The organism is Streptomyces boetiae, assembly GCF_031845405.1.
Lineage (GTDB): Bacteria > Actinomycetota > Actinomycetes > Streptomycetales > Streptomycetaceae > Streptomyces > Streptomyces boetiae.
Map to the genome: position 1 here is coordinate 1 of NZ_JAVREN010000046.1, position 40,527 is coordinate 40,527.

Consider the following 40,527-nt stretch of genomic DNA (forward strand, 5'->3'; position numbering starts at 1 on the left):
TTCGACCTGTACGTGGGTCTGGAAGAGGCCGCCGTGAGCCAGGATTCGTACCAGAGCGACATCATCCCGGGGCTGTTCCAGACCGAGGGCTACGCCCGCGACGTCATCCGTACGCATACCCGAGGGACTGGGGACGCGGAACTCGAAGGCCGAGTGCGCCTGCGCATCGAGCGGCAGACGATCCTCACCCGGGTAACGGCGCCGCTCACCCTGCGTGTTGCGTTGAGTGAGACGGTCCTGCGCCGTCCCGTTGGCGGACCGCAGGTGATGGCCCACCAGCTCGCGCATCTCGTGTACATGGCTGAGCGGCCCAATGTCACCCTGCGCGTCGTTCCGCTCTCCGCCGGCATGCATGACGGCGTGGCCACCGGTCCGTTCGTCATCCTGCGGTTCCCGCTCAACGGTGAAGGGAGGGAGACTGAACCGCCGACTGTCTACGCCGACGGGTACACGGGGTGCTTGTACCTGGATAAGCCGAATGAAGTGGAACAGTACGACGGGGCGTTCCGGAGAATCTGGGACGCCGCGCTCGATGATCGGGCGTCGCTGCGCCTGGTCGCTGAAGTGGCAGGGAGTTATGAACAGGGTTGATCTGCACAACAGCGCACCGTGGTCCAAGTCGAGCCACAGCAATGGGAACGGTGACTGCGTCGAAGTGGCGTTCGTCCGCTCCAGTTACAGCAATGGCATTGGTGAGTGCGTAGAGGTCGCCGATCTCGGCGGCAAGGTCGCGATGCGGGACAGCAAGCAGCACGAGGGCGCGGTCGTCGTCACCTCCTCCGAGGGGTGGCGCTCATTCGTCGCGCACGTGGTCAACGACGAGTTCGACAGGGCGTAAGCCCTCCACGCGACACGCGACACGCGACACGCGACACGCGCCCTCGCCGCTCGGCTGCGGCCGACGGGTGGGGGTGCGGTCGTTCCTCTCGGCCGCGCTCGTCAACCCGTCCCGCACTGGCGCGGGTCATGGCCCGCCTTCGTGGGCGAGCCTGGAGGCATGACAGCCCCGGCGTCCCTCCCCGGAGGGTTCGAGCAGACCGAGATGTACCGCCTCCTGGACCTGGCCTGCGCCGAGGCCGGGCTCGACAGCGCGGGCGCGGAGGTCCTGCGCGGGCAGACGAACGCCGTGATACGCCTCGAACGGGCGCCGGTCGTCGTAAAGATCGCCCGCCGCGGAACGCCCGTGGCCTCCGTGGCCCGCACGGTGGCGTTCGTCCGCTGGCTGACCGGCCTGGGCTTCCCCACCGTCCTGCTGCACCCGGGCATCGACCAGCCGGCCGTGATCGAGGGCCACCCGGTGACCTACTGGACCTACCTGCCCCAGCCGCCCCAGCCGGTCCAGCCGGTCCGCGCTGTCCAACTCGCCGGGCCCCTGCGGGCCTTGCACGGGCTGCCCGCCCCGCCGTTCCCCTTGCGGCCGTTGGACAACATCGCGGCCATCCGTGCCTCCCTGGCGGCGATCACCGCGCTCCCGGAAGAGGCCCTGCGCTTCCTGGCCGACCGGGCGGACGCGCTGGAAAAGGCCCTGACCACCGCCGAGTTCGCGTTCCCCGAGACCGTGCTGCAGGGCGACCCCCAGCACCGCAACGCCCTCCACGACGCGGGCGCGGTCGTGCTGTGCGACTGGGACACCGTCGCGTGGGGCCGCCCCGAGTGGGACCTGACCACCATCGAGATCCACTGCCGCCGCTTCGGCCACGGCCAGGCCCACTACCGGGCGTTCGCCAACGCCTACGGCTTCGACGTGCGCGACCTGCCCGCCTACCCGGTCCTGCGCGACATCCGCGAGCTGCGCATGATCACCACCAACGCCCGCAAGACCGCCCACACCCCCGGAACCCTCGCCGAGGTCCGCCGCCGCATCACCGGCCTGCGCCTCGAACAGGACGACCAGCCCTGGAACATCCTCTGACCGGCATGGCCCGGCCACGCGGCCTTGCCCTTCCGGAACGCGCTCTGCTCAACCTCGGCGCGTGGCGCCGTCCGGCCATACGACGTCCACGGGGATGCCCGCCGTTTGTGCTTCGAGGACGGTGTCGGCGGTACCGCCGCCCTTGCCGGTGGGCGGTTGGCCGTTCCATACGGCGACCAGGCGGTCGGCGCGTTCGATGAGCACGGCGTTGGCGGCCTCGTACGCCTGCCGGTTGGCTGTCTCGTGCGGGAGGACGAGGACTTCCTCGGCGGCTTCGACGAGCCGGTCGAAGAGGGCGGTGTGGTCGGGCTTGACCTTGTTCTGTCGGTAGTCCTGGGAGGGGATGACGACGGTGAGTCGTCCGCCGGCGGCGAGGACGGCTTCGGCGAAGAGGGAGTCGGAGCCCTTGGCGATGCAGGAAACGCCGATGAGGTCGTCGTTGGCGTACTGCTTGAGCAGGTCGTCCAGGGCAGTGCGGACCAGGGGGACGCTCTCCTCGGTGAGGTCCATGTGCCCGGTCACCGCGATGGTCGTCACGGTCGTCGTTCTCCTCTTCACGTCGACAGCAGGTCGCGGATCCTATCGCGGGCCCCTCGCACAGGGCGGGCCGCGACGGTGTGCGCGGACGGGGGCCTGAAAGCCCTCGTCTCCGAGTGGAGCACCGACCGCGCTGCGGCACCTCACATGACCATCCATCCGGCCGCCACCCCAGACGGCGAGCTCCCGAAGGGACATGTCATCGACAAGGCGGACTGCCGCATCGTGCTGCTGTTCACTGAGCCGAATGCTTAGCAGCACGAGATCTTGTCTCCCGGGGGCTACACCTGCGCGGCGTTCTCCACGCGGGTGAGGTGTTCGACCAGGGTGAGGACGGCCTGGCGGCTGTGTTCGGAGAGGGTGGCGGCTCCGAGGGCGATGCGGAGGGTCGTGTCCGTGTGGAGGGCGTCGAGGAGGGGGAGTTGCTGGAGGACGGTCGCCGCGGTGGTGGTGCGGGTGTCGTCGAGGTCGGCGGCGGCTCGGGTCAGGGTGCGGGCCGGTTCGCTGCGGAGGGCGTTGAGGAGGGGTGGGTCGTCGATGATGTCGTGGAGGGTCTGCTGCTGTTCGGGGTCCAGCGGAGCCAGGCGGAGGGCGGTCTCGCGGGCCTGGTCGCCGCCGGGACCGTCGAGCTGGCGGAGCCGGCCCAGCAGGTCCTGGACGGTGGCCAGATCGGCCTCGACGTCGGTGGCCCCGTGGAGCCGGATGTCGTGCACGCCCCTCTGCTTGAGGGCGTGGAGGAGTTCGAGCTCGGCTTCGAGGTACTCGAAGTCGGCGTTCTCGTCGGCGGCGAGGTAGGCGACGGGGACGTTGAAGAAGCGGGCCAGCGCGCGCAGGTGGTGAAGTTTCGGGTTGGTGGAGCGGCCCGTGGCGAGTTCCCAGAAGTAGGGGCCGGAGATGCTGGTCTCCGTCCGTTCGGAGATCAGCCGGGCCGTCATGTCGTAGGAGGGCGGCTGCTCGCCCCGTGGCGTCTTCAGCTCCCGCAGCCATTGCAGCTTCTCGGCGAGCGTCCGTTGCCGCTGCCGGGCCCGGTCGGTCGTTGAGCCCGGCATGGTCGGTTCTCCTTCCGGCGGCACTTTATCCGTGCTGATGTGCGATTCCAGAATCCGGGACTGCTGAATTCCCGGACGAGGTTAGCGGTTGATGTGCCGGGATCGCCGGTCGTGTCGCGCGGATGGCGGCACGTTTCGTGGAGTCAATCAGCGGATCGGGGGTCAGAGCGTGCCGGTCCCCGTGGCGCCGGGGAAGCCGGGTTCGGCCCATCCGAGGTAGGTGAGGTGCCAGCGGCCGTCGGTGAGTTCGTGGCGGGGGACGAGGGCGATGCGGCCTTCGCTCTCCCAGGTGTCGAGGATGTCGTTGCTGGCGACCAGGTCGTCGCCCAGGTGGAGCGCGACGTGGCCGGCGGGTCGGCCGGTGGCGTAGAAGAGGAGGGCGCCGGCGGGTGGCGCGGCGTCGTCCGGGTGGGCCAGGCCGAGGTCGGAGAGGCGGCGCCGCTCTCCGGGGGAGTTCTCTCGCTCGGGCCCATCGTCGCACCCGGCGGCCTCGGTGCCCGGCAGTCGCACGGGCCGAGCCGGGCGTTTACTCCGCGCGGGTGTCTCGGAGCCGTTGGCGGCCCGGGGGCCGGGCGATTCCTGGGAACTTTCCGCCGGTGTGGCTCACGCCGTCGCCCCGCGCCGAACTCTCTAGTGGTGTAAGGCGTTCGGCTCCAGGCCGCACGCACGCAGACGAGGTCGACAAGGAGTGGGCCTGTGGCACCAACCGAGACCGTCCGGGGTCCCGAGGAGCCCCGCCGCGGCAAGGCGCGCAAGCGCCTGCTGCCCGGGCAGCCGACCACGACGGAGGTTATCGGGAACGATCACACGGATCGCCTGCCGCCGGCGTGCAGGGATCAGTGGCGGCAGGTCCTCGGCATGAGGAAGGCGTGCCTGGTCCTCGCCTATCGATACGTTCCGCAGCACCAGTGCGAGGACGTGTGGCAGGAGACGAAGCTCGCGATGTGGCAGCTTCTGAAGAAGGGGCCGGTGGACAAGGTCGGCCCGTACGTGAGGCAGGTGTGCCGGAACAAGGCCCGGCAGCATCTGCGGGTCATCAAGGAGCGCGCCGAGCAGCTCATCGAGGACGCCGGGGAACTCGATACCGGGAGTGGGGGAAATCCGCCGCAGACCGACGGACGCCTGAAGGACCTCGTTCGCAGCTTCGACGGAGTCCTGTCGCCGCACGAGGCGCTGATCTGCGTTCTGAAGTGGGGCGTGGGGCTCGACGCCGCCGCGGTGGCCCGCCTGATCGGGCCGCCCACCACGGCCGCCGCGGTGCGCCAGGCCCTTCGCAGGGCCAGGGGCAAGCTCGAACGGCCCGGTGTCCGCGAACAGGTGGCCCGCCGGATCCGTGCCGACACCTGAGTCCCGGATCCCTTCCCGGATCCGCGCCCGTACCCCGGACACGATCGGGGGACTCGGGACGTGGATCCGAGTGGGGACCTGAAAGGGCTCCCAGCGTGGCCCGGGCGGCGGCTTGCACCATGCCCGGGCCGCAGTCGGCCCCAGTACCGGTATCTGAAGGAGGAAAAGGAGAGTGACCATTGTGGAATGGGTCCGCGCGCTGTTCGGCGCGATCGTGACCTGGTGCTACCGACGTTTCGACGCCCTGATCAGCCCACGACCGCCGCGCTCGCGGCAAGTTCGTCGTTCTGAGGACAAGGGTGGCGTGGCCGTGAGGGCTCTGGCCGACGTCAGGCGCAGCTGATGGCCGGATCGGGGGGCAAATGGGGGGATGGCCCCCCGATCCAGCCGCCGTCACCAACGCGGGAGAAGACGATGGAGCGCACCACCGGCGGAAAGTCCCGCCAACCGGAGCTCGAACTGCGCCGAGCGGGAAAGCAGGGCGGAGATGTCGGCCGCCACGGGCTCGCTCGTATCGGCCGCGCGGCGCTGCACGCCTGCCTGCTCCTCGCCGGCATTGCCGCGTGTCTGGCAGGCATTGCCCAACTCGTCAGAGGGCGGGTCGGCAGCGGCGACCTCTTCGGCGCAGCCGCCGCCGCGTGGACGGCGGCGGTGATGACTCGACCGTGAAGGAATGCGCCGTCTTCCCGGCGTCGTGCGGAGTAGGAAGACCGGGCCTACCCGCGTGGGCTTGCGATTCGGCCGCGCGGCGCGTCGGCTGCCGTCAGAGAGAGGAGTTGGGTAGTTCGGCGCCTGACGGTACCGCTGCGGTCAAGCGAAGACTTTCGAGACCCGGGCCGGAGGCGATCCGCTCCTGAGCCACTGGGCCCTGATGTGCACGGAGACTCGGGAGAATTCCTCCCGGCTGATCCCGTCGTCCTCGCGTTCGTAGCCGCCGTCCGAGTCCGATGGTTCCAACTTGCCGGTGGCCAGGGAAAGGCGCATGAGTCCAGAGGGGGTTCCATCGGGCGTGGCCGAAATGATCTCCTGCCCCTGAGGGTTGCGCAAGAGATGAAACTCCCGGTCGTCGCCGTCCAGGAAGACGCGGTAAAGGTGCGGCTTTTCGGTGCCGTTGACGAGCGAGGCAAAGAAGGAATTCATCACTGGTCTCCCTGTCACCGGCGGTATCCGCGGCCATCCCTGGCTGCAGCTCTTTCGTCCCAGGTGAGGGACTGTCAAACGAAATGGTGTATCTGGGTTGGTAGGGGGTTACTGACGGGCGGCGGTGAGGCGGCCGTCGAAGGTGATGTCGAAGGCGTTCGGAGCGGTCTTCCAGCGGCGGGTCCACCGCTTGCGGCCGGTGCCGGTGGGGTCCAGGGACATGATGGCCATGTAGACGCACTTCAGAGCGGCTTGCTCGTTGGGGAAGTGGCCGCGGGCCTTGACCGCACGGCGGATGCGGGCGTTCACGCTCTCGATCGCGCTGGTCGTGCAGACGATGCGGCGGATCTCGGCGTCGAACCGCAGGAACGGGGTGAACTCTCCCCCAGGCTTCGCCCGGGGGTACCCCCACCCGCGCGTTCTCCCACAACCTGACCACGGCTGGATACTTGCCGCCCCAGGCGTCGGGGAACTCGGTGAACCGCTCCAGGGCGGCGTCCTCGGTAGGGGCGGTGCAGAGGGGCTTGAGCGCGCGTGACATCTTCTCCCGGTCCTGCCGGGCCGCGTAGCGGAAGGAGGCAGCAGGAGGTGGACCACGCGGGTCTGGACGATGATGGCCGGCCACACGGTGCCGACCGCGTCGGGCTGGCCCTTGAGCCCGTCGCAGACGAGCATCAGCACGTCCTGGACACCGCGGTTCTTGATCTCGGTGAGGATGGCCAGCCAGTGCTTGGCGCCCTCCCCGCCGTCGCCGGCCCACAACCCGGGGATGTCGCGGGTGCCCTCGGCCGTGACGGCCAACGCGACATAGATGGGTCGGTTGGCGACCGCGCCGTCGCGGATCTTCACGTGGACGGCGTCGATGAAGACCACTGGATAGACCGGATCGAGCGGGCGGTTCTGCCACTCGGTCATGCCGTCCATGACCTTGCCGGTGATCGTGGAGATCGTCTGCCGGGAGACCTCGGCACCATAGACCTCGGCCAGGTGGACCCGGCGTCCCTCACCCGGCGCCCGGCCGCGCTGCGCAGCCGGGCGGTCGGCCTGGCGCCGGCCGGTATCTGCGCGATCTGCTCGGTGAACGACCGGCGCGGGCAGTCGGCCTCCCGGCAGATCCAGCGGCGCTTGTGCCAGCGGAACTCCAGCCCGCTCTCGCCGTACGGAAGGTCGCGGGGGCGGGTGACCGCGGAGCCCTTCATTCGGGTGGCGAAGACTCCGCAGGTCGGGCAGGCCCTGGCGGTCTCATCGGCGGTGACCAGGCGAACTCGGCGTCGTCCGTCGGCCAGCCGCTCAATCCGCGCGACGGACACCCCGTCGAGGTCGAGCAGCAACGTCGTATCGTTGAGCAAGTCCGTGGCTCCTGCCTGATCGTTCTGCGTAGGGAACAGAGATGATCACGCAGGTCCACGGGCATCCTGCCTTTGGGACCGTGCCCGAATGCGTCATGACGACCGGCCAGGTGTGGTTCGCTGCTGGGGTGACTCAGGACTTGGAGATCGTCGCATTCGAATCCGCCGAGGCATTCGAGGCGTGGCTCGGCGAGAACCACGCCGTCTCGCCCGGCATCTGGCTCAAGCTTCGCAAGAAGGGCCCCGGAATCGTCGCGCTGGACTACGCCCAGGCGCTCGACGTGGCACTCTGCTACGGCTGGATCGACGGCCAGAAGGCCAAGTTCGACGACCAGTGGTGGCTCCAGCGGTTCACCCCGCGCAAGCCGAGCAGCAAGTGGTCCAAGGTCAACCGGGACAAGGTGGCCGCCCTGATCGAGCAGGGCCGGATGCATCCGCCGGGGCAGGCCGAGGTCGACCGCGCCAAGGCAGACGGCCGCTGGGAGGCGGCCTACGACGGCGCGAAGACCGCCACGGTGCCGGACGACCTCGCGGCGGCCCTGACCGCCGACCCGGACGCGGCGGCGTTCTTCGAGACGCTGGACCGGCAGAACCGCTACGCGATCCTGTACCGGGTCCAGGACGCCAAGAAGGCCGAGACCCGGGCGCGCCGGATCGAGAAGTACGTAGCGATGCTGGCGAGGGGCGAGAAGCTGCACCCGTAGTCGCGGAGAGGGTCCGTGCCCGTGTGGTGCCCTGGGCTCCCGGCGCGCCTGCGGCCCCGGCAGCAGCCACCAGGTGCTCTCACTGAGCATGACGAAACGTCAGAGGCCCTGAGCAGGCGCACCGCTCGAGATCGAAGTCCCGGTAAAGCTGCTGGTCAAGCCCGCCTTCGAGGGGAAGAAAGGAGTCGATTTTGCAGCGACCCGGCGGTAGTGCATCTGCGCTGGTCAGAGCGTCGGAGGTGCCCCTCATGGCCTATGAGGGTAGTCGGCAGCTTAGCGGCGATCCTCAGGGGCGGAAGAGGACTGGCCACCGGCCCTCGTCTTGGGGCACGGTGCGCCCGCGGGCGTAGTGGGCGTCGCAGTCGGTCGCTCCGGGCGCCCGTGGGGCAGGTGTGGGACGCTGGCGGCGCCCTGAGACGTTCTGGCTGGTCAGGAGGGCGTCCGGCGTGGACTGCAAGTCTGCCGGCTCAGCCTTCCCGGGTTCGAATCCTGGCGCCGCCACACCAAAACCACGGCGGCACCACTTCGGCGGGGCGCGCCGCGGCGTAGAGGAGGCCGCGCGGGACTTGGCCGCGGACCGACTCCCCGTGCGGGTGACCGCGTGGATGCCGGGGCCGAGGTTGCGGACCACGAGGGTTGATGAGGACCCCGAAGGTGCAGCCCTTCCAGCCGGAGCCGATTCCAGCAGTCCGGCGGTAGTGCTTCTGTGCACGTCAGAGCCTCGGGTGAGGGTTGCGGTCAGCGTCGCCATCCTGGTGGATGGCTCGGGCGCGGGAGGTGCGAACGCGCTTGTCCGGCACGGGATTCGGGAGCGGCCGACCGTCAGCGGTGCCGTACCGGCCGGGGGACGGCGGGCAGGCCGGTCAGCCCGGGAGTGCTCCTGTTCGTGTCGCGAGGTCGCGAAGTCGCGCAGGCCCGGGAGGTGGTGGGGGAGTGGAGGAGGCCGGTGGTGACCAGGCGGAGGGAGCGGCGGCGGGCCTGTCCGGGGGCGCCGGGGCCGAGCCCAGGGTGGTTCCCAGGGAGCGGGACGGAGGGGTGACGCCGTCGGCGGTGATGTCCGGGGCGGGTAGCGCGGTCATCGGGGCAGGGTCTGGGTGACGCGCCACAGGCGGCGGGGCAGGCCGCCCTCCTCGAAGGCGTGGACCTCGTTGAGGGTCCAGCCGTCGGCGAGGGCGTCGACCAGGGCGCGGTCGAAGAAGTGGACGGCGAAACCGCCGTGCTCCCAGATTCCGTCTCCGTGGGCGGTGCCGGCGCCGTGGTGGGCGTCGCCGGTGTGCCGGACGGTGTAGAGCAGGATGCCGCCGGGCCGCAGGACGCGGCGGATCTCGCCGACCGCCGCGTGGATCTCCTTCGTGGACAGGGCCATGCACAGCAGCATGTGCGCGAAGACCGCGTCCACGGAGGCGTCCGGCAGCGGCAGCGGGTCGCGCACGTCGTGGACCGTGGTGGCGAGCCGCTCCTGGACTCCCTGGGCGCGGGCGGAGTCGCGCAGTTGCTCCAGGCCGTTGGGGCTGAAGTCGGTGGCCCGGACGGTGAAGCCCTCGCGGGCGAAGTACAGGGCGTCGCGTCCGTGCCCGGCGCCGAGTTCCAGCACGTCCCGGGCCCCGGCCGCGCGAAAGGCGCCGGCCGCGTGGACGGCCGGCGCGGAGGGCTGCTCACCGTACATGCCGGGGTGGGCGGTGTAGGTGTCCTGCCAGTGCCGCCGCTGGATCTCGGCCAGCTCCTGCTCGTCCGCCACGGTCCTCGGCCTTCCGTTTCGTGTCCCGGGCGCAGCAGCTTAGATGTGCCGTTGCCCTGGCCGGTCATCCGAGGGGTACGCACCGCGCGGGCAGCTCCTCGACGCCGTCGACGCCGCGGACACCGCGACCGCCCGCGCAGCGGGACTCAGCACACCGGCGATCAGTGTCCGACCAGCGCCGACGGGCAGCCATCGGCGACCCGCTGCGCCGGCCGGCGGCCGGAAGATCAGGAGGAGACCCCCTGCTGAGGGCAGGAGTTCTCCAGCCGGGCGGCGAGGGTAGCGGCGAAGTCCTCGGCGCGGGACAGCTGGACGCGCAGCTTCTCCACCTGCTCGGCCGCGGCCTGCTGGTACTCGCGCACGCGCTCCAGAAGATCCTCGCGCCGGCCGGCGTCGAGGGTGCCGGCGTCGAGGCGGTCGGTGAGGTCCAGCAGGTCGCGCATCTGCTCCAGGGTGAAGCCCAGCGGCTTCATCCGGCGGATCACCATGAGCCGGGCGACATCCGCCTCGGTGTAGAGGCGGAATCCGCCCTGGGACCGGGCGGAGGGGATGACCAGGCCGGTCTCCTCGTAGTGCCGGATGGTGCGCAGGGACAGCTCCGTCCGCGCGGCGACCTCGCCGATCTGCATGTGCTCATCGTTCACGCCCGTGGTCCCGGCCCTTCTCCTCGGAGCGGGCCGCGTCCCGCGCGACCCCACCAGTCTTTACCCTAACGTTAGGGTAGAGTTGCTGGCCGTGAGAGCGGCCCGGCCGTTCCGCCGCTGCCGTTCCGGGGCCGATGACGCCCCCGGCGAAGATCCGATCCTGCGGGAGAGAGCGTGCGCGAGCCCGTGACGCCGATCGCCGCCGCCTGCCCGCCGTGAGGCCTCGCCCCCGGACGTGAGCCGCCGGCCGCCCGCGCGTGCCGCCCCGCTTCTCGTCCTTCGCCTCCGACTTCCGGCCCCGTCCCGCGGGCCGTCCGCGCGGTGCCGACCCGGCCCTGCGCGTCATTCCCGCACGCCCCGGCCTGCCTTGAAGGGGTGTGCCCGAGCACGACAGGTACGCATCATCGTGTCTTCCGCTGCTGTGACTCCCTCCGCGCGGCTGCGCGGCCTGAAGCCGGACTGGCTGAGGGATCCGAAGGTCTGGCGCACCGAGGTCCTCGCGGGCCTCGTCGTCGCCCTGGCGCTGATTCCCGAGGCGATCTCCTTCTCCATCATCGCGGACGTCGACCCGGCGGTCGGTCTGTTCGCCTCGTTCACCATGGCCGTGGTCATCTCGGTCGTCGGCGGACGGCGGGCGATGATCTCCGCCGCCACCGGCGCCGTCGCCCTCGTGATCGCTCCTCTGAACCAGGAGTACGGCCTGGGCTATCTGGTCGCCGCCGTCATCCTCGCCGGCGTCTTCCAGGTCCTCCTGGGCGCGCTCGGAGTGGCGAAGCTCATGCGGTTCATTCCGCGATCGGTGATGGTCGGCTTCGTCAACTCCCTCGCCATCCTGATCTTCATGGCTCAGGTCCCCGAGATGCACGACGTCCCGTGGGCCGTCTACCCGCTGCTCGCCGGCGGCCTGGCGCTCATGGTCCTCTTCCCGAAGATCACCACGGTGGTCCCCGCGCCCCTGGTCTCCATCGTCGTCCTCACCGTCATCACGGTCGCGGCCGGCATCGTCGTGCCGACGGTGGGCGACAAGGGCGAACTGCCGTCCTCCCTGCCCGCGCCCGGCCTGCCGGACGTGCCCTTCACCCTCGACACGCTCACCACCATCGCCCCCTACGCGTTCGCGATGGCGCTGGTCGGCCTGATGGAGTCGCTGATGACCGCCAAGCTGGTAGACGACCTCACCGACACCCACTCCAACAAGACCCGCGAGTCCATCGGGCAGGGCGTCGCCAACGTCGTCACCGGTTTCTTCGGCGGCATGGGCGGCTGCGCCATGATCGGCCAGACGATGATCAACGTGAAGGTCTCGGGTGCCCGCACCCGCGTCTCGACCTTCCTCGCCGGCGTGTTCCTGATGGTGCTGTGCATCGTCTTCGGCCCCGTCGTGTCGGACATGCCCATGGCCGCACTCGTCGCCGTCATGATCATGGTGTCGGTCGCCACCTTCGACTGGCACTCCGTCGCACCCCGGACGCTGAGGCGGATGCCCGCCGGCGAGATCGGCGTCATGGTCATCACCGTGGTCGCCGTGGTGGCCACCCACAACCTCGCCATCGGCGTCGTCGTCGGCTCCGTCACCGCCATGGTCGTCTTCGCCAGGCGCGTCGCCCACTTCACCGAGGTCACCGCCGTGGTCGACCCCGACGGCAAGACCGTGGTCTACCGGGTCACCGGCGAGCTGTTCTTCGCCTCCTCCAACGACCTCGTCGGCCAGTTCGACTACGCGGGCGACCCGCAGAAGGTCGTCATCGACCTGTCCGCCGCCCACGTCTGGGACGCCTCCTCCGTCGCCGCCCTCGACGCCATCGAGACCAAGTACGCGCAACGCGGCAAGACGGTGGAGATCACCGGCCTGAACGACTCCAGCGCCGACCTCCACGGAAAGCTCACCGGCGAACTCGCCGGCAGCCACTGACTCCCGCACGACACGGTCACAGCGAAGGGCCCCGGCCGGTCGGGCCGGGGCCCCGTCTCCTTACGCCGCCGAAGGGCCACGGTAGGTGCCGAAGGTCCACAGGTTGCCCTCCGGATCCCGCACCGTGCACACGTACGCCGCCGCTCCCGACCCGAACCGGGTCTCATGCGGCGCCTCAAGAACCTCGCCGCCGGCGTCGACCACCCGCCGGTGCACCACGTCCACGTCCTCGGCGACCACGTACACCGCGCTGGTGCCCGCCCGCATCCGCCCGTGCACGCTCTCCGTGTGCCTGGTCGAGCCGAACACCAGCGCACCACCGCCGGGCCAGCGCAGCTCCGCGTGCCCGATCCCGCCGTGCTCGTCCGGCGCGGCGACCGCCTGCTCGAACCCCAGCACGTCGACCAGGAAGCGCAACGCCGCTCTCGTGTCGTCGTAGTGCAGGACCGGCCAGACGGAGGACAAGGAGGCATCGGGCGACATACCGCTCATCGTAGGTGCGGGCAACCACGCCCCAGGAGCCCCGGGGGCCGCGACGTTCCCGCCCGAGGCCGACGAGGTCGAGCGTCGCCCTCGCCCCCTGTCCTGCCGGGCCGAGCCCGGCTCACCCGGCCGACCGCTGGCGGCGCCGGCCTCTCGGGAGTCCGGCGCGGCGGGTGGCGGGGTCAGCGGTGGGGGGTGGGCCGGTAGATGAGCTGTTGGGTGTGGGTGTCGAAGGTGTGGTGCTCGATCAGTTCGAGGTCGAAGTCGGCCGCGCCGGCGAAGATCGGGTCGGTTCCTGTCCGGCCTGTGATCACGGGGAAGATCGTCACCTGGACGCGGTCGACGAGCCCGGCGGCCATCAGTGCCCGGTTCAGCGACAGGCTGCCGTGCGAGCGCAGCGGCACTTCGGATTCGGCCTTGAGCCGGGTGACGATCTCGGCTGCGTCGCCGGAGGCGATGGTCGCGTCGGGCCAGTCGAGGGGTCCTGCGAGGGAGGTGGAGACCACCGTGGTCGGCATGCTGCGCATCCGGGAGTTGACCGGGTCGAGGTCGGCCTCCGGGATCGGGCCCAGCAGTTCGGCGAACTGCCGGAAGGTGTTGGCCCCGAGCACCAGCCGCTGCTCGTCGCTGATGACGGCGAGGCGGTTGTCGAGGAACTGCGGGCCCTGTTTGCCCCAGTAGCCGCCCCAGTCGCCGTCGGGGCCGTAGGAGCCGTAGCCGTCGAGGGTGGAGAAGACGTCCCAGGTGTAGGTGGCGGTCATGATGCGCTCCTGGCGTTCGGTCGATGGCGTGTTGTGCATACAGACGCGGATCGATGCCGAAACTCATCGCCCTGAGGGCTCTGGGATTCGATCGTCTTCGGTGCGGGACGGGGAGCGGGGACGGCGGCCGGGCGGGTCACCGGGCGACAACCCGGGCGCGCGACGCGAAAGCGGGCGCCGGAGCGGGCCCGGCCGGGGCGGCGGGCGCCGTTGTCCGTAGGCGGCCGGGGCGGGCGCTGCGCTGTCGGTCGAGGGTCACGCTGCGGGAAGGCGGGCCGCGGGATTGGGAGCCCGCGGGCCGCGCAGGGCGTGCGGATGGCATGGCTGGCGGATCCCGCACGTCCGGGTTGATCAGCCCGGGCGAAGTCGCCAGTTCGTCGCCGGGTGACGTACGAGAGGGCCGTGTGCCCGGAGCGTCTCCCTCGTCCGCCGTGTGGCAGGCCCTCTCCCTGCCGATGCCGGCGGGCGGACCGTCCGGTCGTGGTCAGTGCCGGTCGCGGACGACGGCGAGGGGGCAGTGGGCGTGGTGGAGCAGGGCCTGGCTGACCGAGCCGAGGACGAGGCCGGCGAAGCCGCCGTGGCCCCGGGCGCCGAGGACGAGGAGGCCGGCGGTGCGGCTGGCGTCGATCAGGGTCTCGCGGGCGTTGCCGCGCACGAGGGTGCGCCGGACGGGGACGTCGGGGTATTTCCCGGACAGGCCCGCGACGGCCTCGGCGAGCAGGCGCTCTTCGGCGGCGGCCAGGTCGCCGGGCGGGGCGGCGTAGACGTGAGCGGGGTCCCGAGGCGGGGGGACGGGGGCGTTCCAGGGGGTCCAGGCGTGCAGGGCGACCAGTTCGACGCCCCGCAGCGCCGCCTCGGCGAAGGCGAACTCGGTCGCCGCGGCGTTCGCCGGGGAGCCGTCGGTGCCCAGGACGACGGGCCCGGCCGCGGCGGGCTCGCCGCGCACGACGAGGAGCGGGCAGTGGCCGTGCGCGGCCAGGTCCACGGCCGTCGATCCCACCAGCAGGCCGGTGAAGCCGCCCAGGCCCCGGGTGCCGACGACCATGAGCGAGGCGTCGCGCGACTGGGCCCGCAGAACGGCCGACGGGCCGCCGGTGACCAGGGCGGTGGCGATCGGCACGTCGGGGGCGACGGCCCGGGCCCGTTCCACCGCCTGTGCGACCAGCCGGTCGGCGGCGTTCCGCAGGCCGCTCCCGGGCGGCCCGAACGGCGGGGGGCCCAGCTCGGCGTGCATCGCCGGCCAGATGAAGGCGTGCACCACCCGCAGCCCCACGCCGCGCAGTTGTGCCTCCCGCGCCGCGGTCTCCACGGCGGCCAGGCCCGAGGCCGAGCCGTCCACTCCCACTACTACCGGGCCGCTCATCGCTGCCTCCTCGTTGTTTCCGTTTGTGTCGGTGCCCGGGGGGAGGGCCGGGCGGCCCTCCCCCCGGGGCGGGCGTTCTCAGTCGTGGGGGACGACGGCCAGCGGCGCCGGCGCGTGGTGCATCAGCGCGTGCGCGACCGGGCCGATGTGCGCGCCCGTGCGGGAGCGGCGGTTGCGGCGGCCCACGACGACCAGGGCCGCCTCCGCCGCCTCGGCGAGGAGCCGCTGCGCGGCACCGCCCTCGGCCGGGATCTCCCGCACCCGCACCGCGGGGTGCTTCTCCCGCCACGGGCGCACGGCCTCGGACAGTCGGCGGGTCCAGTCCCGGGCCTCGCGCGTGATGAAGTCGGGCTCCACCGGCGGGTAGAGGCCGTAGCTGTGCGGCAGGTGCCAGGCGGTGAGGATGCGCAGCGGTACTCCGCGCAGCTCGGCGGCGCGGAAGGCGAAGGCCAGCACGTCCTCGGCCGGGTGCCGCAGGTCGAGGCCGACCAGGACGTCGCCCGCGGGGTCGGGGGCGGGGGCGTCGGCCGTTGCGCGGACCAGAACGACCGGGCAGCGGGCGCGGGCCACGGTGAGCTGGGCGACGGAGCCGACCAGGAAGCCTTGCACGGCGCCCAGCGCCCGGGACCCGAGGACCAGCAGTTCCGCCTGCTCGGACGCCTCGGTGAGCACCTGCGCCGGGACGCCGGTGGGCTGTTCGCGAACGGCCCGCAGCCCCGGATAGCGCAGGGTCAGGCGGCCGATCTCGCCGCGGGTGCTGCTGTCGGCCCAGGTGCGGAGCGCGGCGTAGTCCGGTTCCCGGGGCTCGGGGGCCTGGGGTATGGCCCGCACGAGCAGCACGCGCAGCGGGAGTTCGCGGAGCAGGGCCTCGCGGGCGGCCCAGTCGGCCGCCGCACGGCTCGCGTCGGATTCGTCCAGGCCCACCGTGACGGTGGGGAGGGAGTGCGGGGCCGCGTCGGGAAACATGCGTCGGTCTCCTCGGGAGGGGCGCCGCCGGGGTGGCCGGCGGCGCCCGGCGAACGGGGTTTCGGGTTCCGCGCGGGAGCCAAGGGGGCGGCGCGGCAGGGGAGTTCAGCGCAGCCAGGGGGCGTCGCGGACGACGGGGAGGCGCTCCCAGCGGCCGGCCAGGCCCCAGGTGGCGCCCGCGTGGGCGGCGGCGAGGGCGATCAGGGCGGCGGCGTAGATGACGTGGTAGTCGATCAGGGGGTTCGTCGACATGCTGAGGGAGCCGTCGGCCAGGGTCTGGTCGAGCGGCCACTCCGCGGCCCACATCAGCGCCATCATCACGGTGCCGCCGGCGGCGGCCAGGCGCAGGGCGACGCCGCCGAGGAGGGCGAGGCCGATGGCGAGCAGGCCGAGCATGAACGTCCAGTCGGCCCAGGCGTCGCCGGCCCAGCCGTGGAAGGTGTCCTCCAGCGGCCCGACGGAGACGTGGCTGAGGAATCCCTCGGTCGGGGAGCCGCCGTCGACCCAGCCGCCGCCGGCCGGGGTGGCGTACTCCCAGCCGAAGGTCTTGTCGAGGAACGCCCACAGGAAGACGAGGCCGGTCAGGATGCGCAGTCCGGCCAGGGTGCGTGCCGCGGTGGTGGCGGCGGTGGTCGTGGTGGCCCCGGTGGTCGTGGTGGCGGCGGTGGTCGTGGTGGCGGCGGCCCGGCGGGAGCCGCGCCGGGAGGGGAAGCGGAAGCCGGCGGGCCGGCGGGTGTGGTCGTGGACAGCCATGGTGTCTCGTCCTTCCGGGGGTTTTCCTCGGTTCGCGTTGACGCCTTCACCATCCCGCCGCGGCCCCGGGGAGCCTCAGGGGTCACGGGTCCCGGGCCCTGGGGCCGAACGGCCCTGCCGCGCGGGCCCGTTCAGTCCGCCCGGGCGGCGACGGGCGCGGGGATCAGCAGGAGAGGGCAGTCGGCGCGGCGCAGCAGGGCGCGGAGGGCGTGTCCCAGGTGCGGGCCCGCGGACGGGCCGGGCGGGTGCTTCCGGTGGAGGGCGACGACCACGAGGTCGGCGTCCGCGCTCGCCCGCAGCACGGCGTGCACCATCCCGCCACGCGCCCGCTCCACGCGCACGGCCGCGCCCCGCCGGTCGGCCTCGGCGAAGGCGCAGGCCGCGGCCTCGACGTCCGCGTCGCCCGCCACGCACAGCAGCACGCCGCCGTGGCGGGCGCGGGGCGGCGGGGGCGGGCCGGTGCGGACCACGCCCGGGACGACGAGCAGCGGGCCCCGGGTCAGCGCGATCAGGCGCCGGGTGACGGAGCCCCGCAGGTGCCCGGCCACGCCGCCGGACGCCTCGCGGCTGCCGACGACCGTGAGCGCGGCGTTCCGGCTGCGTTCGGCGAGCACCCGGGCCGGGTCGCCGACGGCCGGGACCGGCACGGCGGTCAGCTCCGGGTGCCGGTCGACGACGTGCCACAGGGCGGCGGTGAGGACGGGCCGGGCCTCGTCCGGGTGCGGGACGGCGTGGAGGATATGGAGGACGGCGCCGCGCCGCAGCGCCTCGCGGGCCGCGTGGTCCAGCGCGCGGAAGGCGGTGGCGGATCCGTCGATGCCGGCGACAACGTGCTGGGAGGTCATGGCCTGCCCCCTCGTCTTCGTCGTGCGGCCCGGCCGCCTCTCGCGTGCCCGGGACCGGTAATCGTCAGGAACGGGGCTGTCGGGAACGGGGCGGTCGGGTGCCGGGGCGGCGTTGCCCGGACGACGGGCGCGCAACGGCCGTTGCTCAGGCGCGGGGCGACCACTGCGGGGCCACGCGGGCCCACTCGCGTTCCCATCGCCGCGCCCGGCCGGCGTCCAGCCGGGCGCACGCCCCGCCGCGCACGCCGAGGGCGACCAGGCAGACCCCGGCTGCCGCCGACCCGCCCAGCAGGGCGCCGGCCGTGTAGGCCGCGGCCGGGGTCAGGGGCGGATCGCGCAGCTCGCCGTCGGCGTCCACCCACACGGGCACGGAGCCGCCCGGCTCGGCCCCGGCGCCGACCCACGCCTCCCCGGACCTGGCCTCGCCGTCGGGCCCGGTCCAGCGGACCTCCGCCAGATACCGGGCGCCGCCGGGACCGCCGCCGTCCGGAACGGGCAGGGATTCCTCCAGGACGGCGGTGGCCGGCGAGACGCCCTCGGCCGAGCGCAGCAGCGCCGAGGAGACGCCCGCCCCGGTCGCGGCGCCCGCGGCCGGCGCGCCGACCGCGAGGACCACCACGGTGGCCACGCCCAGCCACGCCTCGGCGCGGTCCGAACGCCGCCTGAGCGGATTCCTGCGCCAGCGCCACAGCATCTTCCTGCTCATGGTCGGAGCTCCCCTTCCGTCGCCCGGGGCGGGCCGGCGCGCGCCGGCCGTGGTCGCATCGGCCGTGACCGACGCGGCGACCGTCCCACGGCCCGGCCGCCGGGCCCCAGGAGCCGAACAGCTCCGCCGCCCGGACGACCGGCCCACTCCCGCTCGCCGCGGATTGGTCCGTTCGGCCCTGGCCGGGAGCGGCGCGGGAGTCCACCATCGACAGGGGCGGTCCGGCCGGGCCGTCCCACAGGCGAAGCCGGGGCGAAAGAAGCACAGGACATGGGCCAGGCGCGGGAGTTCTCACCGCAGGACCGGATCAGGGTGTTCCTGCTGGACGACCACGAGGTGGTGCGGCGCGGGGTGCACGACCTGCTGGACGCCGAGCCGGACATCGAGGTCGTCGGCGAGGCGTCCACCACCGCCCAGGCCCTGGCCCGCTGCCCGGCGCTGCGCCCGGACGTGGCCATCCTCGACGTCCGGCTGACGGACGGCGACGGCATCACCGTCTGCCGCGAGCTGCGCTCCCGCATGCCGGAGCTGGCCTGCCTGATGCTGACCTCGTTCGACGACGACGACGCGCTGCTGGACGCCATCATGGCCGGCGCGGCGGGCTACGTCCTCAAGCAGATCAAGGGCTCCGACCTCATCGCCGCGGTGCGCACCGTCGCCTCGGGCCAGTCGATGCTGGACCCGGCCACCACCGCGCGGCTGATGAGCAGCCTGCGCGGGGAGGACGCCCCGGCCGAGCCCGAGGCCGCCGCGCTGGCCGGGCTCTCGCCCCGGGAGAGGGAGATCCTGGCCCTCATCGGCGAGGGCCTGACCAATCGTCAGATCGGCAAGCGGCTCTTCCTGTCCGAGAAGACGGTGAAGAACCACATCTCCCGCCTCCTGGCCAAGCTCGGCGTCGAACGCCGCGTCCAGGCCGCCGTGCTGGCCAGCAGGCTCGACCCCCCGCGCGCCTGAGGCGCGCCGCGACGGCCCGGCGTCGGCCGCCCCCGGCCACGGACGCGAGAAGGTGAGACCCGTGCACGCGCGAACCCTGGACATCACCGCCTACGGCGTCACCGCCGACGAACGCCCCCTGCTGGAGGCCGCCTTCCGCGACCGGCACTCCTTGCGTTGCCTGGAGCTGACCCTCGACCGGGACACCGTGGCCACGGCCGCGGGCCGCGAGGTGGTCTGCAGCGGCGTCAACGACGCCCTGGACGCGGACGTCCTGCGCAGGCTGGCCGAGGGCGGCACCCGGCTGATCACCCAGCGCGCCACCGGCCACAACAACATCGACCTGCCGGCCGCCCGCGCCCTGGGCCTGGCCGTCGCCCGGGTGACGTCCTACTCGCCGCACGCGGTGGCCGAGTTCGCCTGGGCCCTGGCCCTGGCGGTCAACCGCCGGGTGGCCCGGGCGGTGACCCGCACCCGCGACTTCGACTTCCGGCTCAACGGCCTGATGGGCCGCGACTTCCACGGCCGCACCGCGGGCGTGCTGGGCACCGGCAGGATCGGCGCGGCCTTCGCCCGGATCGCCGCGGGCTTCGGCATGCGGCTCCTGGGACACGACCTCGCCCCCGACCCCGGCTGCCTGGAGCTGGGCATGGAGTACGTCCCTCCCTCCCGGCTGTTCGCGGAGGCGGACCTGGTCAGCCTGCACCTTCCGCTGCTGCCGGAGACCCACCACCTCGTGGACGCCGCCGCGCTGGCCCGGATGAAGGACGACGCCATCCTGGTCAACACCAGCCGCGGCGGCCTCATCGACGCCCACGCCCTGGTGGACACCCTGCGGGCGGGCCGCCTCGACGGAGTCGGGCTCGACGTGTACGAGGAGGAGGCCGGGGTGTTCTTCTTCGACCACTCCCTCGACGTGATGACCGACGACACCCTGGCCCGGCTGATGACGTTCCGCAACGTCCTGGTCAGCTCGCACCAGGCGTACTTCACCCGGGACGCGGTCGGCCAGATCGTGGCCGCCACCGCCCGGAACGTCGAGGACTACCTGGCCGGGGTCACCGGCGAGAACACGCTCGTCGCGGCCCCCGCGCGGCCCTGAGCCGGGCGGCCCCGGGCCGGGCGGCCCCGAGCCGGGCGGCCCGGGGCCGCCCCGGGCCGCCCGGCGGTCGCGCGGTCAGGCGTGCGGCACCACGGCCAGCGGGGCGACCGCGTGGTGCATCAGCGCGTGCGTCACCGGGCCGATGCGGGCGCCGGCCCGCGAGGCGCGGATGCGGCGGCCGACGATCACCAGCGAGGCGTCGTACCCGGCCTTGACGAGCTGCCGCGCCGGCCGGCCCATGACGGCCTGCTCGCGCACCACGACCCCGGGGTACTTGGAGCGCCAGGGGGCCAGGGCGTCGGCCAGCGCCCGGTTGGCGTCCTCGGCCATGATCGCGGCGACGCCGGGCGCGATCGTCGAGGGGGAGAAGCCGTAGACCGGCGGCACCCGCCAGCAGTGCACGACCCGCAAGGGCGCCTCGTGCCGGGCGGCCGTGTCGAAGGCGAACGCCAGCAGCTCCTCGGCCGCGTCGTCGAGATCGAGGCCGAGCACGACGTCGGGCGCGGGCGGCTCGGCCAGGACGTTGCCCGGCCGTACCAGGACGACGGGGCACTCGGCGCGCGCGACCGTGGCCTGGGCCACGGAGCCGATGAAGAATCCGGCGACGCTGCCCAGCCCGCGCGAGCCGATGACCAGCAGCTCCGAGCGCGCCGCCGCGTCCGCCAGGACCTCCGCTGGCGCGCCCGTGCGCTGCTCGTAGGAGATCTCCAGCCGGGGGTGGCGCGAGCGCAGGCTCTCGGCCGCCTCCCGGGGCAGCCGCTCGGCCCAGTAGCGGTAGGTGCGTTCGTCGTCCTGAGGCAGCACGGGGTATGCGGTGGTCTCCCACGCGTTCAGCAGCCGCAGGGGCAGCTCGCGGCGGAGTGCCTCGCGGGCCGCCCACTCGGCGGCGGCACGGCTCTCGGGTGAGCCGTCCAGGCCCACGGTGACGGTGCGGATCATGGCGTACCTCCGGCAGGTAAGCGGCGGAAAGCTTCGCCGTGAGCGTCCCGCCCGGCGGGGCCCGGCGGTCAGGGGCCACAGGTCCCCGCAGGGGTGCCGCCCGGGTCCCCCGCCGGGGCCGTTCGGCCCTAACCGCGCCCGGTCGCCGGGCCGTTGGCTGGGAGCCGGTCAGTCGGCCGGCAGTCGGCCGGGCAACGAGAGGGGTGCGGAACGATGGTGGTTGACGTCTTGCCGGAACGCCGGGCCGTCCCGGGGCACCGCTCGCTGCCGGGCCCCGGGGAGGCGGGGAGCGTGCGGTGGTGGAACGCCGCTCCCGGCACGCTGGTCGCGGAACTGCGCGGGGAGATCGACCTGCTGACCGCGCCCGCCGTCTCCGAGGGGCTGGCGGCGCTCGCCCGGCGCGGACCGGACCGGCTGGTCGTGGACCTGCGGCCGGTGACGTTCCTGGACTGCTCCGGGCTGCGCCCCCTGTGCCGGGCCCACGCGCTGATGGCCGGCCGCGGTGGCCGGCTGAGCCTGGTGGCCGGCTCCCCGCGGGTGCTGCGGGTGCTGCGGCTGGCGCGGGCGCTGCCCGCCTTCACCCTGCACCCCGACCTCGCCGGAGCCCTGGCGGAGCCCATCGGCCCCGCGCACGCCCCCGTTCGGCCCTAGGCCACGGCCGGCCGGCGGCGGAGCGTATGAACCCGCGGCGACGAGGGATAACGCCGCCGGAACACCAGCAGAGACAGCAGGACCAGCAGGACCAGCAGAAACGAGGATCGCCATGAAACAGCGCATGGTGGGCACCGTGATGACCGGCGATGTCGTCCGGGCCGCGCCCGGCACGCCGCTGAAGGACATCGCCGGCCTGCTCGCCGAGCACCGGATCAGCGGCCTGCCCGTGGTGGACGACGACGAACGGGTGCTGGGCGTCGTCTCCGAGGCGGACCTGATGGCCCGCCAGGCCTGGCGCGGGGAGCGGCGCGGGCACCGCCGCCTGTTCCGCGCCCGGGGCCGCGCCGCCCGGGGCCGCGGCGGACGCGACCCCGGCGCGGCCGGGCAGGCCGCCGGCGGCCCGCCCGCGTGGACGGCGGCGGAGCTGATGTCGGCCCCGGCGATCACCGTCCGCGCCACCGACCCCCTCGCCAAGGCGGCCCGCACCATGGCGGACCACCGCGTCAAGCGGCTCCCCGTGCTCGACGAGGAGGACCGCCTCGTCGGCATCGTCAGCCGCCGCGACGTGGTCGGCGTCTTCCTCCGCCCGGACGCCGAGATCCGCGCCGAGATCGAGGACCGCGTCCTCGTGCGTTCCCTGTGGCTGCCCGCGGGCGCGGTCGAGGTCACGGTCACCGATGGCGTTGTCACGCTGGACGGCGCGGTCGAGCGTCTCAGCGAGATCGCCATCGCCGTCCGGCTGACCGCGCAGACCGACGGCGTGGTCGACGTCGTCGAACGCCTGGCCTACAGCCGCGACGACACCCCTCTGAGCCCGGGCGAGGCCTGGCCCGGCGGCACCGCCGACGGCTGGCGGCACCGCTCATGACCGGGCCCGCCGGTCCGGCCCCGACCGCCGTCGGGTCGCGCTTCCTTGCCGGGCTGCCGGCCGCCGGCCGGGAACGCCTGCTCGCCCACGGCCGCCCGGTGACCTTCCCCGCCGGCGCCCGGCTCTTCGAGGAGGGCCGGCGCGCCGACCGGTTCTGGGTCATCCGCTCCGGAACGGTCGCCCTGGACCTGCACGTGCCCGGCCGCCGGGCGATGGTGGTCGAGACGCTGCCGCCGGGCGAACTGCTGGGCTGGTCCTGGCTGTTCCCGCCCTACGCCTGGCAGCTCGGCGGCGCCGCGCTCGGCCCGGTGACGGCGGTCGAGTTCGACGCCACGGCCGTGCGGGCGTTGTGCGAGCGGGACGCCGCCCTCGGGCACGCCGTCTGCCGGCAGGTCGCCGAGACCATCGCCCGGCGGCTGCGCAGCTCCCGGCGGCGGCTGCTGGACGTCTACGGGCCGTACGGCAGTGGTGCCGGCTGACCGTCAGCCGGGGGGCAGCGGCACCCGCCACTCCAGGCGCGTGCCGCCGGAGGGCCCCGGCGCGGCGGTCAGCGTGCCGCCCAGCTCGGCCGCGCGTTCCGCCAGGTTCCGCAGCCCGCTGCGGCGCCCGGCCGCCGACGGCAGCCCGACGCCGTCGTCCGTGACGGCCAGCGTCAGCGCGCCGCCCGCGACGAGCACGGCCACCTCGGCCGAGCCGGCCCGGGCGTGGCGGGCCACGTTGGACAGCGCCTCGCGGAGCACGGCGACCGCGTGGTCGGCCACGGCCGGCGGCACGTCGGTGTCCACCAGGCCCTCCATCCGCAGCGCCGGGGTGAAGCCGAGCCCGGGAACGGCCTCTTCGACGGCCCTGGCCACCCGCACCCGCAGGCCCTGGCCGCCCGGTCCGGCCTCGCGGACCCGCAGGCCGAAGATCGTGGAGCGGATGATCTTGATGGTCTGGTCCAGGTCGTCCACGGCCCGGGTCAGCCGCTCGGCGGCCTGCGGGTGGTCCACGAAGCGCAGGGTGCTCTGGAGGGTCATGCCGGTGGCGAACAGCCGCTGGATCGCCAGGTCGTGCAGGTCGCGGGCGATCCGGTCCCGGTCCGCGAGCAGCGTGAGCTGCTCGGCCGCGCGCCGCCGGTCGGCCAGCTCCAGCGCCAGGGCGGCCTGCCCGGCGAACGTCAGCAGCGGGGCCGTCTGTTCGGCGGTGAACGCGGGCTCCCGCTCGGCCCGGGCCAGCAGCAGGACGCCGCGGGTGCCGCCGCTGGTGCCCATCGGCACCGCGACGGCGGGGCCCAGCCCGGCCCAGCGTCCGGCGCCGGCCGCGGCCCGGGGGTCGCGCCCGATGTCGGCGCTGATCACCGGCTCGCCCGCGGCCACGGCGGCCCCGGCGAAGGAGTCCTCGCGCGGCACCACCTGACCGCGGTGCTCCTCGGCGCCGCTGCCGGAGGCCAGCGCGACCCGCAGCTCCCCGGAATCGGCGTCGGACAGCAGCAGCACGCCCAGATCGGCCCCCAGGATGCGGCGGGCGTGCCCCACGATGAGCTCCAGCACGCCGCTCTCGTCGGTCCCGGACAGCAGGCTACCGACGATCCCGGCATTCGCCTCCTGCCACCGCTGGCGGCTGCGGGTCTCCTCGTACAGGCGGGCGTTCTCGATCGCCACCCCGGCGGCCACCGCCAGGGTGGCCAGCACGGTCTCGTCCTCGGTGTCGAACTCCCGCCCGCCACGCTTCTGCGTGAGGTAGAGGTTGCCGAAGACCTCCTCCCGGACCCGGATCGGCACCCCCAGGAACGAGTGCATCGGGGGGTGGTTCGGGGGGAAGCCGTACGAGGCGCGGTGCTCCGACAGCTCCGCCAGGCGCAGCGGCTCCGGGTGGCGGATCAGCTCGCCCAGCAGCCCGTGGCCGGCCGGCAGCGGGCCGATGGCCGCTACCCGCTCCTCCTCGATGCCGACCGGGATGAACTGGGACAGCCGGTGCTCCTCCTCCCGGCTGATCACCCCCAGCGCCCCGTACTCGGCATCCACCAGCACCACGGCCGCCTCGACGATCCGCCGCAGCACGTGCGCCAGGTCCAGCTCCCGGCCCACCGACAGCACGGCCTGCAGCAGCCCGTGCACCCGGTCCCGCGTGCCGCGCACCTCGTCGATCCGCGCCTGAAGCTCGTCCAGCAGCTCATCCAGCCGCAACCGCGGCAACTGCTGGCCCCGCTCCTCGCTACCCTCCCCCACGCGCGCTCACACCCTTCCTCGACGGGGCTTCAGAGTACGACTCCACGCCGCGGGCCGGACAGGCACACGGGCGACGCGAGCACCGACGTGGCGTTGCCGTCCCCTGGGCTGGAGCACCGCCCCTTCCCGGCACCCGCCCGCCCACCGTGCGCCTGCCCACCGGCGAGTACCCCTGGCCGGCGACCCGGGGCGAGACTCCTACAGCAAGTGAGGCATCCGGTCTCCGCCCTCGGTCCGCGCGCTGACCGGGTTGCGTGCCTGCCTGGACGAGCACCTACTTACGCTCTTCCGGACGTTGCCGCCCAGCGATTCGGTCGCGAACCCGCCTGGGTTGATGAGAACTCCGGCAAGACGTTCCTCGCACGCTGGCTCGCCGAACGGGCCGAGCGGCACGGCCTCGACGTGAGCGAGGTACGGATCTCCGAGACGGTCTCAGCCGAGGACGAGGGCCTGCTCACCGTCCTGCGGGACTGTGGGCAGCCCGGTCTCCTGCCGGTCCTCGACGAGGTGGAGACCCTGCAGCGGGTGCGCGGCGACGTGCGCGAGAAGTCGCTCAACGCGCTGCGCCAACTCCTCGACGAGATCGACGCCGGAGCGGGGCGACGGCCCGGCTGCGGCAGGCGTACCGCGAAGTCCCGGGCGGCGCCCGGTCAGGTCGCGAGCCCGCGCCACCTGACCAGGCCACCGCCGAAACGTGATCGCCTCGACGACGTAACGCAGGCGATCTTGCCCGCGTAGGTGACGACTCCTACGGTGTCTCATCTACGCCAGTAGACATCTCGTGGGGGTACCCATGTCCAATACCGTGCGTGCCGCGCTGGTTCAGGCGACCTGGACCGGCGACACCGCGTCGATGGTCGACAAGCACGAGAAGCACGCGCGGGAAGCCTCCCGCATGGGTGCCCAGATCCTGGGCTTCCAGGAGGTCTTCAACGCCCCCTATTTCTGCCAGGTGCAGGAGTCCGAGCACTATTCCTGGGCTGAGCCGGTGCCCGGCGGTCCCACCATCCGGCGCATGTGCGCGCTGGCGAAGGAGATCGGACTGGTGCTGGTGGTGCCGGTGTTCGAGGTGGAGGACGCCGGCCACTACTACAACACCGCGGCCGTGATCGACGCCGACGGCAGCTACCTGGGCAAGTACCGCAAGCACCACATCCCGCAGGTCAAGGGCTTCTGGGAGAAGTACTACTTCCGGCCCGGGAACCTGGGCTGGCCGGTGTTCGACACGGCGGTCGGCAGGATCGGCGTCTATATCTGCTACGACCGGCACTTCCCCGAGGGCTGGCGCGCGCTGGGCCTGGCCGGTGCGCAGCTCGTCTACAACCCGTCAGCCACTTCCCGCGGGCTGTCCGCCTACCTGTGGAAGCTGGAGCAGCCGGCCGCCGCCGTCGCCAACGAATACTTCATCGCCGCCATCAACCGCGTCGGCACCGAGCCGTACGGCGACAACGACTTCTACGGCACAAGCTACTTCGTCGATCCGCGCGGCCAGTTCGTCGGCGCGGTCGCCAGCGACACGGACGAGGAACTCGTCGTGCGGGACCTCGATTTCGGGGTGATCGGCGAGGTGCGGCAGCAGTGGGCGTTCTACCGGGACCGCCGGCCCGACGCCTACCAGGGGCTGGTCACGCCGTGACGTCGCCCGACGGGCTCCTGTCGCGGCACCGGGCGGTGCTGCCCGACTGGCTCGCCCTGTACTACGAGCGGCCGATCGAGATCACCCGTGGTGAAGGCCGCCACGTCTGGGACGCCGAGGGCAACCGCTACCTCGACTTCTTCGGCGGCATCCTCACCACCATGACCGCCCACGCCCTGCCCGAGGTGACCAGGGCGGTCACCGATCAGGCCCGCCGGGTTCTGCACACCTCCACGCTCTACCTCAACCGGCCCATGGTGGAGCTGGCCGAGAAGGTGGCCGGCCTGTCCGGCATCCCCGACGCCCGGGTCTTCTTCACCACCTCCGGCACCGAGGCCAACGACACAGCGCTGCTGCTGGCGAGCGCGTATCGCCGCTCCAACCAGGTGCTGGCCATGCGCAACAGCTACCACGGCCGGTCCTTCTCCACCGTCGGCATCACGGGCAACGCCGCCTGGTCACCCACCAGCCTCTCCCCGCTCCAGACCCTGTACGTGCACGGCAGCGTCCGGTCCCGCGGGCCGTTCGCCGGCCTGCCCGACGGCGAGTTCATCGACGCCTGCGTCGCCGACCTGCGCGATCTGCTCGATCAGACGGGCGGCGTCGCCGCGCTGATCGCCGAGCCCATCCAGGGCGTGGGCGGGTTCACTTCCGGGCCTGACGGGCTGTTCGCCGCGTTCCGCGAGGTGCTGAACGAGCGGGGCATCCTGTGGATCAGCGACGAGGTGCAGACCGGATGGGGCCGCACGGGCGAGCACTTCTGGGGCTGGCAGGCGCACGGCGCCGCCGGGCCGCCGGACATGCTGACGTTCGCCAAGGGCATCGGCAACGGCATGTCCATCGGCGGGGTGGTGGCCCGCGCCGAGGTGATGAACTGCCTGGACGCCAACTCGATCTCCACCTTCGGCGGCAGCCCGGTCACCATGGCCGCCGGCCAGGCCAACCTCGGCTATCTCCTGGAACACGATCTGCAGGGCAACGCCCGCCGCGTGGGCGCGCTGCTCATGGAGCGGCTGCGGGAGGCCGCGGCCGGCGTGGACATCGTGCGGGAGGTGCGCGGACGCGGGCTGATGATCGGCATCGAGCTGGTCGCGCCGGGCACGGACGAGCCGAGCCCCGTGCTGGCGTCCGCCGTGGTGGAGGCCGCCCGCGAGGGCGGACTGCTGATCGGCAAGGGCGGCGGCCCCGGCGGCAGCGTGCTGCGGGTCGCACCGCCGTTGTCCCTCACCGAGGCGGAGGCCAAGGAGGGCGCGGCGATTCTGGAGCGGGCACTGGCAGCGGCGAGTGCGGCGAAGGCAACGACGGGAGGCGTGGCGTGAGCCGGACGGTGATACGCGGTGGGCTGGTGATCACCGCGGCCGACGAGGTCGAGACGGACGTGCTGATCGAGGGTGAGAAGGTCGTCGCGCTCCTGGCGCCCGGCAGCGACGCCGCCGAGGCGTGTCAGGCCGGCGCCGACCGCATCATCGACGCCGCCGGGAAGTACGTCATCCCGGGCGGCGTCGACGCCCACACGCACATGGAGCTGCCGTTCGGCGGCACCTTCGCCTCGGACACGTTCGAGAGCGGCACGATCGCCGCCGCGTGGGGCGGCACGACCACGATCGTCGACTTCGCCGTGCAGAGCAGGGGGGCCGCGCTGCGCGAAGGGCTGGACGCCTGGCTCGCGAAGGCCGAGGGGAACTGCGCCGTCGACTACGGCTTCCACATGATCGTCTCGGAGGTCACCGACGGGTCCCTGAAGGAGATGGATCTCCTCGTCGACGAGGGCGTCACGTCGTTCAAGCTGTTCATGGCCTACCCGGGCGTCTTCTACAGCGACGACGGCCAGATCCTGCGCGCCATGCAGCGGGCCGCCGGCAACGGCGGGACGATCATGATGCACGCCGAGAACGGCATCGCCATCGACGTGCTTGTCGAGCAGGCGCTGGCCGCCGGCCGCACCGCCCCGCGCCACCACGGCGAGGTCCGCCACGTCCTGCTGGAGGCCGAGGCCACCCACCGCGCCGTCCAGCTCGCGCGCGTCGCCGGGTCCCCTCCGCTGTACGTGGTGCACGTCTCGGCCGGCGAGGCCATCGCCGAGCTGGCGCAGGCCCGCGACGCCGGACTGCCCGTCTTCGGCGAGACGTGCCCCCAGTACCTCTTCCTGTCCATCGACAACCTCGCCGAGCCCGGCTTCGAGGGCGCCAAGTACGTGTGCAGCACGCCGCTACGCCCCCGCGAGCAGCAGGCGGCACTGTGGCGGGGACTGCGCACCGACGACCTGCAGGTGGTCTCCACCGACCACTGCCCGTTCTGCTTCACCGGCCAGAAGGAGCTGGGTCGCGGGGACTTCTCGAAGATCCCCAACGGCCTGCCGGGCGTGGAGAACCGGATGGACCTGCTCCACCAGGCCGTCGTCGACGGCCACATCTCCCGCCGCCGCTGGATCGACATCGCCTGCGCCGCGCCCGCCCGGATGTTCGGCCTCTACGGCCGCAAGGGCACCATCGCCCCGGGCGCGGACGCCGACATCGTCGTGTACGACCCGGCCGCCCGGCAGACGCTCTCCGCCGACACGCACCACATGAACGTCGACTACTCCGCCTACGAGGGCCGGGAGATCACCGGGCGGGTGGAGACCGTGCTCTCCCGTGGCCAGATCATCCTCGACCAGCGGCGGTTCACCGGCCGCCCGGGCCACGGCCGTTTCCTGCCGCGCGGCACCTGCCAGTACCTGAGCTGAAACGCCGAGTCGAGGGAGCTTGTCGTCATGGACTTCGGACTCGTCCTGCAGGCCGACCCGCCGGCCGCGGACGTCATCGCGCTGATGCGCCGCGCCGAGGAGGCCCGCTTCACCCACGGCTGGACGTTCGACTCGGCCGTGCTCTGGCAGGAGCCCTTCGTCATCTACAGCCAGATCCTGGCCCGTACCGAGCGCCTGACCGTCGGCCCGATGGTGACCAACCCCGGCACCCGCACCCCGGAGGTCACCGCCTCGACGTTCGCCACGCTCAACGAGATGTACGGCAACCGCACGGTCTGCGGCATCGGCCGCGGCGACTCCGCGATGCGGGTCGCCGGCCGGCCGCCGGCCTCGCTGGCCCGGCTCGGCGAGGCCATGGACGTCATCCGCGACCTGGCCGAGGGGCGGGAGGCGTCGGTGAACGGCACCCCCGTGCGTCTGCCGTGGGTGCCCGAGGGGGCCAGCCTCCCGGTGTGGATGGCCGCGTACGGGCCGAGGGCCCTGGCGCTGGCCGGGCAGCGGGCCGACGGCTTCATCCTGCAACTCGCGGACGTCTTCCTCACCGAGTGGATGGTCAAGACGGTGCGGGCCGCGGCGGCCGAGGCCGGCCGTGACCCGGCGGCGGTGACGATCTGTGTGGCGGCCCCGGCGTACGTCACCGCGGACGCCTCGCCGGCCGCGCTCGCCCACGCCCGCGAGCAGTGCCGCTGGTTCGGCGGCATGGTCGGCAACCACGTCGCCGAGCTGGTCGCCCGTTACGGCGAGGGCTCGGGCCGAGTGCCCGACGAGCTGACCGCGTACATCAAGGAGCGGCAGGGCTACGACTACACGCATCACGGCCGCGCCGGGAATCCTGACACGGTGTTCGTGCCCGACGAGATCGTCGACCGCTTCTGCGTGATCGGCCCGGTGGAGGCGCACGTGGCCAAGCTCAGGGAGCTGAGGGCCGTGGGCGTGGACCAGTTCGCGGTCTACGCCATGCACGACGCCAGGGAAGCCGTCATCGACGCCTACGGCGAGCACATCATCCCCGTCCTGGGCTGACTTCCAGCCCGCCCCGACCTCACCCGCACGGCCGTTCGCCATTCCCCGAGTCCCCGCACCACCCAGCGAAGGGCCCCCTCATGACCGACACCGTCCCCGCTGCGGCGCTGCCCGAACCCGGACCCGGGTCCCCACCCGCCGCCGGCGACCGGTTCGCCAACGCGGACCTGCGGCCTGTCCCGGCCACCGAACGTACCTGGACGACGTACAACTTCGCCGCCCTGTGGGTCGGCATGGCCGTCAACGTCCCCACCTGGACGCTGGCGTCCGGCCTGATCGGCGTCGGCATGGACTGGACACAGGCGGTCCTGACCATCGCCCTGGCCAACGTCATCGTGCTCGTCCCCATGGTGCTGACCGGCCACGTCGGCCCCAAGTACGGCATTCCCTTCCCCGTCCTGGCCCGGGCCTCCTTCGGGGTACGCGGCGCCAACCTGCCGGCCCTGATACGCGGCGTGGTGGCATGCGCCTGGTTCGGCATCCAGACCTGGGTGGGGGGCCAGAGCATCTACTTCCTGACCGGACGGCTATTCGGCGCGGACAGCTGGTGGGCCGACGCCGGCGAGATCGCGGGCCGTCCCTGGACGCTGTGGCTGAGCTTCATGGCGTTCTGGGTTCTGGAGATCGCCATCATCCTGCGCGGCATGGACACGCTGCGCCGCTTCGAGAACTGGGCCGCGCCGGTGATGCTGGCCGGGGCCGTGCTGCTACTGATCTGGATCGCGAACGAGGCGGGTGGTTTCGGCCCGCTGCTCGACCAGCCCTCGCAGCTCGGCTGGGGGGCCGACTTCTGGGATGTCTTCTTCCCGTCCCTGATGGGGATGATCGGCTTCTGGTCCACGCTGTCGCTGAACATCCCCGACTTCACGCGCTTCGGCACCGGGCAACGCGCCCAGGTGTGGGGCCAGTCGCTCGGCCTGCCCACCACGATGGCCGCGTTCGCCCTGCTGTCGGTGCTGGTCACCTCGGGCTCGCAGGCGGTCTATGGCGAGCCGGTCTGGGACCCCGCGGAGCTGGCGGCCCGCATGGACAGCGAACTGGCGGTGGTTTTCGCCCTCTTCGTCCTCCTGCTCGCCACCCTCACCACCAACATCGCGGCCAACCTGGTCAGCCCGGCCTACGACGCCGCCCATCTCGCACCGCGGCACATCACCTTCCGTACCGGCGCGCTGATCGCGTGCGCGGTCGGGGTGCTGATGGCGCCGTGGAAGCTGTACGAGGACCCGGACATCTACATCTTCACCTGGCTGGGCACGGTCGGCGGCCTGCTCGGCACGGTCTCGGGCATCTTCATCGCCGACTACTGGCTGCTGCGCCGCACCCGTCTCGACGTCGAGGACCTCTACAGGGCGGAAGGCCGCTACTGGTACGACCGCGGCTGGAACTGGCGAGCGCTGGTCGCCTTCGCCGCCGGTGGCCTGCTGGCGGTGGGCGGCTCGTACTCCGGCCCGTTCCCGGAGGACGGCCTGATCCCGTTCCTGCAGCCACTCGCCGACTACGGCTGGGCGGTGGGGCTGGCCACCTCGCTGGCCGGGTATCTGGCGCTGATGCGCTTCGCCCCGCCGCGCGGGCAGGTCCTGGAGGGAGGGGCACCGACGTCGTCGGGAGGGTAGCCGACGTCCAGGGAGAGAGGCTCGCCGTCCAGGCCGGTGAGGATGCGGGCTCGCGGCACGTGCCGGAGCACAGGCGCGGCCTGACCGCGCTGGAGATGCCGTAGTCCTTTGCGCGCAGCAGCTCCATGGAGGCCGCCGCTCGCACCAACGCGTCGCTGTCCGGCTGGCCCGCCGCTCGCCATCCCCAGCAGGAGAACGCCGCAGCCGCTTGCCCTCCGCGACCGCCGTCTTGTGCCACGCCGTCTCCGCCCACTGCTGCACCTCCAGCGTCGTGCCGGTCACATGCCGCCTTTCGAGCGCAGTGTCGGGCGGGAGAGCGGAATATCCCATGATCGAGTGATTAATCGATCAACCGTGCGTGACGGGGGCCGGGAGTCGGGGAGCTGAAGCGGCGGGAGGCGAGCCCTCCGCGGTTGATGACGAACGGCCGGCCAGGCGTTGCGTGGATCAGTGGGCCCGGGCGGGCTCGGTGGGGTTGGCGTGGGTGGGGAACTCGTTGTTCGTGTGGTTGCGGAAGCCGATGATGGCCGCGGCCATGCCGATGACGACCAGCGCGGTCAGCATGGCGAACAGGCCCTGCGGGCCGGCGGCGGCGAGGCGTGGCGTGACGAGGGCCAGCACCGCGGCCAGAAGCCGGGCGACGGCGATGATCGTGCCCTGGGCGGTGGCCCGGAGCAGGGTGGGGAAGGACTCCTGCGCCCACACCTTGAAGACCGCCTCGAAGGCGATGGAGTTGGCGATGGCCAGCAGGAGCTGCCACACGGCCAGGGTGGCGGCGCTGACCCCGAACACGGTGGGCGTCAGGTGGGACAGCACGTAGCAGGCGGCGCCGGCGTAGAAGACCGGCATCCGGTAGCGGGTGTCGACGACCCGCATGAACAGCACCGCGAACAGCAGCGCGAGGGTGAGGCCGATGAGTCCGATCAGGGAGGAGAACTCGACGGTGGAGTCGGCGACGTTGACCCACAGGTAGGTGCCGAACTGACCGGAGGTGTTTCCCGCGAGGTTGACCAGGGGGTAGAAGAGGAGCAGGCAGACGAAGGGGACGGCGTACGTCCCCTTCAGCAGCGCGCGGATGGGGACGCGCTCGGTGCGTGCGGCGCCTCCCTCCCGCTGCCGCTCGGCGCGGGCGGCGAGCCATACCGGTGACTCCGGCAGGCCGACGCGGCAGGCCAGGACGAGCAGCGCGATCACCCCGATGTGGCCGAAGCTGATCTGCCCGCCGAGCCTGTCCAGGCCGCCGAACGCCACCGCGAGCACGAGCGGGATGACGATGCCCACCGTCCACAGCACCTGGGAGAAACTCACCATCTTGCCGCGGTTCTCGTCGTTCGCCGCCTCGGCGATGGTGGCGATCGAGACCGGCAGGTCCGCGCCCGAGGACAGGCCGCCGAGGATCGCGCCGGCCAGCAGCATCGGGAAGCCGGTGGCGCAGACGTTCAACGCCATCGCGACGGCGATCCCGAGCATGGTCACGCCGAACACCGGTTTCCGTCCGAACCGGTCGCCGAGCCGGCCGCCGGTCACGGAGCCGATCGCGAGGCCCAGGGTGAGCGCGAAGGACAGCACGCCGATCTCGTCACCGGTGAGCCCGAGCGGGTCCTCGTACAGGACCAGCGAGGTACCTGTCGACACGATCACGGCGGCGTCGAGGTAGGACGCCATGCCGGCCACCACGGCGATGTACCAGGGATTCAGCTCTCTTCGAGGCGCAGAGGACGACATGGGGGGCCTTCCGGTCGCGAACCGTTCAGCCGGGAAGTCAATGCGGCCCGCCGGACGAGCGTCACCCCTGAACCACCCCTAAAAACGCGGACCAGGGTTCCGGCCGGGCCGCGAGGGCGAGCGATGAGTTTTCGCGGCCCGGGGAGTCTCCTCATCGTTGTCGACTCACTGCCCAGGAGGAGCACGTGGCACAGCTGCTGAAGGTCCAGAATTTCAACGTCTCCAGTGACGGGATCGGCGCCGGCGAGGACCAGAGCCTCGAGCGCCCGTTCGGCCGGGCCATCGACCCGGCGAAGCTGTTCGCCTGGGCCGGTGCCACGGCGAGCTGGCCCAATCGCACCGACCCCGGCGGGAGCCGGGGCCTGGACGACTACCTCACGCGGGACTTCACGCACAACATCGGCGCCGAGATCATGGGCCGCAACAAGTTCGGGCCCCAGCGCGGTCCGTGGCGCGACCACGAGTGGCGCGGCTGGTGGGGGGACGAGCCCCCCTTCCACACCCCGGTGTTCGTCATGACCCACCACACGCGTCCCTCGTTCACGCTCTCGGACACCACCTTCCACTTCGTGGACGGCGACCCGGCCACCGTTCTGGAGCAGGCGCGGGAGGCGGCGCAGGGCAAGGACGTCCGGCTCGGCGGCGGGGTGACCACCATCCGGCAGTTCCTCGACGCCGACCTCGTCGACACCCTGCACGTGGCGGTCTCGCCGGTGAAGCTCGGGTCCGGACTACGCCTGTGGGACTCCCCCGACGAGCTGCTCGACCGGTTCCACCTCGACGTCGTGCCCAGCCCGAGCGGCGTGACGCACCACCTGTTCTGGCGCAGGTGACGACCCTGCGGCCACGTCGCCGAGGTCGGCGCCCGCGTCCCTGCCCGGCTCGTGGATCAGCCGAACAGCGTGGAGCCCAGCGGGCGTCGGGGGCCGTGGCCGGGGAGGATCAGGAAGGTGGCGGTGGCGGTGGTGGTCGTGAAGGGAAGGAGTGCGTCGGAGGCGTCCATGCGGGTGAGAGTGGACGTGAAGGTGCGCAGGTCGTTCTGGAAGCTGATGAAGAGGAGGCCGGGGGCGGGGGCGTCGATGCTGTAGGAGCGGCGGAGCATGTGGCCGACGCCGACCGCCGTGGGGTTGGCCCTGCGGACGTGGGCGTCCGCGGGGACGAGGTAGCGGCCGTCGGGTGTCTTGGCGTTGAGGCCGGGGGCCGAGTCGACGCTGCCGCCGGAGAGGGGGACGCCGCTGGCCCGGTGGCGGCCGAAGACCGCCTCCTGCTCGGCGAGGGACAGGGCGGCGAACCGCGTCAGGTCGATCTCCATGCGCCGCAGCACGGCCAGGGTGCCGTCGGCGACCGCGGGCGGGCCGGCCAGCCACAGGTCGCGTTCCTGCTCGGCGGCGGTGTGCGGGCCCACGATGCCGTCGATGAAGCCGAGCAGGTTGCGCGGCGCGGTGCGGTCCTCGGCCACCGGCACCTCCGCGCCGCGGCGTCCCGCCTGCCGCCAGCGTTCCCGGAGGCGGTCGCCGGCCTGGTCCAGCAGAGCGGTGGCGACGACCGGCAGCAGCAGCGCGTCGCCGGCGCAGATCTGGATCAGCAGGTCACCGCCGCGTTCCCGTGCGGCGACGCGCTCGCGGGAGAAGGGCGGGAGGTCGGCCGCGCCGGGCAGTTCGGCCCCGGCCGTCCGGACGAGGCGCGGGCCCACGCCGACGGTCACGGTCACGTCGCCCGGGGACAGGCCCAGCAGGCGCGGGTCTGACCCGGCGGCGAGGGCCCGGATGGTCTCGCCGAGTTCGGCCAGCAGGGGTCCGGGCGTCACCGTGGGGCCGAGGTCGGCCACCAGGGCCAGCAGGTGGGGCTGGGCCGCCCGGGGGAGCGTCACGCCCGCCTGGTGCCGGCCCGTCACCGCGACCGGGCGGGGCGTGGCCGCCGCGGAAGGGACAGGGACGGGCTCGTCGGGCCGGCCGGACCGGGGGGAGTCCCCCGAGCACCCGGCGAGGAGACCGGCGGCCACGGTGGCACCCGTGACGTCGAGAAACGCGCGGCGTGACGGCGAACGTTCGGCGCGGGGCATGGTGCGTACGATGCCACACTCAACTGCCCCGTAGCAGCCGGTAGTTCGGCGCTCCCATGGGGTGACGCCATGTCAGACTGGGATCATGTCTCGATGGGTTCTTCGCGTGGTGACGGCCGCCCTGGCCGGGCTGACGCTGGTGACCGGCTGCGGCGGCGGCGGTGGCGACGACGGATCGGGCGAGGGCCGGCGGCCGGACGGCGCGGAGGTGACGATCCGGGTGCCGGCCGACGCTCCGACGATCTCGGACGCGGTGTCCCTGGCCCGGCCCGGTGACCTGGTGCTGGTGGCGCCGGGCGTCTACCGCGAGTCGGTGCGGATCGACACCGAGCGCGTCACCCTGCGCGGCGAGTCCCGGGCGGAGGTGGTCATCGACGGGCAGGTGCGGCGGCCCAACGGCGTGGTCGTCACGGCTCCCGGCGTGGCCGTGGAGAACCTGACCGTGCAGAACAACACGCACAACGGCCTGCTGGTCACCGGCTCGGCCGCCGCGGTCAACGCCCTGCCGGGGGACGGCGGTTACGACACCGGCGACGAACCCGTGCGCCTGCTGGACTCGTTCCTGGTCTCGCACGTGACCGCCACCCGCAACGGCCTCTACGGCATCTACGCGTTCTCCGCGCAGAACGGCGTCATCGAGCACTCCTACACCTCGGGCGGCGCGGACTCGGGGATCTACGTCGGCCAGTGCAGGCCGTGCCGGATCGTGGTGCGGGACAACGTCTCCGAGCTCAACGCGGTCGGTTACGAGGGCACCAACGCCGGCGGCGACCTGTACGTGGTCGGCAACCGCCTGGCCGGCAACCGCGTCGGACTGACCACCAACTCCGACCACCAGGAGCAGTTGCTCCCGCAGCGTGACGCCGTCGTCGCGGGCAACCTGATCGCGGACAACCAGCAGCCTCAGACCCCCGAACAGGCCGACGGCGGCTGGGGCATCGGCATCGGCGTCGACGGCGGCAGCGACAACCGGTTCCTCCGCAACCTGGTCACCGGCCACGCCAACGCCGGGCTCGTGATCACCGCGACCGCCGACCTGACGGCGGACCGCAACCGGATCACGGAGAACACCTTCACCGCCAACGGCCTCGACGTCGGCTGGACCTTCCCCACCGCCACCCGGGGGGAGGGCAACTGCCTGGAGGGGAACGAGCTTCGGACGACCGTGCCCGAGGGGCTCGCCTCCGGCGCGTCCTGCTCCATCCCCGACACCTCACCCACGCCCTCCGGGAGCTGGCGCGGCCCGGCGGCGCCCGCGGGCATTCCCTTCACCGAGGTGGCCGCGCCCGCCCCGCAGCCGGAGCTCCCGGGGGCCCGCACCTCCGGCGCCACCGTCGTGCCGGACGTTCCCGAGCTGCCGGTCGTCGAGGACGTCGCGCTGCCCTCGCCGTCCCTGCTCGCCGACCGCGCGCGGGTGCGGACCTCCTGAGCGGCGGCTACGGCGCCGGGCTGGCTCCGGGCAGCGGCTGGACGGGGACGTACGCCCGGGTATCGAAGTCGAGGATCACCGGCTCGGGCGCGGAGGCGATCCGCACCTCGGCCCGGTGCATGGTGCCCTCCGCGTCGATCCAGTAACGCACGGTCTGCGACGCCCCGTTGTCGGGGGCGGCACCGCCGGGCTCGGTGCTCGCACCGGACTCGGCCCGCGCGCGCGGCCCGCTCATGATGTCCGTCCGGTGGCCGCGCACCTCCTCCTGCCCGAGCCAGACCGCGCCGTTCTGCGGCAGCAGCGTGGCGTTGTCCGGCCGGTCGCTGCCGAGGTCGAGCACGATGGCCAGCGCGCTGTCCAGCGTCATGCCGGCGTTCAGCAGCGGACGGCTGTGCCAGCCGGAGGCGGGCGGCGAGGCCGGGGCAACGGCCGGGGGGTCCGCCATGGGGTGGACGAGGACGGTGGTGGCCGTCCACTGGATCAGCCCGTCGCTGGACGCGTCGCGCCCGGCCCCCCGCACCACCCCGTAACCGGTGTGGGCGCGGTAGTCGACCGACGCGGTGATGACCAGCCCGCCGTCGACGTTCGGCACGTCGATCGTCACCGCCCGGCCTCCGGCCTGGTGGTTGAGGAATCGCGTGATCGCCAGCCGGTTCACCTCGTCCGAGGTCAACGCCCGCGGACCGGCGGAGCCTTCGCCACCGAGAAGGACGAAGGCGCCGGTCGTGGCAGCCGCGACGAAGAAGGCCGCCGCCGCCCACCGTAATCGCGGCCACCGGCGACGCCGCTTGACGCCCGCGCTCCGCGCGCTGCCGTTCCGCACCCTGGGACCTCGCGCCTCGCTGCCCCGCGCTCCGGCGTCCCGGGCTCGACCATTCCGCACGCTCCGCACCCTCCGCACGCCGCGTGAGCATAACAGTTCGTACCGTGGCGCCCTCGAACTCCCCGGTAGGCGAATATCACGGCCCGTCAACTTGTAGTCTCTGTGCGTAAGTTGCTGGGTCTGCATGAGCTCGGGACGAGGGGAGCGCAATGCGATTAGGTGTACTGCTGCGGATGGGGCTGTCCGGCGTGCTCCTTGCTGGGGGCGGCGCGGGCGTGGTCCTGGCCGGCGCGGGGCAGGCCGGAGCCGCGACCTCCGACGGCACCCTGACCGTCGAGGTCCTGCGGGACTTCTTCGGCACCGGCGTGATCAACGCGGCCATGGACGTTCCCCAGCAGGGAATCCAGGTCGAGGTCACCGACCCCGGGGGCAACCGCGTCACCGGCGTCACGGACGTCACGGGACGAGTCGTCGTGCCGCCGTCCAGCGAGCTGACCGGCGGCCGTTACCGGGTCGACGTCACGGTCCCGGAGGCGTACCGGGACCATCTGCGGGCGGCGCCCGCCTCGACCGCGCCGAACCACTTCGACAGCTTCACCTCGTTCGTGGACGTCTCGGACGGCCAGGACGACTCGGTGACCACCGGCGTCTGGAACCCGGCCGACTACGCCCTGCCCGACACCCGTTACTTCGTGCCGATCCAGAGCGGCGCGGGCGGGACGGAGACCCGGGCCCTGGTGGCGTTCGGCACGGACGTCCGGGGCATCTGCCCCGAGCAGGAGGCGTGCCCGGAGGTCCTCAACACCCAGGAGCAGGTGGGCACGACCTACGGGCTGGCCTACGACCGTTACCGCGACCGGCTGTTCCAGGCGGCGTTCGCCCGGCGGTACACCGAGTACGGGCCGGAGGGCGGCGACGCGATCTACGTCCAGCCGGCCGACGGCGGCGCCCCGGCGCTGTTCGCGACGGTGCCGGGCGCCACGGAGACACCGCACGACACCGGCAACCTGATCAAGGACGCCGGGTTCACCGACGCGCCGGGCAAGGAGAGCATCGGCGGCCTGGCCCTGTCGGAGGACGGCTCGACGCTGTACGCGGTGAACCTGCTCACCCGGAGCCTGGTCACCTTCGACGCGACCGGGGCCACGGCCTCGGCGCCCGAGGAGACCGTGCCGATCCCCGACCCGGGCTGCGCGGCGGACGGGGACTGGCGGCCGTTCAGCGTGGCCGCCCACGACGGCAGCCTGTACGTCGGGGGCGTGTGCAGCGCCGAGAGCACCCAGGACCGCGCGGACCTCAGGGCCGTCGTCGCCACCTATGACGGCGAGGACTTCACCACCGTGCTGTCCCAGCCGCTGGACTTCGAGCGCGGCGAGGTGCTCACCAGCGGCTCCGGCCGCGACCAGGTCAATCACTGGAATCCGTGGAACACCGACCTGGCGGACTGGGACTCCTTCCAGGTGGGCGGCGCGATGATGAATCCGCAGCCGGAGCTGGCGGGGATGGCCTTCGCCCGCGACGGCTCGCTGATCCTCGGCTTCCGCGACCGGTTCATGGACGTCGTGAGCTGGGGCGGTCTCGACCCGAGGCCGGGCAACGACACCCCGCAGAACGGGATGTCCGGCGGCGACATCAACATGGCCTGTGCCAGGCCCGACGGCGGGTACGACTGGGAAGGCACCGGGATCTGCCCCGACCACGCCACGGACCCGGCCCTCGACGGGGTTCAGCCCGGCGGCGTCGTCGAGTACTTCCCCGGGGACTTCTTCCCGAACGGCGGCTCCGCGACCAACCCCGGGCCGCACCAGGAGTCCGCCCTGGGCTCGGTCGCCTACATCCCGCAGCAGCAGTGGGTCGTCAGCACCCAGATGGACCCGGCCGGCCGGGTCATCACCAGCGGCACCGGCTACTACGACGTCACCACCGGCCTCGGTCCCGGCAACGACCCGGCCGGCAACGCCTACGAGTTCGTCGGCCCGAACCAGAACGGGTTCGGCAAGGCCGGCGGCCTCGGCGACATCGCGTACGCCGCGGCGAACGCGCCGATCCAGATCGGCAACGTGGTCTGGTACGACGGCGACCGCAACGGCCTCCAGGACCCGGGGCACGTCCTCCTGCCGGGCGCGACGGTCAACCTCCTGGACGCCGGGGGCGAACAGGTCGCCACGACCACGACGGACGCCGCCGGCGAGTACTACTTCGGCGGGGTCGGCGCGGACTACGAGCTGACGCCGGGCGCCGAGTACACCGTGCAGTTCGACGTCTGCACGGCGGACACCAGCGGGGTCCCGGGCCAACCGCCCGCCGCCGACCTGCGGTTCACCCTGCCGCGCGCCGGCGACGACACGGTCCACGACTCCAACGTGACCCCGCCGGCCTCCGGCCGGCTCTGCAACGGCTACGCACCGGTCACGGCGCCGGACGCACCGGGGGAGGTCGACCACACGATCGACGCCGGCGTCCACATCCCGGCGCCGGAACCGCCGTCGCCCACGCCGACGCCCACCCCGCCCGATTCCCCCACCCCGACACCCCCCGATTCCCCGGCCCCGGCG

The 40,527-nt window shown here is 72.9% G+C and carries 40 protein-coding genes and 3 pseudogenes; 22 read left to right on the forward strand and 21 right to left on the reverse strand.

The features are described 5' to 3' along the window. The 3 genes from RM780_RS22770 to RM780_RS22780 all read left to right on the forward strand — a co-directional run. On the forward strand, positions 1 to 591 hold a 591-nt coding region (locus tag RM780_RS22770), incomplete at its 5' end, for a DUF5753 domain-containing protein (protein WP_311632722.1). Further along, positions 578 to 838, forward strand: a complete 261-nt coding sequence (locus RM780_RS22775) for a DUF397 domain-containing protein (protein ID WP_311632723.1) — start codon at positions 578 to 580, stop codon at positions 836 to 838. The genes RM780_RS22770 and RM780_RS22775, both read left to right, overlap by 14 nt. Before the next feature lie 159 nt (positions 839 to 997). Further along, positions 998 to 1,912, forward strand: coding sequence for a phosphotransferase family protein (locus tag RM780_RS22780; RefSeq protein ID WP_311632724.1), 915 nt, complete (start codon positions 998 to 1,000; stop codon positions 1,910 to 1,912). Between the two features lie 48 nt (positions 1,913 to 1,960). Here RM780_RS22780 and RM780_RS22785 read toward each other — a convergent pair whose 3' ends face one another. From RM780_RS22785 to RM780_RS22795, 3 genes are all read right to left on the reverse strand, one after another. Further along, a complete protein-coding gene (locus tag RM780_RS22785) occupies positions 1,961 to 2,449 on the reverse strand; it encodes a hypothetical protein (protein ID WP_311632725.1) in 489 nt (162 codons plus the stop codon). 281 nt (positions 2,450 to 2,730) lie between these two features. After that, the gene (locus tag RM780_RS22790) at positions 2,731 to 3,498 is read right to left on the reverse strand and encodes a hypothetical protein (RefSeq protein ID WP_311632726.1); all 768 of its coding nucleotides are present in this window, start codon (positions 3,496 to 3,498) and stop codon (positions 2,731 to 2,733) included. 162 nt (positions 3,499 to 3,660) lie between these two features. Then, on the reverse strand, positions 3,661 to 4,008 hold the full coding sequence (locus RM780_RS22795) for a C40 family peptidase (protein ID WP_311632727.1): 348 nt from the start codon (positions 4,006 to 4,008) through the stop codon (positions 3,661 to 3,663). Positions 4,009 to 4,194: 186 nt separating this feature from the next. Here RM780_RS22795 and RM780_RS22800 point away from each other — a divergent pair, with 186 nt between their 5' ends. The 3 genes from RM780_RS22800 (at position 4,195) to RM780_RS22810 (ending at position 5,514) form a co-directional block, all read left to right on the forward strand. Next, the gene (locus tag RM780_RS22800; protein WP_311632728.1) at positions 4,195 to 4,845 is read left to right on the forward strand and encodes an RNA polymerase sigma factor; all 651 of its coding nucleotides are present in this window, start codon (positions 4,195 to 4,197) and stop codon (positions 4,843 to 4,845) included. Between the two features lie 172 nt (positions 4,846 to 5,017). After that, positions 5,018 to 5,188, forward strand: coding sequence for a hypothetical protein (locus RM780_RS22805; protein WP_311632729.1), 171 nt, complete (start codon positions 5,018 to 5,020; stop codon positions 5,186 to 5,188). A gap of 71 nt (positions 5,189 to 5,259) precedes the next feature. Continuing rightward, complete coding sequence (locus tag RM780_RS22810; protein ID WP_311632730.1) at positions 5,260 to 5,514, forward strand: hypothetical protein; 255 nt, start codon at positions 5,260 to 5,262, stop codon at positions 5,512 to 5,514. A 141-nt stretch (positions 5,515 to 5,655) separates the two neighbouring features. Here RM780_RS22810 and RM780_RS22815 read toward each other — a convergent pair whose 3' ends face one another. The 3 genes and pseudogenes from RM780_RS22815 to RM780_RS22825 form a co-directional block, all read right to left on the reverse strand. Continuing rightward, entirely contained in the window at positions 5,656 to 5,985 is a 330-nt protein-coding gene (locus RM780_RS22815; protein WP_311632731.1) for a hypothetical protein, read from the reverse strand. A gap of 108 nt (positions 5,986 to 6,093) precedes the next feature. Further along, a pseudogene (locus RM780_RS22820) lies at positions 6,094 to 6,984 on the reverse strand (IS256 family transposase); the annotation flags it as partial. Next, entirely contained in the window at positions 6,897 to 7,184 is a 288-nt protein-coding gene (locus RM780_RS22825) for a hypothetical protein (protein WP_394813057.1), read from the reverse strand. The gene RM780_RS22825 and the pseudogene RM780_RS22820, both read right to left, overlap by 88 nt. 245 nt (positions 7,185 to 7,429) lie before the next feature. Between RM780_RS22825 and RM780_RS22830 the strand changes: the two genes are divergently transcribed. Then, a complete protein-coding gene (locus tag RM780_RS22830) occupies positions 7,430 to 8,038 on the forward strand; it encodes a YdeI/OmpD-associated family protein (RefSeq protein ID WP_311632758.1) in 609 nt (202 codons plus the stop codon). 1,075 nt (positions 8,039 to 9,113) lie between these two features. Here the strand turns inward: RM780_RS22830 and RM780_RS22835 are convergent. After that, positions 9,114 to 9,776, reverse strand: coding sequence for a class I SAM-dependent methyltransferase (locus tag RM780_RS22835; protein WP_311632732.1), 663 nt, complete (start codon positions 9,774 to 9,776; stop codon positions 9,114 to 9,116). 227 nt (positions 9,777 to 10,003) lie between these two features. Then, the gene (locus tag RM780_RS22840) at positions 10,004 to 10,420 is read right to left on the reverse strand and encodes a MerR family transcriptional regulator (RefSeq protein ID WP_311632733.1); all 417 of its coding nucleotides are present in this window, start codon (positions 10,418 to 10,420) and stop codon (positions 10,004 to 10,006) included. Between the two features lie 421 nt (positions 10,421 to 10,841). Here RM780_RS22840 and RM780_RS22845 point away from each other — a divergent pair, with 421 nt between their 5' ends. Further along, on the forward strand, positions 10,842 to 12,332 hold the full coding sequence (locus tag RM780_RS22845) for a SulP family inorganic anion transporter (protein WP_311632759.1): 1,491 nt from the start codon (positions 10,842 to 10,844) through the stop codon (positions 12,330 to 12,332). 60 nt (positions 12,333 to 12,392) lie between these two features. Here the strand turns inward: RM780_RS22845 and RM780_RS22850 are convergent, their stop codons facing one another. The 7 genes from RM780_RS22850 to RM780_RS22880 all read right to left on the reverse strand — a co-directional run bounded on the left by RM780_RS22850 (position 12,393) and on the right by RM780_RS22880 (position 18,209). Beyond that, positions 12,393 to 12,815 (reverse strand): VOC family protein, encoded by a 423-nt coding sequence (locus tag RM780_RS22850; RefSeq protein WP_311632734.1) that lies wholly within the window; start codon positions 12,813 to 12,815, stop codon positions 12,393 to 12,395. A gap of 182 nt (positions 12,816 to 12,997) precedes the next feature. Further along, entirely contained in the window at positions 12,998 to 13,576 is a 579-nt protein-coding gene (locus RM780_RS22855; protein ID WP_311632735.1) for a dihydrofolate reductase family protein, read from the reverse strand. A 484-nt stretch (positions 13,577 to 14,060) separates the two neighbouring features. Next, positions 14,061 to 14,939, reverse strand: a complete 879-nt coding sequence (locus tag RM780_RS22860; RefSeq protein ID WP_311632736.1) for a universal stress protein — start codon at positions 14,937 to 14,939, stop codon at positions 14,061 to 14,063. A gap of 78 nt (positions 14,940 to 15,017) precedes the next feature. Then, a complete protein-coding gene (locus tag RM780_RS22865; protein ID WP_311632737.1) occupies positions 15,018 to 15,905 on the reverse strand; it encodes a universal stress protein in 888 nt (295 codons plus the stop codon). 105 nt (positions 15,906 to 16,010) lie between these two features. After that, positions 16,011 to 16,658: a DoxX family membrane protein gene (locus RM780_RS22870; RefSeq protein WP_311632738.1), complete on the reverse strand. Its 648-nt coding sequence runs from the start codon at positions 16,656 to 16,658 to the stop codon at positions 16,011 to 16,013. Between the two features lie 131 nt (positions 16,659 to 16,789). Then, positions 16,790 to 17,503: a universal stress protein gene (locus RM780_RS22875; RefSeq protein WP_311632739.1), complete on the reverse strand. Its 714-nt coding sequence runs from the start codon at positions 17,501 to 17,503 to the stop codon at positions 16,790 to 16,792. A 145-nt stretch (positions 17,504 to 17,648) separates the two neighbouring features. Further along, complete coding sequence (locus tag RM780_RS22880) at positions 17,649 to 18,209, reverse strand: Rv1733c family protein (RefSeq protein WP_311632740.1); 561 nt, start codon at positions 18,207 to 18,209, stop codon at positions 17,649 to 17,651. 270 nt (positions 18,210 to 18,479) lie between these two features. Between RM780_RS22880 and RM780_RS22885 the strand changes: the two genes are divergently transcribed. Beyond that, entirely contained in the window at positions 18,480 to 19,163 is a 684-nt protein-coding gene (locus RM780_RS22885; RefSeq protein WP_311632741.1) for a response regulator transcription factor, read from the forward strand. Positions 19,164 to 19,239: 76 nt separating this feature from the next. Next, positions 19,240 to 20,244, forward strand: a complete 1,005-nt coding sequence (locus RM780_RS22890) for a 2-hydroxyacid dehydrogenase (RefSeq protein ID WP_311632760.1) — start codon at positions 19,240 to 19,242, stop codon at positions 20,242 to 20,244. A 75-nt stretch (positions 20,245 to 20,319) separates the two neighbouring features. On the opposite strand, the gene RM780_RS22895 is transcribed toward RM780_RS22890, so the two are convergent. Continuing rightward, positions 20,320 to 21,183, reverse strand: a complete 864-nt coding sequence (locus RM780_RS22895) for a universal stress protein (RefSeq protein WP_311632742.1) — start codon at positions 21,181 to 21,183, stop codon at positions 20,320 to 20,322. A 213-nt stretch (positions 21,184 to 21,396) separates the two neighbouring features. On the opposite strand from RM780_RS22895, the gene RM780_RS22900 reads away from it, so the two are divergent. From RM780_RS22900 to RM780_RS22910, 3 genes are all read left to right on the forward strand, one after another. Further along, a complete protein-coding gene (locus tag RM780_RS22900; RefSeq protein ID WP_311632743.1) occupies positions 21,397 to 21,834 on the forward strand; it encodes an STAS domain-containing protein in 438 nt (145 codons plus the stop codon). A gap of 112 nt (positions 21,835 to 21,946) precedes the next feature. Further along, complete coding sequence (locus RM780_RS22905) at positions 21,947 to 22,705, forward strand: CBS domain-containing protein (protein WP_311632744.1); 759 nt, start codon at positions 21,947 to 21,949, stop codon at positions 22,703 to 22,705. Then, positions 22,702 to 23,184: a Crp/Fnr family transcriptional regulator gene (locus RM780_RS22910; RefSeq protein WP_311632745.1), complete on the forward strand. Its 483-nt coding sequence runs from the start codon at positions 22,702 to 22,704 to the stop codon at positions 23,182 to 23,184. The genes RM780_RS22905 and RM780_RS22910 overlap by 4 nt, the downstream gene beginning before the upstream one ends. A gap of 3 nt (positions 23,185 to 23,187) precedes the next feature. On the opposite strand, the gene RM780_RS22915 is transcribed toward RM780_RS22910, so the two are convergent. After that, positions 23,188 to 24,915: a sensor histidine kinase gene (locus RM780_RS22915; protein ID WP_311632746.1), complete on the reverse strand. Its 1,728-nt coding sequence runs from the start codon at positions 24,913 to 24,915 to the stop codon at positions 23,188 to 23,190. Positions 24,916 to 25,359: 444 nt separating this feature from the next. Between RM780_RS22915 and RM780_RS22920 the strand changes: the two are divergent. From RM780_RS22920 to RM780_RS22945, 6 genes and pseudogenes are all read left to right on the forward strand, one after another. Beyond that, a pseudogene (locus RM780_RS22920) lies at positions 25,360 to 25,527 on the forward strand (BREX system ATP-binding domain-containing protein); the annotation flags it as partial. Between the two features lie 181 nt (positions 25,528 to 25,708). After that, positions 25,709 to 26,551 (forward strand): nitrilase-related carbon-nitrogen hydrolase, encoded by an 843-nt coding sequence (locus tag RM780_RS22925; RefSeq protein ID WP_311632747.1) that lies wholly within the window; start codon positions 25,709 to 25,711, stop codon positions 26,549 to 26,551. Beyond that, positions 26,548 to 27,870, forward strand: a complete 1,323-nt coding sequence (locus tag RM780_RS22930; RefSeq protein WP_311632748.1) for an aspartate aminotransferase family protein — start codon at positions 26,548 to 26,550, stop codon at positions 27,868 to 27,870. Before RM780_RS22925 ends, RM780_RS22930 begins: the two co-directional genes overlap by 4 nt. Continuing rightward, positions 27,867 to 29,276 carry a dihydropyrimidinase gene (gene hydA / locus RM780_RS22935; protein WP_311632749.1) on the forward strand — a complete coding sequence of 470 codons (1,410 nt, stop codon included), beginning with the start codon at positions 27,867 to 27,869 and terminating at the stop codon, positions 29,274 to 29,276. The genes RM780_RS22930 and hydA overlap by 4 nt, the downstream gene beginning before the upstream one ends. Before the next feature lie 27 nt (positions 29,277 to 29,303). Then, positions 29,304 to 30,320 (forward strand): TIGR03842 family LLM class F420-dependent oxidoreductase, encoded by a 1,017-nt coding sequence (locus tag RM780_RS22940; protein ID WP_311632750.1) that lies wholly within the window; start codon positions 29,304 to 29,306, stop codon positions 30,318 to 30,320. An 80-nt stretch (positions 30,321 to 30,400) separates the two neighbouring features. Then, complete coding sequence (locus tag RM780_RS22945) at positions 30,401 to 31,933, forward strand: NCS1 family nucleobase:cation symporter-1 (protein ID WP_311632751.1); 1,533 nt, start codon at positions 30,401 to 30,403, stop codon at positions 31,931 to 31,933. Positions 31,934 to 32,042: 109 nt separating this feature from the next. On the opposite strand, the pseudogene RM780_RS27905 reads toward RM780_RS22945, so the two are convergent. Both RM780_RS27905 and RM780_RS22950 read right to left on the reverse strand, forming a co-directional pair. Beyond that, a pseudogene (locus RM780_RS27905) lies at positions 32,043 to 32,258 on the reverse strand (polyprenyl synthetase family protein); the annotation flags it as partial. A 122-nt stretch (positions 32,259 to 32,380) separates the two neighbouring features. Beyond that, positions 32,381 to 33,658, reverse strand: a complete 1,278-nt coding sequence (locus tag RM780_RS22950; protein ID WP_311632752.1) for an MFS transporter — start codon at positions 33,656 to 33,658, stop codon at positions 32,381 to 32,383. A 185-nt stretch (positions 33,659 to 33,843) separates the two neighbouring features. Here RM780_RS22950 and RM780_RS22955 point away from each other — a divergent pair, with 185 nt between their 5' ends. Then, complete coding sequence (locus RM780_RS22955) at positions 33,844 to 34,491, forward strand: dihydrofolate reductase family protein (RefSeq protein WP_311632753.1); 648 nt, start codon at positions 33,844 to 33,846, stop codon at positions 34,489 to 34,491. Positions 34,492 to 34,547: 56 nt separating this feature from the next. On the opposite strand, the gene RM780_RS22960 is transcribed toward RM780_RS22955, so the two are convergent. Further along, complete coding sequence (locus RM780_RS22960; RefSeq protein WP_311632754.1) at positions 34,548 to 35,720, reverse strand: Dyp-type peroxidase; 1,173 nt, start codon at positions 35,718 to 35,720, stop codon at positions 34,548 to 34,550. Between the two features lie 85 nt (positions 35,721 to 35,805). On the opposite strand from RM780_RS22960, the gene RM780_RS22965 reads away from it, so the two are divergent. Next, positions 35,806 to 37,149: a right-handed parallel beta-helix repeat-containing protein gene (locus RM780_RS22965; RefSeq protein ID WP_311632755.1), complete on the forward strand. Its 1,344-nt coding sequence runs from the start codon at positions 35,806 to 35,808 to the stop codon at positions 37,147 to 37,149. A gap of 7 nt (positions 37,150 to 37,156) precedes the next feature. Here RM780_RS22965 and RM780_RS22970 read toward each other — a convergent pair whose 3' ends face one another. Continuing rightward, a complete protein-coding gene (locus RM780_RS22970; RefSeq protein WP_311632756.1) occupies positions 37,157 to 37,822 on the reverse strand; it encodes a hypothetical protein in 666 nt (221 codons plus the stop codon). Positions 37,823 to 38,181: 359 nt separating this feature from the next. Here RM780_RS22970 and RM780_RS22975 point away from each other — a divergent pair. Continuing rightward, positions 38,182 to 40,527, forward strand: a 2,346-nt coding sequence (locus RM780_RS22975; RefSeq protein WP_394813055.1) for an SdrD B-like domain-containing protein, incomplete at its 3' end; no start/stop codon positions are given.

What these genes read in the sequence shown, in the direction of transcription:
- RM780_RS22775 (WP_311632723.1), top strand. Translation starts at nt 578, where the DNA reads ATGAACAGGGTTGATCTGCACAACAGCGCACCGTGGTCCAAGTCGAGC.
- RM780_RS22780 (WP_311632724.1), top strand. Translation starts at nt 998, where the DNA reads ATGACAGCCCCGGCGTCCCTCCCCGGAGGGTTCGAGCAGACCGAGATG.
- RM780_RS22790 (WP_311632726.1), bottom strand. Translation starts at nt 3,498, where the DNA reads ATGCCGGGCTCAACGACCGACCGGGCCCGGCAGCGGCAACGGACGCTC.
- RM780_RS22810 (WP_311632730.1), top strand. Translation starts at nt 5,260, where the DNA reads ATGGAGCGCACCACCGGCGGAAAGTCCCGCCAACCGGAGCTCGAACTG.
- RM780_RS22815 (WP_311632731.1), bottom strand. Translation starts at nt 5,985, where the DNA reads ATGAATTCCTTCTTTGCCTCGCTCGTCAACGGCACCGAAAAGCCGCAC.
- RM780_RS22825 (WP_394813057.1), bottom strand. Translation starts at nt 7,184, where the DNA reads ATGAAGGGCTCCGCGGTCACCCGCCCCCGCGACCTTCCGTACGGCGAG.
- RM780_RS22830 (WP_311632758.1), top strand. Translation starts at nt 7,430, where the DNA reads ATGACGACCGGCCAGGTGTGGTTCGCTGCTGGGGTGACTCAGGACTTG.
- RM780_RS22850 (WP_311632734.1), bottom strand. Translation starts at nt 12,815, where the DNA reads ATGTCGCCCGATGCCTCCTTGTCCTCCGTCTGGCCGGTCCTGCACTAC.
- RM780_RS22855 (WP_311632735.1), bottom strand. Translation starts at nt 13,576, where the DNA reads ATGACCGCCACCTACACCTGGGACGTCTTCTCCACCCTCGACGGCTAC.
- RM780_RS22860 (WP_311632736.1), bottom strand. Translation starts at nt 14,939, where the DNA reads ATGAGCGGCCCGGTAGTAGTGGGAGTGGACGGCTCGGCCTCGGGCCTG.
- RM780_RS22865 (WP_311632737.1), bottom strand. Translation starts at nt 15,905, where the DNA reads ATGTTTCCCGACGCGGCCCCGCACTCCCTCCCCACCGTCACGGTGGGC.
- RM780_RS22870 (WP_311632738.1), bottom strand. Translation starts at nt 16,658, where the DNA reads ATGGCTGTCCACGACCACACCCGCCGGCCCGCCGGCTTCCGCTTCCCC.
- RM780_RS22875 (WP_311632739.1), bottom strand. Translation starts at nt 17,503, where the DNA reads ATGACCTCCCAGCACGTTGTCGCCGGCATCGACGGATCCGCCACCGCC.
- RM780_RS22880 (WP_311632740.1), bottom strand. Translation starts at nt 18,209, where the DNA reads ATGAGCAGGAAGATGCTGTGGCGCTGGCGCAGGAATCCGCTCAGGCGG.
- RM780_RS22885 (WP_311632741.1), top strand. Translation starts at nt 18,480, where the DNA reads ATGGGCCAGGCGCGGGAGTTCTCACCGCAGGACCGGATCAGGGTGTTC.
- RM780_RS22895 (WP_311632742.1), bottom strand. Translation starts at nt 21,183, where the DNA reads ATGATCCGCACCGTCACCGTGGGCCTGGACGGCTCACCCGAGAGCCGT.
- RM780_RS22900 (WP_311632743.1), top strand. Translation starts at nt 21,397, where the DNA reads ATGGTGGTTGACGTCTTGCCGGAACGCCGGGCCGTCCCGGGGCACCGC.
- RM780_RS22905 (WP_311632744.1), top strand. Translation starts at nt 21,947, where the DNA reads ATGAAACAGCGCATGGTGGGCACCGTGATGACCGGCGATGTCGTCCGG.
- RM780_RS22910 (WP_311632745.1), top strand. Translation starts at nt 22,702, where the DNA reads ATGACCGGGCCCGCCGGTCCGGCCCCGACCGCCGTCGGGTCGCGCTTC.
- RM780_RS22925 (WP_311632747.1), top strand. Translation starts at nt 25,709, where the DNA reads ATGTCCAATACCGTGCGTGCCGCGCTGGTTCAGGCGACCTGGACCGGC.
- RM780_RS22940 (WP_311632750.1), top strand. Translation starts at nt 29,304, where the DNA reads ATGGACTTCGGACTCGTCCTGCAGGCCGACCCGCCGGCCGCGGACGTC.
- RM780_RS22945 (WP_311632751.1), top strand. Translation starts at nt 30,401, where the DNA reads ATGACCGACACCGTCCCCGCTGCGGCGCTGCCCGAACCCGGACCCGGG.
- RM780_RS22950 (WP_311632752.1), bottom strand. Translation starts at nt 33,658, where the DNA reads ATGTCGTCCTCTGCGCCTCGAAGAGAGCTGAATCCCTGGTACATCGCC.
- RM780_RS22960 (WP_311632754.1), bottom strand. Translation starts at nt 35,720, where the DNA reads ATGCCCCGCGCCGAACGTTCGCCGTCACGCCGCGCGTTTCTCGACGTC.
- RM780_RS22965 (WP_311632755.1), top strand. Translation starts at nt 35,806, where the DNA reads ATGTCTCGATGGGTTCTTCGCGTGGTGACGGCCGCCCTGGCCGGGCTG.